Annotated in this window: 61 protein-coding genes and 1 tRNA gene; 48 read left to right on the forward strand and 14 right to left on the reverse strand. The window is 49.4% G+C overall.

The genetic code is table 11. From position 1 onward, the window contains the following. Window positions 1–564 precede the first annotated feature (564 nt). On the reverse strand, window positions 565–4,035 hold the full coding sequence (locus PSI9734_RS11615; RefSeq protein WP_173921297.1) for a translocation/assembly module TamB domain-containing protein: 3,471 nt from the start codon (window positions 4,033–4,035) through the stop codon (window positions 565–567). Further along, window positions 4,032–5,807 carry an autotransporter assembly complex protein TamA gene (locus PSI9734_RS11620; protein ID WP_173921298.1) on the reverse strand — a complete coding sequence of 592 codons (1,776 nt, stop codon included), beginning with the start codon at window positions 5,805–5,807 and terminating at the stop codon, window positions 4,032–4,034. The genes PSI9734_RS11615 and PSI9734_RS11620 overlap by 4 nt, the downstream gene beginning before the upstream one ends. Before the next feature lie 161 nt (window positions 5,808–5,968). Here PSI9734_RS11620 and PSI9734_RS11625 point away from each other — a divergent pair. From PSI9734_RS11625 to rimI, 3 genes are all read left to right on the forward strand, one after another. After that, window positions 5,969–6,045, forward strand: a tRNA-Trp gene (locus tag PSI9734_RS11625). Between the two features lie 37 nt (window positions 6,046–6,082). Further along, the gene (locus PSI9734_RS11630) at window positions 6,083–6,490 is read left to right on the forward strand and encodes a hypothetical protein (protein WP_173921299.1); all 408 of its coding nucleotides are present in this window, start codon (window positions 6,083–6,085) and stop codon (window positions 6,488–6,490) included. Further along, entirely contained in the window at window positions 6,483–6,920 is a 438-nt protein-coding gene (gene rimI / locus PSI9734_RS11635; protein WP_173921300.1) for a ribosomal protein S18-alanine N-acetyltransferase, read from the forward strand. Before PSI9734_RS11630 ends, rimI begins: the two co-directional genes overlap by 8 nt. A gap of 3 nt (window positions 6,921–6,923) precedes the next feature. On the opposite strand, the gene PSI9734_RS11640 is transcribed toward rimI, so the two are convergent. Next, window positions 6,924–7,235: an ArsR/SmtB family transcription factor gene (locus PSI9734_RS11640; protein ID WP_173921301.1), complete on the reverse strand. Its 312-nt coding sequence runs from the start codon at window positions 7,233–7,235 to the stop codon at window positions 6,924–6,926. Window positions 7,236–7,402: 167 nt separating this feature from the next. Between PSI9734_RS11640 and PSI9734_RS11645 the strand changes: the two genes are divergently transcribed. The 6 genes from PSI9734_RS11645 to PSI9734_RS11670 all read left to right on the forward strand — a co-directional run bounded on the left by PSI9734_RS11645 (window position 7,403) and on the right by PSI9734_RS11670 (window position 12,831). Beyond that, on the forward strand, window positions 7,403–7,834 hold the full coding sequence (locus PSI9734_RS11645; protein WP_173921302.1) for a cytidine deaminase: 432 nt from the start codon (window positions 7,403–7,405) through the stop codon (window positions 7,832–7,834). Then, window positions 7,831–8,607, forward strand: coding sequence for a deoxyribose-phosphate aldolase (deoC, locus tag PSI9734_RS11650; RefSeq protein ID WP_217420789.1), 777 nt, complete (start codon window positions 7,831–7,833; stop codon window positions 8,605–8,607). The genes PSI9734_RS11645 and deoC overlap by 4 nt, the downstream gene beginning before the upstream one ends. After that, complete coding sequence (gene deoA / locus PSI9734_RS11655; RefSeq protein ID WP_173921303.1) at window positions 8,607–9,944, forward strand: thymidine phosphorylase; 1,338 nt, start codon at window positions 8,607–8,609, stop codon at window positions 9,942–9,944. Before deoC ends, deoA begins: the two co-directional genes overlap by 1 nt. A 4-nt stretch (window positions 9,945–9,948) precedes the next feature. Next, window positions 9,949–11,175 carry a phosphopentomutase gene (locus PSI9734_RS11660; protein ID WP_173921304.1) on the forward strand — a complete coding sequence of 409 codons (1,227 nt, stop codon included), beginning with the start codon at window positions 9,949–9,951 and terminating at the stop codon, window positions 11,173–11,175. 22 nt (window positions 11,176–11,197) lie between these two features. Next, window positions 11,198–11,905 (forward strand): purine-nucleoside phosphorylase, encoded by a 708-nt coding sequence (gene deoD, locus PSI9734_RS11665; protein WP_173921305.1) that lies wholly within the window; start codon window positions 11,198–11,200, stop codon window positions 11,903–11,905. Window positions 11,906–12,126: 221 nt separating this feature from the next. Beyond that, window positions 12,127–12,831 carry an OmpW/AlkL family protein gene (locus tag PSI9734_RS11670; RefSeq protein ID WP_173921306.1) on the forward strand — a complete coding sequence of 235 codons (705 nt, stop codon included), beginning with the start codon at window positions 12,127–12,129 and terminating at the stop codon, window positions 12,829–12,831. 284 nt (window positions 12,832–13,115) lie between these two features. Here the strand turns inward: PSI9734_RS11670 and PSI9734_RS11675 are convergent, their stop codons facing one another. Continuing rightward, window positions 13,116–15,578 (reverse strand): S8 family serine peptidase, encoded by a 2,463-nt coding sequence (locus PSI9734_RS11675; protein ID WP_246194953.1) that lies wholly within the window; start codon window positions 15,576–15,578, stop codon window positions 13,116–13,118. Between the two features lie 288 nt (window positions 15,579–15,866). Here PSI9734_RS11675 and prfC point away from each other — a divergent pair, with 288 nt between their 5' ends. Next, the gene (gene prfC / locus PSI9734_RS11680) at window positions 15,867–17,456 is read left to right on the forward strand and encodes a peptide chain release factor 3 (RefSeq protein WP_173921307.1); all 1,590 of its coding nucleotides are present in this window, start codon (window positions 15,867–15,869) and stop codon (window positions 17,454–17,456) included. 15 nt (window positions 17,457–17,471) lie between these two features. Further along, window positions 17,472–18,269, forward strand: coding sequence for a TatD family hydrolase (locus PSI9734_RS11685; RefSeq protein WP_173921308.1), 798 nt, complete (start codon window positions 17,472–17,474; stop codon window positions 18,267–18,269). Here PSI9734_RS11685 and PSI9734_RS11690 read toward each other — a convergent pair. After that, a complete protein-coding gene (locus tag PSI9734_RS11690) occupies window positions 18,229–18,792 on the reverse strand; it encodes a hypothetical protein (RefSeq protein WP_173921309.1) in 564 nt (187 codons plus the stop codon). The genes PSI9734_RS11685 and PSI9734_RS11690 overlap by 41 nt on opposite strands. A 41-nt stretch (window positions 18,793–18,833) precedes the next feature. On the opposite strand from PSI9734_RS11690, the gene serB reads away from it, so the two are divergent. From serB to PSI9734_RS11715, 5 genes are read left to right on the forward strand one after another with little or no spacing between them, the layout of a single operon-like run. Then, a complete protein-coding gene (serB, locus tag PSI9734_RS11695; protein WP_173921310.1) occupies window positions 18,834–19,511 on the forward strand; it encodes a phosphoserine phosphatase SerB in 678 nt (225 codons plus the stop codon). 1 nt (window position 19,512) lies between these two features. After that, the gene (radA, locus tag PSI9734_RS11700; RefSeq protein WP_173921311.1) at window positions 19,513–20,874 is read left to right on the forward strand and encodes a DNA repair protein RadA; all 1,362 of its coding nucleotides are present in this window, start codon (window positions 19,513–19,515) and stop codon (window positions 20,872–20,874) included. A 1-nt stretch (window position 20,875) separates the two neighbouring features. Next, entirely contained in the window at window positions 20,876–21,637 is a 762-nt protein-coding gene (locus PSI9734_RS11705) for an ABC transporter substrate-binding protein (RefSeq protein WP_173921312.1), read from the forward strand. After that, entirely contained in the window at window positions 21,624–22,574 is a 951-nt protein-coding gene (locus tag PSI9734_RS11710) for a FecCD family ABC transporter permease (RefSeq protein ID WP_173921313.1), read from the forward strand. Before PSI9734_RS11705 ends, PSI9734_RS11710 begins: the two co-directional genes overlap by 14 nt. Then, window positions 22,571–23,326 (forward strand): ABC transporter ATP-binding protein, encoded by a 756-nt coding sequence (locus PSI9734_RS11715; protein ID WP_173921314.1) that lies wholly within the window; start codon window positions 22,571–22,573, stop codon window positions 23,324–23,326. Before PSI9734_RS11710 ends, PSI9734_RS11715 begins: the two co-directional genes overlap by 4 nt. Here PSI9734_RS11715 and PSI9734_RS11720 read toward each other — a convergent pair. After that, window positions 23,323–24,642: a S41 family peptidase gene (locus PSI9734_RS11720; RefSeq protein ID WP_173921315.1), complete on the reverse strand. Its 1,320-nt coding sequence runs from the start codon at window positions 24,640–24,642 to the stop codon at window positions 23,323–23,325. The two genes, PSI9734_RS11715 and PSI9734_RS11720, sit on opposite strands and share 4 nt — an antisense overlap. 145 nt (window positions 24,643–24,787) lie before the next feature. Between PSI9734_RS11720 and nagZ the strand changes: the two genes are divergently transcribed. Then, window positions 24,788–25,804 (forward strand): beta-N-acetylhexosaminidase, encoded by a 1,017-nt coding sequence (gene nagZ / locus PSI9734_RS11725; protein WP_173921316.1) that lies wholly within the window; start codon window positions 24,788–24,790, stop codon window positions 25,802–25,804. Here nagZ and queC read toward each other — a convergent pair. Next, entirely contained in the window at window positions 25,801–26,463 is a 663-nt protein-coding gene (gene queC / locus PSI9734_RS11730; protein ID WP_173921356.1) for a 7-cyano-7-deazaguanine synthase QueC, read from the reverse strand. The two genes, nagZ and queC, sit on opposite strands and share 4 nt — an antisense overlap. 75 nt (window positions 26,464–26,538) lie before the next feature. Here queC and queE point away from each other — a divergent pair, with 75 nt between their 5' ends. The 14 genes from queE to PSI9734_RS11800 all read left to right on the forward strand — a co-directional run bounded on the left by queE (window position 26,539) and on the right by PSI9734_RS11800 (window position 36,338). Next, complete coding sequence (gene queE, locus PSI9734_RS11735; protein WP_173921317.1) at window positions 26,539–27,225, forward strand: 7-carboxy-7-deazaguanine synthase QueE; 687 nt, start codon at window positions 26,539–26,541, stop codon at window positions 27,223–27,225. Between the two features lie 93 nt (window positions 27,226–27,318). Continuing rightward, entirely contained in the window at window positions 27,319–27,597 is a 279-nt protein-coding gene (locus tag PSI9734_RS11740) for a Flp family type IVb pilin (RefSeq protein ID WP_173921318.1), read from the forward strand. Next, entirely contained in the window at window positions 27,597–28,790 is a 1,194-nt protein-coding gene (locus PSI9734_RS11745) for a hypothetical protein (RefSeq protein ID WP_173921319.1), read from the forward strand. The genes PSI9734_RS11740 and PSI9734_RS11745 overlap by 1 nt, the downstream gene beginning before the upstream one ends. Beyond that, a complete protein-coding gene (locus PSI9734_RS11750) occupies window positions 28,783–29,316 on the forward strand; it encodes a hypothetical protein (protein WP_173921320.1) in 534 nt (177 codons plus the stop codon). The genes PSI9734_RS11745 and PSI9734_RS11750 overlap by 8 nt, the downstream gene beginning before the upstream one ends. 35 nt (window positions 29,317–29,351) lie before the next feature. Further along, window positions 29,352–29,819, forward strand: coding sequence for a hypothetical protein (locus PSI9734_RS11755; protein ID WP_173921321.1), 468 nt, complete (start codon window positions 29,352–29,354; stop codon window positions 29,817–29,819). Continuing rightward, on the forward strand, window positions 29,800–29,979 hold the full coding sequence (locus tag PSI9734_RS11760; RefSeq protein ID WP_173921322.1) for a hypothetical protein: 180 nt from the start codon (window positions 29,800–29,802) through the stop codon (window positions 29,977–29,979). The genes PSI9734_RS11755 and PSI9734_RS11760 overlap by 20 nt, the downstream gene beginning before the upstream one ends. A 3-nt stretch (window positions 29,980–29,982) precedes the next feature. Then, window positions 29,983–30,723 carry a Flp pilus assembly protein CpaB gene (cpaB, locus tag PSI9734_RS11765; protein WP_173921323.1) on the forward strand — a complete coding sequence of 247 codons (741 nt, stop codon included), beginning with the start codon at window positions 29,983–29,985 and terminating at the stop codon, window positions 30,721–30,723. Further along, the gene (locus PSI9734_RS11770; RefSeq protein ID WP_173921324.1) at window positions 30,723–31,937 is read left to right on the forward strand and encodes a type II and III secretion system protein family protein; all 1,215 of its coding nucleotides are present in this window, start codon (window positions 30,723–30,725) and stop codon (window positions 31,935–31,937) included. The genes cpaB and PSI9734_RS11770 overlap by 1 nt, the downstream gene beginning before the upstream one ends. Then, window positions 31,930–33,117 (forward strand): TadA family conjugal transfer-associated ATPase, encoded by a 1,188-nt coding sequence (locus PSI9734_RS11775; RefSeq protein ID WP_173921325.1) that lies wholly within the window; start codon window positions 31,930–31,932, stop codon window positions 33,115–33,117. The genes PSI9734_RS11770 and PSI9734_RS11775 overlap by 8 nt, the downstream gene beginning before the upstream one ends. After that, a complete protein-coding gene (locus tag PSI9734_RS11780; protein WP_173921326.1) occupies window positions 33,107–33,970 on the forward strand; it encodes a type II secretion system F family protein in 864 nt (287 codons plus the stop codon). The genes PSI9734_RS11775 and PSI9734_RS11780 overlap by 11 nt, the downstream gene beginning before the upstream one ends. Further along, the gene (locus tag PSI9734_RS11785) at window positions 33,960–34,745 is read left to right on the forward strand and encodes a type II secretion system F family protein (protein ID WP_173921327.1); all 786 of its coding nucleotides are present in this window, start codon (window positions 33,960–33,962) and stop codon (window positions 34,743–34,745) included. The genes PSI9734_RS11780 and PSI9734_RS11785 overlap by 11 nt, the downstream gene beginning before the upstream one ends. A 12-nt stretch (window positions 34,746–34,757) precedes the next feature. Then, window positions 34,758–35,132 (forward strand): DUF192 domain-containing protein, encoded by a 375-nt coding sequence (locus PSI9734_RS11790; protein WP_173921328.1) that lies wholly within the window; start codon window positions 34,758–34,760, stop codon window positions 35,130–35,132. Then, a complete protein-coding gene (locus tag PSI9734_RS11795; protein WP_173921329.1) occupies window positions 35,119–35,598 on the forward strand; it encodes a hypothetical protein in 480 nt (159 codons plus the stop codon). The genes PSI9734_RS11790 and PSI9734_RS11795 overlap by 14 nt, the downstream gene beginning before the upstream one ends. Further along, the gene (locus tag PSI9734_RS11800; RefSeq protein ID WP_173921330.1) at window positions 35,595–36,338 is read left to right on the forward strand and encodes a hypothetical protein; all 744 of its coding nucleotides are present in this window, start codon (window positions 35,595–35,597) and stop codon (window positions 36,336–36,338) included. Before PSI9734_RS11795 ends, PSI9734_RS11800 begins: the two co-directional genes overlap by 4 nt. Here the strand turns inward: PSI9734_RS11800 and PSI9734_RS11805 are convergent. From PSI9734_RS11805 to PSI9734_RS11830, 6 genes are read right to left on the reverse strand one after another with little or no spacing between them, the layout of a single operon-like run. Next, window positions 36,335–36,697 (reverse strand): Na+/H+ antiporter subunit G, encoded by a 363-nt coding sequence (locus PSI9734_RS11805; RefSeq protein WP_173921331.1) that lies wholly within the window; start codon window positions 36,695–36,697, stop codon window positions 36,335–36,337. The two genes, PSI9734_RS11800 and PSI9734_RS11805, sit on opposite strands and share 4 nt — an antisense overlap. A 13-nt stretch (window positions 36,698–36,710) precedes the next feature. After that, window positions 36,711–36,980: a K+/H+ antiporter subunit F gene (locus tag PSI9734_RS11810; RefSeq protein ID WP_173921332.1), complete on the reverse strand. Its 270-nt coding sequence runs from the start codon at window positions 36,978–36,980 to the stop codon at window positions 36,711–36,713. After that, on the reverse strand, window positions 36,974–37,462 hold the full coding sequence (locus tag PSI9734_RS11815) for a Na+/H+ antiporter subunit E (RefSeq protein ID WP_173921333.1): 489 nt from the start codon (window positions 37,460–37,462) through the stop codon (window positions 36,974–36,976). The genes PSI9734_RS11810 and PSI9734_RS11815 overlap by 7 nt, the downstream gene beginning before the upstream one ends. Then, the gene (locus PSI9734_RS11820) at window positions 37,455–38,972 is read right to left on the reverse strand and encodes a monovalent cation/H+ antiporter subunit D (RefSeq protein ID WP_173921334.1); all 1,518 of its coding nucleotides are present in this window, start codon (window positions 38,970–38,972) and stop codon (window positions 37,455–37,457) included. The genes PSI9734_RS11815 and PSI9734_RS11820 overlap by 8 nt, the downstream gene beginning before the upstream one ends. Continuing rightward, a complete protein-coding gene (locus PSI9734_RS11825) occupies window positions 38,972–39,316 on the reverse strand; it encodes a Na+/H+ antiporter subunit C (protein ID WP_173921335.1) in 345 nt (114 codons plus the stop codon). Before PSI9734_RS11825 ends, PSI9734_RS11820 begins: the two co-directional genes overlap by 1 nt. After that, window positions 39,316–42,105, reverse strand: coding sequence for a monovalent cation/H+ antiporter subunit A (locus tag PSI9734_RS11830; RefSeq protein ID WP_173921336.1), 2,790 nt, complete (start codon window positions 42,103–42,105; stop codon window positions 39,316–39,318). The genes PSI9734_RS11825 and PSI9734_RS11830 overlap by 1 nt, the downstream gene beginning before the upstream one ends. Before the next feature lie 490 nt (window positions 42,106–42,595). Here PSI9734_RS11830 and rplN point away from each other — a divergent pair, with 490 nt between their 5' ends. The 17 genes from rplN to rplQ all read left to right on the forward strand — a co-directional run bounded on the left by rplN (window position 42,596) and on the right by rplQ (window position 51,110). Further along, window positions 42,596–42,964 carry a 50S ribosomal protein L14 gene (gene rplN, locus PSI9734_RS11835; protein WP_173921337.1) on the forward strand — a complete coding sequence of 123 codons (369 nt, stop codon included), beginning with the start codon at window positions 42,596–42,598 and terminating at the stop codon, window positions 42,962–42,964. A gap of 10 nt (window positions 42,965–42,974) precedes the next feature. Continuing rightward, window positions 42,975–43,289, forward strand: coding sequence for a 50S ribosomal protein L24 (rplX, locus tag PSI9734_RS11840; protein WP_173921338.1), 315 nt, complete (start codon window positions 42,975–42,977; stop codon window positions 43,287–43,289). Window positions 43,290–43,310: 21 nt separating this feature from the next. Beyond that, window positions 43,311–43,850: a 50S ribosomal protein L5 gene (rplE, locus tag PSI9734_RS11845; RefSeq protein WP_173921339.1), complete on the forward strand. Its 540-nt coding sequence runs from the start codon at window positions 43,311–43,313 to the stop codon at window positions 43,848–43,850. An 11-nt stretch (window positions 43,851–43,861) separates the two neighbouring features. Next, on the forward strand, window positions 43,862–44,167 hold the full coding sequence (rpsN, locus tag PSI9734_RS11850; protein WP_173921340.1) for a 30S ribosomal protein S14: 306 nt from the start codon (window positions 43,862–43,864) through the stop codon (window positions 44,165–44,167). Between the two features lie 26 nt (window positions 44,168–44,193). Further along, the gene (rpsH, locus tag PSI9734_RS11855) at window positions 44,194–44,586 is read left to right on the forward strand and encodes a 30S ribosomal protein S8 (RefSeq protein ID WP_173921341.1); all 393 of its coding nucleotides are present in this window, start codon (window positions 44,194–44,196) and stop codon (window positions 44,584–44,586) included. A gap of 14 nt (window positions 44,587–44,600) precedes the next feature. Then, on the forward strand, window positions 44,601–45,134 hold the full coding sequence (gene rplF / locus PSI9734_RS11860; protein WP_173921342.1) for a 50S ribosomal protein L6: 534 nt from the start codon (window positions 44,601–44,603) through the stop codon (window positions 45,132–45,134). A 9-nt stretch (window positions 45,135–45,143) separates the two neighbouring features. Next, window positions 45,144–45,497 carry a 50S ribosomal protein L18 gene (rplR, locus tag PSI9734_RS11865; protein ID WP_173921343.1) on the forward strand — a complete coding sequence of 118 codons (354 nt, stop codon included), beginning with the start codon at window positions 45,144–45,146 and terminating at the stop codon, window positions 45,495–45,497. A 9-nt stretch (window positions 45,498–45,506) separates the two neighbouring features. Continuing rightward, window positions 45,507–46,013: a 30S ribosomal protein S5 gene (rpsE, locus tag PSI9734_RS11870; RefSeq protein ID WP_173921344.1), complete on the forward strand. Its 507-nt coding sequence runs from the start codon at window positions 45,507–45,509 to the stop codon at window positions 46,011–46,013. Between the two features lie 6 nt (window positions 46,014–46,019). Beyond that, a complete protein-coding gene (gene rpmD / locus PSI9734_RS11875; RefSeq protein WP_173921345.1) occupies window positions 46,020–46,202 on the forward strand; it encodes a 50S ribosomal protein L30 in 183 nt (60 codons plus the stop codon). A 4-nt stretch (window positions 46,203–46,206) separates the two neighbouring features. Then, complete coding sequence (gene rplO, locus PSI9734_RS11880; protein ID WP_173921346.1) at window positions 46,207–46,641, forward strand: 50S ribosomal protein L15; 435 nt, start codon at window positions 46,207–46,209, stop codon at window positions 46,639–46,641. Window positions 46,642–46,646: 5 nt separating this feature from the next. Continuing rightward, window positions 46,647–47,975, forward strand: coding sequence for a preprotein translocase subunit SecY (secY, locus tag PSI9734_RS11885; RefSeq protein ID WP_173921347.1), 1,329 nt, complete (start codon window positions 46,647–46,649; stop codon window positions 47,973–47,975). A gap of 25 nt (window positions 47,976–48,000) precedes the next feature. Further along, window positions 48,001–48,114, forward strand: a complete 114-nt coding sequence (gene rpmJ, locus PSI9734_RS11890) for a 50S ribosomal protein L36 (protein WP_055439830.1) — start codon at window positions 48,001–48,003, stop codon at window positions 48,112–48,114. Between the two features lie 132 nt (window positions 48,115–48,246). Beyond that, window positions 48,247–48,603, forward strand: coding sequence for a 30S ribosomal protein S13 (gene rpsM / locus PSI9734_RS11895; RefSeq protein WP_173921348.1), 357 nt, complete (start codon window positions 48,247–48,249; stop codon window positions 48,601–48,603). An 11-nt stretch (window positions 48,604–48,614) separates the two neighbouring features. Beyond that, window positions 48,615–49,004: a 30S ribosomal protein S11 gene (gene rpsK / locus PSI9734_RS11900; RefSeq protein ID WP_173921349.1), complete on the forward strand. Its 390-nt coding sequence runs from the start codon at window positions 48,615–48,617 to the stop codon at window positions 49,002–49,004. A 30-nt stretch (window positions 49,005–49,034) separates the two neighbouring features. After that, complete coding sequence (gene rpsD / locus PSI9734_RS11905) at window positions 49,035–49,655, forward strand: 30S ribosomal protein S4 (protein ID WP_173921350.1); 621 nt, start codon at window positions 49,035–49,037, stop codon at window positions 49,653–49,655. 25 nt (window positions 49,656–49,680) lie between these two features. Then, entirely contained in the window at window positions 49,681–50,670 is a 990-nt protein-coding gene (locus tag PSI9734_RS11910; protein WP_173921351.1) for a DNA-directed RNA polymerase subunit alpha, read from the forward strand. Window positions 50,671–50,708: 38 nt separating this feature from the next. After that, on the forward strand, window positions 50,709–51,110 hold the full coding sequence (rplQ, locus tag PSI9734_RS11915; RefSeq protein WP_173921352.1) for a 50S ribosomal protein L17: 402 nt from the start codon (window positions 50,709–50,711) through the stop codon (window positions 51,108–51,110). A gap of 80 nt (window positions 51,111–51,190) precedes the next feature. Here rplQ and PSI9734_RS11920 read toward each other — a convergent pair whose 3' ends face one another. Next, window positions 51,191–51,997 (reverse strand): hypothetical protein, encoded by an 807-nt coding sequence (locus tag PSI9734_RS11920; RefSeq protein ID WP_173921353.1) that lies wholly within the window; start codon window positions 51,995–51,997, stop codon window positions 51,191–51,193. Between the last annotated feature and the right edge of the window lie 330 nt (window positions 51,998–52,327).

The following is a 52,327-nucleotide window of genomic DNA, read 5'->3' on the forward strand; positions in this document are numbered from 1 at the left end:
TAGTGAAACGCTTCAGCGCCGATGGTAGTGTGGGGCTTCCCCATGTGAGAGTAGGACACCGCCAGGCTTTAATTTAGAAGAGGCCCTCAGCTAACGCTGAGGGCTTTTTTTTTGTGGAAACAAAAGAGCGTTGGTCGTGCGTTCGGCTGCGCCTCACTGTTCGTTGGTCGTACGCTGCGCTGTTCGTTGTTCGTTGTTCGTTGTTCGTACGTTCGGCTCGCGCCTCACTGTTCGTCGTTTGAAAAAACGCAAAGACACGAGCGATGTTCGCTGTTCGCTGTTTGAAAAAGATAAAACAAACATCGCTCTTAATCTTTTGCCCTAACGAACATCCAACATCAAACATCGAACATCGCTCTTCGTCTTTGTCCCTAACGAACATCGAACATCAAACATCGAACATCGCTTTCGTGTTTGGCCCTAACGAACATCAAACAGCTAACATCAAACAGCGCTTTTCGTCTTTGCGAGCAGCGCGAAGCGCGTACGAACAACGAACAGCGCAGCGTACGACCAACGCTCTTCGCTCTACAGCGTACGACCAACGCTCTTCGTCCTCGGCCCTTACTCCTTTTCAAACGTATAAAATATATCCCCGCCTTGGGACTTGGTGCTGGTCATCGTTTCAATTAATAGACGCTCTGTCAGTTGATACCGGACTAAGAACGTATTGGTACTATCGAGCAGGCCGATACCGTATTTTACGTAGAGCTTAGGTGACAAATATTTACCGATATAAAACGAAGTTTCGCGGGTTGCTGAGTTTGAGTCGATACCGAATTCATCGAAGCCAAAGGTATCTTGTAATGACTCACCGATAGCTTCTGTCCCTTTCGCCCCCAACATTAATAACGCTTGAAGTTGGAGATCGCCAGAACCTGTGCTTGCGGCTGACTGCATGCTTCGACCGAGTAACAAATATGACAGTACTTCCGAATCGGGCATCGCAGGTGTCGAGAAGAGGTTGAAACTTGGTTCGGTTAAGGTTCCTCCAACTTGTGCGCCAACACTGACATTACGTGCCGCTGTGGTGTTGTTGATCTCGCGTTTGACCCGTAGGTTCAGTCCCGGGTTGCTAATATCGCCGCCATTATAAATGAAAGCGCCGCGGTCGATGGCCAGTTCCTGGCCGTAGATAGTGTATAAACCCTCGGTGACATTGATGCTACCAACGCCTGTTAAGGGGCGTCGTGGTTGCTCAACGACTTCGAGGCTACCGGCAAGCTTGCCTTCAAAGCCATAGGCGTTGACACTTACATTATCACTGAGATTCACTCGTACGGCCGCCTGTACCTTAAGCCCGCCTAAGGTGTTGCTGCTGCCAGCAACGGCCTCACCGTTTTTAGTCACCACCACGTCTGGTGAACGTGCGACCGCATTTTCAAACTCAGGTGCGGTGATTTGGGCATAAGGAACGTCAACGGTACCCGCAATATCAATGAGCTGATCTTTTAGGTGGATACGAATATTCGGGCTCACATCGACAGTTGCTATCGGCATCTGTAGCGCTCTGAAATTTTGTCCTTCAATCGCTAAGAAAGCTTCCTGTTCGAGGGGAATTGCTAAGCCCTCTAATAGCAACCAACCCTGGTCGCCCGACCGCGCTTGGCCTTCTATTTGCAGTTCACCTTGAGTGTCAGGGGCATCAATTAGAGCAAGGCGCACCTCATTGAAAACTAGGTTTGTTTGTGCGAAACCAACGGTTTCGGCATAGACCTCCATGTCACCTTCTAATGTCGGTGCGGCCATGGTGCCCTGTAATTGCAAAGATGCGGTCGCTCGACCACCCTCATAGCGAAGGCCTGGTAAAACCCAATCTAGCATTGCCAGATCGTCGAGTTGAAAGATCAATTCGCCTTGGATATCTTGCGCACCATACAAATCGCTGACTTTTACTTCACCGATCAGTCCACCTTGCCCGTCGGTAAGTGTCCCATCAAGGGTGGCATAGATTTGATTAGGGTCACCCTTTGCGATAAGTTGCCATTGCTCGAGTTGTGTCTTCATGTCTTGGTCAAGGGCAAAGAACGTCGTGTCGTCACTGGACACTTGCGCATTAATAGCTACCAACTTAAAACTTTGTCGATCGAGCTTGGCGTGGGCCTCCACATCAACGGTGCCAGCGATACGTTGTGCGACATCTTGCTTGCGTAAGCGGTTAAGTAACCACAATGAAAGCTGTTTGCCGGTGATAGACATGGACACCTTGTCTGCATCCGCTTCAAGTCGTTGGCAAATGGCCCCAAGTCGATCGCCATCATGGTGAAGGCAAAGATCAGTGTTCGTGAGTTGCCAACCATAGCTTTGTTTGGCGAATTCGAACTGACTCATTTCTGACGTCGACCAACTGCCGATACTCTCGGTCGTTACCGCTAAGGTTTCGACATTTAGCTTGAGCAGATTAAGCTGTTCATTGGCGTCAAGTGAGAAGTTAAGCGTTAAACTTTCCAGCTCCGTAACAGCTGCAGGTAGCAATGGCAGCTCTTCGAGTGCGCCAAGACGAAGTTCGCCAGTAACACGTTGGTCGCCAGCTGTAGAGCCATTCAATTGCAGGCGTGATTCACCAATAGCTAAGGTTAAGCCATCGGCGGTTAGTACATTTTCAGTAAAAAACAGCCCGCCAGCTAACTCAATGTCGGTGCGTTGAGCGTCTGTTTCGACGACTGCAGTACCGTCTTTAATATCAAGTCGTAATTCAAGCTTAGGTGACCATGCGAGTTCGGCTGTCGCAGTGAATGTTAGCTCTTCTGAGTTGGCTTTTAAGGTAGATAAAGACACCTTATTAAGGTTGCCCGTGCCGTTTGTCACGAGTTCGGCGCGACGTTCCCTATCGGTCTCGGTGTTTGCGTAAAGCAGCTGATTTATCATTTCAAATTGGTAAGCGTCGGGGGTTCCTTCAAGGTCGATGACGCCTTCGACCAATTCTAAGGTTTCAGTTTCTGCCCGTTGTGCGAGTTGTGTTAGGTCTAAATCACGATAACTAGCTGTCAGGTCAAAAGGGCTTGATGCGTAGTCGGTTGCGAAATTGCGGTGGCGCCATTTACCATTAAGTTGCAGGATGCCTTGCTTGGCGCCTATACCACTTAATTCCAGCTTAGAAATAACCGCTTGTTCTGAAGTGACACTCACCTCGGCCGACAGTTTCGTGGACTCATTCACCAAGCTTTGCAGTTGCGGTACGTTCTGTTCAATAAGCCCACTAAATAACGTGAGCGGTAAGCGTTCAAGATCCAATTCGGCGCGCCATTGTAATTGGGCTAACGGTGCAGTAACCGTGGCCGTTAAGCGCTGGGTAGGCGTTTGCGCCGTGGTGAACTCACTAGTCACTTGCAGTGGGCGACCTGAAAGCTCACCGCCGATAGTTAAATTGCCATCAATACGACGCGCATTGACCGCATGGTAATCGACCGCTAATTGGTAATCAGCTTGGAGCTCAATTGCGTAATTATCGGTCGTCGTGATCTGTCCAGACCCATGCAGCAGTGACTGTTCGCGAGTCACCCTAAAATTTTCGATCTGAAGTTGCATCGCACGCCAATCGATTGTGGTTTGAAAAGTTGAAACTATTCTCTGTGGTGATGCTTCGGTTGACGCAGCAAGCCACACCTCCGAAATACTCAATTGCTTAACGTAAACGCCAATAGGTAACTCGAGGTGAGGGAGCTCGATGGAACTATCTGGATCTGTGCTAGGTGCTGCCTTGCGCGTGATCTGAACCTGCTGTAGTGAAAGACGGTCAACGGTCAGTTCGTTATTGAATAGATCGAACGGACGCCAACGAATTTCCGCTTGCTTAATGGCCACTTCTAGCCCTTCACTATCGACCACAACACCAGTTAATTCGAGATTGTCGATCAACCGTCCGCTTAAGGTGTCGTACCGAACCTCTGTGCTATTAGCGTCTAATGCCCAGTTCAGGGCGACATCTAGGGTCCACTTAGAGCCTGTGGTAGTGCCCACTAGTGCGAGTACTAGTAAAGGCACAATCACAAATAAGGCAACAATAGTTATTGCTAGTCCTTTTAACCACTTCATAAATCGGGCCCTATGGTTAAATGAAGACGCCAAGGCTTATCGGGTTCGTCAATCGCTTGAGCGACATCGAGTCGAACAGGACCGATCGGCGATAGCCATCGAGCACCTATGCCGATGGTTTTCTTCAACGGCATTGACCACTCCATTCCGGTATTACCAAAATCTGAGAAAATCGCTACACGCCACTGCGGCGCCACCAAATAATCGAATTCGGCACTGGTGATAGCCAAGTAACGCCCACCTGTCACGACGCCCTCGGCATTTTCTGGTCCTAGTTGTTGATAGGCGTAACCGCGCACACTGTGATCACCGCCGGCAAAAAAACGTAATGAAGGAGGTAGTTGGGAAAAATCGCCGGCACTTATAGCCCCTACTTCTGCGCGTGCAAGAAAGCGCCATTTCTGAGTCAGAGAGTAAACCGTTTTACCGCTTAAGGTAAGCGAGACAAAACTAGTGTCCGATAACACCGCATCACTGGCCGCCTGAATGCGTGCGCTCACGCGGTAGCCGTTATCAATTAAATTACGGTTGTCATTATCAAGCTCGGACGAGACCAAACTGAATTCGGCGCTCGGCACGAAAAAGCCCGAACCTTGCTTTGGTGCGGAGCCAAATTGATAGTCTTCTCGTTGATAGGCTAATTGATAGGTGCGTTGCCATGAATCGTAATGTCGGGAGTCGCGCAGACTGGTCCGATAGAGTGTTGAGTCGATATCCTCATAAGTGCGATCAAGAATTTCACCAGTTATGCTGTATTGATCTCGAGAAGGGTTCTTGCCAGGAATGATATAGTCAACGAAGCCGGTATTTTGAACTTCTGATAGACGCACAATACTGCTAAGTTTATGCCCTCGATCGTTCACCCAGCGCCGATCAAAGCCTAGTGTGAGCCGTGCGCCTGTGTCGGTTCCATAACCTGGCCCAATTTGATAGTAATCGCGCTCATTGGCCGTCACACGTACGGAAATTGGTACGCTTTGCTGTTCTGCTTGGCTCCACAGCGGTGCCACTTCGACACTCTCAAAGTAATCGGTGCTGGCTAGGGCAACCTGCAAATCAAGTAAGTCGCGGGTATGGAACTCTTCGCCTTTCTCAAAGTGAAAATAGCGAGCCAGGAAATCACTATCTAGATGATTACAGCAAATTGAAATATCACCAAATTTATACCTTTGCCCACTATCAAAATGCAGCACGATAGACGCGGTTTTGTCGCCCAACTCAACGTTTACTTCTTGTTTGTTAAAGCTGGCGTCATAGTAACCTCGCTCGGCAGCTAAGCTGCGCAACATACTTTTGCTACGTTCATAGTTGCTATGGCGAAGTGGCTGCCCTTCATTAATCGGCAGTTGTCCTCGCAAACGCTTAAAAGTAGGGTCTTGCTGCGCTGCGCCAGTGAGATCAAGGTCGATGCTAGCAATAGTGGTAAGTGGGCCGGGCTCAATTTCGTAGCGTACCGTAATCTGTTGGTCGTTGGTGTCGATGCTATGACTGACTTTGCTATGGTAGTAGCCAAATGGCTCTAGGGCCTGAGCAATTGAGTTGTCGCCACGGCGCGCTAAGAACCTAAGACGGAAAGAAGCAGGTGCTGGTTTACCATTGTACTGCAGCAGTTCTAAATAACTGCGCACATTTGCGGCAAGCTCGCCCTCGACGCCCTCAATGACGACATTTAGCCGCGTTGTTTGCGCTTGCGGCTGTTGCGCTGCCAGCGGTTGCCAAACTGGAACACAGACGATTAGCAGTAGCAGCCATGTCAATCGGCTTAACGTCATCCTTTCTTCCCTACCTGTTAGCAGCGATAAAACTGAGTGTTATCTTGAGTATATCAAAGCAAACAAGATAAATCGGTGAAAAAAGCGGCAAGTAAACGTTAAAGCTCTATAAAAGACTTGCCACCCTGCAAGCTGCCAGTATAATTCGGGGTCTACGTTGCAGGGGTGTAGTTCCAATTGGTAGAACAGCGGTCTCCAAAACCGACGGTTGGGGGTTCGAATCCCTCCACCCCTGCCACTTCCAAGTTTCCGCAAAATTAGCTAAGCTGCTTTTCATGACTGAATCATCTAAACCATCGACTGCTAATGATGGCTCTCAGCTTTGGAATGAGTCTCAGCGCCATGCCATGGCAGCGCTGGAATTACCCATGTGGCAGACTTCTAGTGAACTCACAGATACGGCCTCAAGCTCAGCGTCGGACGCTGCGTTTTATTATAAGCTCGAAAGTTGGTTGTTGGTATCAAGCACACCTTTACCAGAGCCGTTAAGCCCTTGGCAACAAGATATTTTGCGCAGCTTAGCCCCCGAGCAACCCGCACGACCGACCGAAGTGTCTGCCACCGTAGCTGCCGAAGCAACAAGCACCATGATGCAACTTGATCTTGATGACATTTTTAAAGAGCATCCCAGCGCTGAAGCTAAACGCGCATTGTGGTCGCGCCTTTGCATGTCGAATGATTAAGCTACTGCATTCCTATCACACCGAGCTTTATCGTATTGAAACCTCGAGTCATGCGGGACCTTGGAGTGAGGCTCTGCTGCAAGACTGTTTTGGTGACGGCTATGAGGTTTATGGTTGGCTTGATCAGCAACAAAAGCTGTTGGCATTTTATATTATTCAGCGGGTACTTGATGAAATAACACTGATGAATATTGCTGTTATGCCTGAAGCGCAAGGCGCGGGTATTGGCCGCCACTTGCTGGAACATTTACAGGCTACTGCAAGCACTGAAAATGCAACTCTGTGGCTTGAAGTGCGCGCTTCAAACGAACGCGCGCTGAAGCTGTATCAACTGAATGGCTTTGCCGAAGTAGGGCGCCGCCGGGGCTATTATGCGCGAGGGGCTGAGCGCGAAGACGCAGTTATTATGCGGTGGTCTGGCAAACCTTAGCGGCTAAAAGTCAGGACAGAACTTGTTCTTAAGTAACTGCATAAATTGCAGGGTATCTTGATCTTGAATTGAATAATAAATGGTTTGTGCTTCTTTACGAAATTTTACCAACCCTTGCTGCCGCAAAACGGCCAAATGCTGTGAAAAAGCCGACGCACTGAGCGGGAAATGACGATTTAACTTGCCCACGCTTTGTTCGCCATTGGCAAGATGGCAAAGGATCTGAAGCCGATGCTCATTCGCAATCGAACGTAAAAACACTGCGGCACTTTTCGCTTCATCTTGTTCCATTTCGGCAATGCTATGCGTTGACATTCAAAGTTCCTATTTTTCTAATCACAACACGATCTGTGGTAATTCTAATACTACCTCGAGCGATAATATTAACATAGCTCAACGAAATACGGTTAATACCGAGGCTCACTTGGATTCAAGTTTTTAAAAGAGTAAGCTAACCTCCCATAAGCTAAGAATACTATAGTATGAGTAAACAAACCGACAACATTGAACACCTTCGCCAACACGCGAAGCTAGCGAGTGAAAAGGCCCATGCCCCCTATAGTAACTTTAAAGTAGGTGCGGCAATTCGTATGCATAACGGCGATGTCATTACTGGCTGTAACGTCGAGAATGTGTCTTACGGTTTATCAAACTGCGCCGAACGCACAGCTATTTTTAGCGCTATTGCGCAGGGCTACTCGGCTGCTGACATGGCCACGGTGGTGGTGTATACCCCAAGTGATCAAACGTACGCCCCGTGCGGAGCATGCCGACAAGTACTCGCTGAGTTCCTGCCTGCCGATGCCGTAGTGTCATCCACCAGTGAGGGGGCAGCTCGACACTGGCGTGTCGGTGAACTACTCCCCGACGCCTTTGAGTTCGATGTTGAAGCCTATCGGAAAAAGACCCTATGATAGATATAACAACCGCCGCGAAACTCGGCATTCAGCTGATGGACTTAACCTCGCTGAACCTTGATGATACCCCTGCAAAAATCTCCGAGCTTTGTACGACCGCAAAAACTGACTACGGTCAGCCTGCAGCTTTATGTGTTTACCCGGAACATGTTGCGTGGGCGAAATATCAATGTTCGCAGCGTGGTCTTGCCACGATGAAAGTGGCCACGGTAACCAATTTCCCTGCTGGCTATGACGATATCGAACGTGCCTTGGAAGAAACCCAACGTGCGATCAGTGCTGGGGCAGATGAGGTTGACGTAGTGATGCCTTACCGTGCTTTTTTACAGGGCGATCGGCAACTGGCTAAAGAACTGATTACAAATTGTAAAGGCATTGTGGGTGACGCCAAAGGGTTAAAGGTTATTTTGGAAACGGGGGTGCTTGAGCAACCGAAGCTCATTCGCGACGCTAGCTTGCTGGCGATTGACGCCGGGGCTGACTTCATCAAAACATCCACCGGTAAGGTGCCTGTGAATGCGACACTGGGGGCTGCCAAAGAAATGCTGAGCGCGATTAAAGAAACCGGTGGACGTTGCGGATTTAAAGCGGCAGGTGGCGTGAGAACGGCGACCGACGCACAAGCCTACTTACAACTTGCAGAATCCATTTTAGGGCGAGACTATTTATCCGCAACAACGTTTCGCTTTGGTGCCAGTGGGTTATTGACCAACTTACAGCAGACGCTGGCAGGAGAATCATCAATGAATCAATCAGGGACGAGCTATTAATGTTATTGCCACAAGAAATTATCCGAAAAAAACGTGATGGCGAAGCACTGCTGGAAGCGGAAATAGCGTTTTTTGTTCAAGGTATCACCGACCATTCCATTTCAGAGAGTCAAATTTCGGCGCTGGCTATGGCAGTTTTCTTTAACGGTATGACCATGCAAGAACGGGTCTATCTAACGGAAGCCATGCGCGACTCCGGTCAAGTGTTGCACTGGGCTGATCTTAACCTTGATGGACCTATCTTGGATAAGCATTCAACCGGTGGTGTCGGCGATGTTGTAAGTTTAATGCTTGGTCCTATTATTGCGGCCTGCGGTGGTTATGTGCCGATGATCTCTGGTCGTGGCCTCGGACACACCGGCGGCACTTTAGATAAAATGAGCAGCATTCCGAATTATCAGGCACTGCCCAGCGATCATCAGTTTCGCCAAGTCGTGCAAGATGTTGGGGTTGCGATTATAGGTCAAACTGGAAGTCTAGCACCGGCAGATAAACGCTTCTATGCGACCCGAGACGTAACCGCAACGGTTGAATCTATTCCACTGATCACCGCATCGATTCTATCGAAAAAACTTGCTGCAGGGCTCGATGGTTTGGTGCTTGATGTTAAAGCGGGAAATGGCGCGATCATGCCTAATGTTGCGGCTGCCGAAGAACTCGCCAATAGTTTGGTACAAGTGTCGCAAGGGGCAGGTTTAGCAACCAGCGCGCTAATTACAGATATGAATCAAGTGTTGGCCTATTCCGCGGGCAACGCGGTAGAAGTTCGCGAAGCTATTCGTTATTTACGTGGTGACGCGCGCGCCCCACAACTGCATCAGGTCACGGTTGCATTGGCGGCAGAAATGTTGGTGCTTGGCCGCCTGGCTGATAGTGTTGAAGCGGCCCGTGAAAAGGTAGAGCAAGTGCTGGCGAACGGTAGCGCGGCCGAGAAATTTGGTCAAATGGTAGCGGCGTTAGAAGGACCTAAAGATATCCTTGAAAACTATCAGTCGCATTTACCCTTGGCATCCGTTGCTGCTCCGGTATTTGCTTCGGCAGAACAGCTTGAACAGGGCCAATTTGTTGAACATATTGATACCCGCCAAGTTGGCATGTCGGTGGTCGCCCTTGGTGGTGGCCGTCGTCGTAGTGAAGACACACTCGACTATAGTGTTGGCCTAGATAACGTGATTGGTTTGGCAACACCCGTTGATGAGCAAACGCCATTGGCAACGGTGTATGCTGCCGACCAAGAAAGTTGGCAGGCTGCGGCCGCAACAGTTCGCTCAGCCTTTAAGTTAAGCTCGGAACCAACCAAGATTCCTACCGCGGTTCATAAACGCATCGGAGGATAATGAGATGGCACGTGCAGTTGTAGTGGTATTAGATTCGTTTGGTGTCGGTGCGGCAGATGACGCAGATAAATTTGGTGACGTCGGCGCCGATACCTTTGGTCATATTGCTGAGTACTGCGCGGCGGGCAAAGCCGAGCAGGGTCGTAGTGGCCCATTAAAGCTACCCAACCTCGTGAAGCTTGGCTTAGCAGAGGTAAGTCGCGGTGCAACGGGGCGCTATCCCGCTGGTTTTTCGGCGGAGCCAAATTGCATTGGGCGTTACGGCTGGGCGCAAGAGTTGTCGTCGGGCAAAGACACACCGTCAGGGCATTGGGAAATGGCCGGAGTTCCGGTGACGTTCGATTGGGGATACTTCCTTGATAAAGAAAACTCTTTTCCGGCTGAATTATTGCAACAAATGATCACGCAAATGGCGTTGCCCGGTTACCTTGGCAATTGTCATGCCTCTGGTACCGAAATCATTGAACGCCTGGGGCAAGAGCACTGTGACACCGGCAAGCCAATCGTCTATACCTCGGCGGACTCGGTATTTCAAATTGCTTGCCATGAAGAGTCGTTCGGCTTGCAGCGTCTGTACCAACTATGTGAATGCGTACGCGAGCTGCTCGAGCCTTATAATATTGGTCGGGTCATTGCACGACCGTTTCGCGGTTCAAAGGCAAGCGGTTTTGAACGCACTGCGAATCGCCGTGACTACGCTGTACCACCCCCTGCAGCAACGGTATTAGATGAGTTAAAAGCTGCCGGTGGAACCGTGGTTAGCATTGGCAAGATCGCTGATATTTTTGCGCACCAAGGCATTTCAGAGTCGCACAAAGCTGACGGGTTAGAGGCCCTCGTTGATAAAACATTAGAAGCACTGTCGACAGCACCAAATAGAAGTCTCATTTTTACCAACCTAGTCGATTTCGACACGCTGTACGGCCACCGTCGCGATGTCGCGGGCTACGCCCGAGCACTCGAGCAGTTTGATCAGCGATTACCTGAGCTGATGTCGAACTTAGCTGAAGATGACGTACTTATTTTGAGTGCCGACCATGGGTGTGATCCAACTTGGCACGGCACCGAGCATACGCGCGAATTTGTGCCGGTTTTAATGTACGGTAAAAATTTGCCGGCGGCAGCTTTAGGACAACGCAAGACCTTTGCTGATATAGGTCAAACCATTGCCGAGCTGTTGGAGTTAGAATCTTTGGAGTACGGCACATCGATGCTCCCAAAGAAATTCTAAGTTAAGTTTAAGGACCACGACATTGGCAACGCCACATATTAACGCCCCCAAGGACGCTTTCGCTGCGACCTGTTTGCTGCCCGGAGACCCTTTGCGGGCGAAGTTTATTGCAGAAAACTTTTTTGATGATGCTGTGTGTGTGAACGACGTTCGCAATATGCTGGGTTATACCGGCAGTTATAAAGGGCAGCCGATGTCCGTAATGGGCACCGGCATGGGGATGCCGTCCTGTGTTCTGTACAGCACTGAGCTGATGGAACATTACGGTGTGCAACGACTGGTGCGTGTTGGCAGTTGTGGTGCTATTCAAGCAGCGTTAAAGCTTAAAGATATCGTGCTGGCGCACAGTGCGAGCACTGACTCGAGCATGAACCGTCTACGCTTCGCTGGTATGGACTACAGCGCAGCGGCATCGCCTAGGTTGCTGCAAAAAGTACTTAATCACGTTGATGACAAGAAGATCCCAGTGGCTGTGGGCCAGGTGTTCTCGACCGACAACTTCTATGGCGCACCAGACCACCAATTAGCCTTGTTACAAGAGGTTGGAATTCTAGCGGTCGAAATGGAGGCCGCGGGACTTTACGCTGCTGCAGCGAGGTTTAAAGCTCAAGCACTGACCGTACTTACGGTCTCCGATAATTTAGTTACGAACACCCAGCTTGATTCAAAAGAACGCGAAGCAGGGTTTTCGATGATGATAGAACTCACCTTAAATGCGCTGGTGAGTTAACCTTTCGGGTTCCAAATCATTTCTACTTATCCCCCAAGCTGTCGCTGCCATCAACAGTCGCGACACATTCAACCTATGGATATTCGCATTATTTCGATTGCGTAGCACATGCGTTGAAAATTGCGTAACTTTTTATACATACCCCGAGTAAAGCTTGATCTCTATCAATGTTTTAACTCTATAACCACATAAAATGTAGGGGAATAACTAAGGAGTGCTGTATGAAAACCTCAATGATTATAAGTGGCTTGTTAATTTCTGGCTTCATTTCCCCTATGGCTATTGCCGCAGATCAGTTTTCCGTGAATGTCGGTGCTATTGGTGTTATGCCGAACGATGATAGCGCATCATTACCGGTAATTGAATCTTTAGCCGGCCTAACTAGCGGTAGCACAGGTGTTACCGTCGACAACAATACACAATTGGGTATTACTTTTGACTATAGCTTCACGCCAAACTGGAGTTTGGAGTTAATTGCAGCAACCCCGTTTAAGCATGAAATTCATGGTACGGGTGCAATCGAGGGGCTAAAAGTCGGCGAAACCAAACAGCTTCCACCAACTTTATTGGCGCAATATCACTTTACTTTAGAAAGCGATGTTATTGACCCATTTGTCGGTTTTGGTGTGAACTACACCACGTTTTTTGAAGAAAAAGTAAGCCCTGAACTCGGTAGTGTTTTGACTGACCTTGCAGTAATTACTGCAAATGACGATGTTGAACTTGCACTATCAAATAGCTGGGGTTTTGCTTTACAAGCGGGCGTAAACGTTAAGCTGAGTGACAACTGGGGACTAAATCTAATGATTAGCCGTATGGCGATTGATACAGTTGCGGATGTTCGTATCAACGGTGCGACGGCAGAATCTATTGCTGTTGACATTGATCCTACGGTTGCCATGTTCGGTCTTCGTTATAGCTTCTAAGGAGGCAGGCTATGCAATTGCTTAAAGAGTTTATCTCTGATCCAGTTATCTTTTTTTCATTTACTGGACTAGCGGTACTGATGGGTATTTGCACGTTTTACGTGATTTACTTCTTAAAGAAAGCAAACGAAAAAAAGTAACCTAAAACAAGCTGGTTTCCGTGTTTGACTCAGCATTTAAAAAACGAGTATTAGCAGATTCGGTACCAGCTTGCTAGGCATCTTTCTTTGATGATAGAACTCACCTTAAATGCGCTGGTGAGTTAACCCACCAGCGCTCCTTGCTTAGTTACCAATGCGCGGCAACAACTGCGTCAGATCTCGAGCTAATTCAGCCCGGGTGACACTTTGGTCTGGACCGAACGAGGCGGTAAACTTAGGTGTCAGGTCGAAAGGACCTTGCACGACGTCAAGTTCAACTTGCGCAAGACCCATGTTGAGTGCCAGTTGAACATGACCACGCTTGGTTGCCGGAATGGCAAGACTATCTTCGATCTCAATCACTTGGTCGAACCGAGTTACCGTTAACGGTTGCTGAGGATCAAAGGCCGCGGCTTGTTGCTGTAACCCTAGCGCTTGCACGAGTGCATAGGCGACATCAACGCGAGAGACCGATTGATTGGCACCAAACCAACGTGCAGAGCTTGGCGACATTAACGGTGCAGTCGCTGCTGCTCCACCTAGTAGTGCGCCGTCATTCGCCGTCGCTGCGTTGGCAAAGGCTGCATGGCTCGCATGGGTGTCGAAGTAGAGAGACTCTGAACCTTGTTGTGCTTGGCGCAACAAGCCACTTAGGCTTAAGGCGTCGGCAAGTTCGATTTTGGTGGCCGCCGCATCAGGCGAGAAACCGCCATTGCGCGCATCCATCAGCCGCTCGTTGATAGCGAGCTCAATAAAGCCACGCGCTGGGTGACCGGCGGTATCATCGATGCCTGAAATACCCGCAGATTTCACCGTGCGAATCGAAACTTCGGTTGGAAGAGGTAAGCCAATACCGTTAGTGACACCTAGTGGGTCTAATGACAGGCCGCTAACAGAGCCAATACCACGAGCGTAGACCTTCCACGTACCAGCGACGGCTGGCGCCGTTACACCGACCGAGGAACCCAGTACCGGTAGCCCAATTCCTGAGCCATAACGATTGCCGTTCGGATCCTCTAAAACAAATGCCGTGCCTGACTCAATTTGCGCACTGGCAAGCACCAAAGTAGCGTCTTGGTCAACGGTGAAGGTTTCAGCTGCGGTGTCGCCAACAGGGAAGTACTCAACAGTGCGGGTAAAGCTATCGCCATCGGTGAGTTCAACATTAGCGTTGAAGGTGCGGTTTTGTTTTACCGTATCACCGAACAGCGTTGGGCTCTCGAGGGCCGCTTTGACCGCTGCGTGGGCATTAATATAACCGGCACCCGCTTCCCAAGAGTCGCGACCTGGCATGACCGTCGCGGTGTCTTGAATGATTTGCTTAACTTCCTGCCATTGTAGGTTGGGGTTGGCTTCTAAGATTAAGGCAACGACACCTGAAACATGAGGAGCAGCCATCGAGGTACCGCTGGAGATGGTATAGTAAGCTAGTTGTTCCGGCGGAATCTCCTCGGAGTCTTGTTGTGCACTCAAGCCACCTAAGCTCGACAGTGAGGCGCGAGCAGAAATAATATCAACTCCTGGTGCCGTGATTGTCGGGCGGTCTTCCCAGGTATAGGTTTCACCGTCCACTTCAACTTCGCCTGACTTGCCATCGACACCACGCGAACTGAAATCCGCTAATTTGCCGCTTTTATCACCTGCGGCAACGGTAATAACCCACGGTGCTTTTTTAAAGTTACCGGTGATGGTCGATTCGCCTGGGCCTGAATTACCTGCCGAGAAAACAGTGATCACACCATTGTCAGCGAGCTTTTTGGTGGCCACGTTGGTCGGATCATCGGGGTTAAAATCGGTTCCTACATCGCCGGTGTTACCGAACGAATTTGAAATCACACGAATGTTATAGGTAAATTGATTATGAAGGGCGTAATCAAAGCCACCTAAAGTGTCGAGAATAAACAGACCAGCACCTGAGCCATAGCCAATTAAAGAAGCTCCTGGCGCCACGCCGGTGTGTTCTCCGTTACTCATACTACCGCTACCACCAACGGTGCCAGCAACATGCGTACCATGGCCACCCAGAATATCTGTATTCGCTACATTTTCCTGGTACGTAATAGGTAGCATACCACTGAGGCTGTTCAGGTTTACCTGAGCTAATACGTTCTGTACCACGTGCTGCGGGTACATTAAGTCACCGTGTGTCCCATCAACACCAGAGTCATTGATGACAACGCCGATACCGCGGCCGGAAAAGGGAATACCATTGTTACGTAGGTCTTTATCGGCTCGAAGGTTTTGTACGCCGGTAATAGCCGTGGCATCGCCGTTTTCTAACGAAAGCGGGTCATTATGCCAAACTGAGCGAACATCTTCGCGTTGATAAATGGTTTCGATTTGAGCGCGAGTTGCTAGTACACCAGCCATAGGTAATTCTTGCATCACCACGCCGTTAAGCCCGAGCTGTGCCAAAAATTCGACTTGGCTTGCCGAGGGAGCTTCGCTCTGATCAAAGGTAACGATCACGGGATGTAACGTTGCATCATCGGCGGCACTTACGATTGAACGTAGGTCTGGGTCAAAGGTTTTCGCTATACCCACTGTTGACGATAGTGAGAATGCTAATGCGAGTGTAATACTTGAAAGCTTTGTTTTGGTCATCATAGTTGCAGTCCTGTATCAGTTATTTTTGTTGGCGATATCAGACTGCCATGAGCTCAGGTGGCAAATATATAGGGGTAATCCCTCTTATTGCTCGAAACAAAAAGCTAAAAGAAGTAATGGTTGCGCGATTTATAATGTTTAGTCAATTTGCTAGAATAGAGGAATCATTTTTACAGTTATTAATAATGGTTTTTCTAGCTGTAACGCTTGTCGGGCTGTTTCAAAGTCAGGGCGTAGAGTTAACTTATATTGTGTACAAACCGTTGTACCACATGGGAATTTAAATACATGGCAAACGCCGATTTTCTTAATCAAATCAATAAGCGAAGAACTTTCGCAATCATATCGCACCCTGATGCGGGTAAAACAACGATTACTGAGAAAGTGCTCTTGCACGGGCAACGTTTGCAAAAAGCAGGTACTGTAAAAGGTAAAAAGTCTGGTCAGCATGCAAAGTCGGACTGGATGGAAATGGAAAAAGAGCGCGGCATCTCGGTGACGACCTCGGTGATGCAGTTCCCCTACCATGATGCGTTAGTTAACTTACTCGATACTCCGGGGCACGAAGACTTTTCGGAAGATACTTACCGGACCCTGACCGCGGTGGATTCGTGTTTAATGGTGATTGACGGTGCTAAAGGTGTCGAAGACCGAACCATTAAACTGATGGAAGTAACTCGCCTGCGGGATACGCCAATCATTACTTTCATGAACAAACTTGACCGCGATATTCGCGACCCGCTTGAACTGCTTGATGAAGTGGAAAGCGTGCTCAATATCATGTGTGCGCCGATAACTTGGCCTATTGGTTCGGGTAAAAACTTTAAAGGTGTTTACCACCTGCTCAACGATGAAGTCATTCTGTATAAAACCGGCCAGGGCCATCGAATTCAAGAGCGCGAAGTTGTTAAAGGCCTCGATAACCCAGAGCTCGACGCTAAGTTAGGTGGCTACGCTGACGAATTACGAGAGCAAATAGAGTTGGTACAAGGCGCCTCGAACGAATTTGATCTAGAGATGTTTTTGGCGGGAGAATTAACGCCGGTCTACTTCGGTACAGCGCTGGGTAACTTTGGCGTTGACCACATGCTAGATGGTCTTGTTGATTGGGCACCAAAGCCTCTACCACGCGAAACGGACACCGGCGAAGCTGTGGTGGCCGCGCGCGAGGAGTTCTCTGGTTTCGTGTTTAAAATTCAAGCAAACATGGACCCCAAGCATCGCGACCGCGTTGCCTTCATGCGAATTGTGTCAGGCAAGTACCAAAAAGGCATGAAGATGCATCAAGTACGCTTAGCTAAAGGTGTGCGCATTGCGGATGCGTTAACGTTCTTAGCTGGCGATCGTGAGCATGTTGAGGAAGCTTACCCGGGCGACATCATAGGTTTGCATAATCATGGCACCATTCAAATTGGTGATACTTTTACCGCTGGCGAAAAATTTAAATTTAGTGGCATACCAAACTTCGCCCCAGAATTGTTCCGTCGTATTCGGCTTAAAGATCCACTGAAGCAAAAGCAGCTGTTAAAGGGCCTTGTGCAGCTATCTGAAGAGGGTGCGGTGCAAGTATTCCGCCCGTTAGCGAACAATGATCTGATTGTCGGCGCCGTCGGGGTATTGCAGTTTGACGTGGTGGTACATCGCTTAAAATCTGAATACAACGTCGATGCCGTGTATGAAAATATCAACGTGGCGACAGCGCGTTGGGTATCGTCAGATAGTGAGCAGAAGCTTGATGAATTTCGCCGCAAGGCAGAAGTTAACTTGGCCCTTGATGGCGGTGATAACTTAACTTACATTGCGCCGACCATGGTTAATTTGAACCTCGCCACAGAGCGGTATCCAGACATTGATTTCCATCACACCCGGGAACACTAACTTGCCGAGGCCGTTATGAATACCAACCTCTTTGATAGTCATTGTCATCTTGATTTTGAGAGTTTTGATGATGACCGAGAAGAGGTTGTAAAACGAGCCTATGCCAAGGGCGTGCATGCGATTCTTGTTCCTGGCACCCGCCGAAAAACACCAAAGATTAGTTCTGATAAAATAAGTAAGGTCGCACTTTATTATGCGGTGGGGCTGCACCCCTATTTTATTGATGAGCATCAAAGTGACGATATAGCTTGGGTACAGCAGCAGCTTGAGACTCATGCAAATTATTGGGTCGGTGAGATTGGCCTCGATCGTACCTGTCACCAATGGGATAAACAGTGCGAGCTATTTGAGCAACAAGTAAAGCTGGCGAAAAACTATCAACGCCCTGTAATACTTCATCACCGTAAGTCGCAGAGCGATTTACTCGGTATTTTAGCGCCTTACCTTGATGAATTGCCTCAGTTTAAAGGTATTCTACATGCCTTTAGTGGAAGCCCAGAACAGGCACAGGATTGGGTTGATAAAGGCTTTAAGCTTGGGGTAGGCGGAACCATTACCTATGCGCGGGCAAAGAAAACGCGAGCGGCAATTCAAGCCGTGCCGTTAAGTGCTTTGTTGCTGGAAACTGACGCGCCGGATATGCCGCTGCAGGGCTTTCAGGGAAAGCGTAATGAACCGGCACAAATTGCCGAGGTGCTGAGTGCGTTAATAGCGTTGCGTAGCGAGAGTGCTGCACAGGTTACCGAGCAACTTTGGCGTAATAGCCAAACCGCTATTCAGGCGCTCGCCAGCGTCGATAGCGCCACTTGTTAAACGTTAAAGTCATTAGCACGCCCGCTAAAATAGCGAAAACAAGTAAAAATTGTCCGTAGTAACTTAGATATTCGTGCACAGAAATGGGTTCTGCAAGCAGCATTGGCTGATTGATGGCAATGTGCAAATAGCCATGAATGAGCTCTTCTTCGCGAACCTCTTCAACCAAAACAAACACTTTTTCGGCGCGGGCGGAAGGTGGCTCAGCACTTACTAAGGCACGACCGTAGTTGTCATAAATGGCGCTGTAATCAATAAGTGGATGCTGGGCTAAGTTATCAACCAACGTCTGCAGTTTAGCAACGTCATTTTCTATCAGCCAATAGCGGGCCTCGTTAGCTGCCTGTGCTGCAGTTAACTCAATAAGTTGCTGGCTATGTGACTGTAACTCAGCCAAACTCGTTTCCTGCATGGTACTCCAGAGGTTTTCGATCAAGATGATCAGGAGCACTGCCACAAGCAGTCTACGGCCGCGGCGATAGACAAGTTTAGTGATATTGATAAGATGTTGCGCTGTCGTCATAACAAAACTATACGCTGTGCAACCCTACAAGAGCAACACTAATGGTAACGATAGATACGCCTGGCATCGTAATATTCGATATGGACTCGACGCTAATCACCATCGAATGTATTGATGAACTGGCGGCATTACGAGGCAAAAAACAGCAGGTGAGCGCGATTACCGAGGCCGCCATGCGTGGTGAACTTGATTTCGCGGCAAGCTTGCGCGAGCGGGTAAAGGTGTTAAACGGCGTGTCTGCAACTGAGATGCAGCAGCTGTTTGAACCTTTACCTCTAGCGGTGGGGGCGCGCCAACTGATTCAATGGTTTAAGCAGCACGGCTGGCGCACAGCTTTAGTGTCAGGCGGTTTCACATGGTTTAGTGAGCGCGTCGCTGACGCTTTACAATTAGATGCGCATAGAGCCAATCAATTGCATTGGCAGGGTTCCCAGTTAAACGGTGAGTTAAGCGGTGAGTTAAGCGGCCCCATAGTGGATGCCCAAGCCAAGGCGGATTATTTATGCGAGCTGGCAACACGCTGGTCGATTCCATTGAGTAATACCATTGCTGTAGGGGATGGCGCCAATGACCAGCTGATGCTAGCTGCTGCCGAACTTGGGGTCGCCTACTGCGCCAAACCGATGCTGCGCGAACAGGCCGATTGGTGTATTGATGAACCAGACTTGATGCAGCTAGCAAAGCGCTTAGACGCCATCAACAACAACGAGAAGAGCTAAAATGGCAAAAGCAAAAACTGCGTATGTATGTAATGAATGTGGTGCTGACTTTGTACGCTGGCTGGGACAGTGTACCGAATGTAAGGCTTGGAACTCGTTAACTGAAGTTCGTCTCGCCAGCGCAAAAACCGTCAGTGTCGAACGAAGAGGCTTTGCCGGTTCAACACAGGCGCAAGTGCAAACCTTGGCCGAGGTCGACTTACAAGATTTGCCGCGCTTTAGTAGTACGTACAAGGAGTTCGATCGAGTGCTTGGCGGCGGTATTGTGCCCGGTTCAGCGATACTCATTGGTGGCTCACCTGGCGCTGGTAAAAGTACCTTGTTACTGCAGACAATGTGCCAACTTGCCGGGCAAATGAAAACGCTTTACGTAACCGGTGAGGAGTCGTTGCAGCAAGTCGCGCTGCGTGCGCAAAGGCTTGGTTTGCCAACTGATAAGCTTCGCATGCTGGCCGAGACGTCGGTGGAAACGATTTGTGATTTAGCGAACAAAGAGCAACCCAAAGTAATGGTGATCGACTCGATTCAGGTGATGCACTTGGCAGACATACAGTCAGCTCCGGGCAGTGTGTCACAAGTGAGAGAGTCGGCTGCTTATTTAACCCGTTATGCCAAGCAAAAAGGGGTCGCTATCATCATGGTAGGTCATGTGACGAAAGATGGTGCACTGGCCGGCCCTAAAGTGCTTGAGCACTGTATCGATGCATCGATTTTACTAGAAGGTACGGCTGATTCTCGCTTTCGCACTTTGCGCGGCAACAAAAACCGCTTTGGACCCGCCAATGAGCTTGGCGTGTTCGCAATGACCGGTCAGGGTTTGAAAGAGGTTAGCAACCCCTCGGCAATCTTCTTACAACGCGGCGAAGAGCATGGTAACGGCTCTGTGGTGATGGTGATTTGGGAAGGGACGCGTCCTTTGTTGGTCGAGCTACAAGCGCTCGTCGACGCCAGTCAACTGGCGAGTCCGCGGCGTGTTGCTGTGGGTACCGAAGCAACACGTTTGGCGATGCTACTCGCTGTATTGCATCGTCATGGTGGTTTACACATGTCCGACCAAGATGTTTTCGTTAACGTGGTCGGCGGGGTTCGCGTCACTGAGACAGGGGCTGACTTAGCCTTGTTGCTTGCCATCGTTTCAAGTTTTAAAGAACAGCCTCTGCCGCGCGACTTAATCGTGTTCGGCGAAGTCGGCTTAGCCGGTGAAATACGCCCGGTACAAAACGGTCAAGCTCGTTTAAATGAAGCCGCGAAACATGGCTTTACTCGGGCCATTGTCGCCGCTGGGAATAGACCTAAAGACCCGATTGAAGGTATGCAGGTGACCGCTGTAAAAAATTTACAGCAGGCGCTAGAGGCAATTTAGCGTGCGCTTTCTATGGCTGATTCTGTTGTTACTGGGGCCATCCGCACAGGCTTCGCAAGCCCAGCGGCTGGTGAGCATCAACCCGTGTTTTGACAACTGGCTACCGCAGTGGGTTGGCCAGCCATGGCATATTGTGCCGTCGACGGCACATGGCGACAGGCTAGAACAGATTATTGCGCTTCGGCCAACACGGGTGCTGGCGGGGAGTTTTGTTGGGCGGCAACTGCGGCTGGCGTTAACAGAACGTACAGCCGTCTCAACGTTACCCTACGTGACGCATTGGCAACAATGGCGCGAGGCGGTGAATACGCTAGGCCAAACGCTTGGCCAAGCGCCCCAGGCGCGGCGCTGGCTGTTGAGCCAAGAGCAACAAATGGCGCAGCTTGAGCTACAGGGGCTAGGTGAAACCTTGGTGTTAATGCCCAATGGTTATACCTGGGGTGAACAAAGTTGGGTTCACCAATTGTTAACTCAGCAGAGCGTAAGCTTGTCGCCCCTCGCAGGATCACAAGATCTGGTCCGATTGAACCTTGAGCAGGTGTTACAAAGTCAGCCCGACACGGTTATTTTAGAAGGCTTTTCGACGCGTTACGCGCGTGCCCATGATTGGCTCTGGCATGACGGCCTGCAAGGGTGGTTAACCGACCGTCGAGTGATTGAAATTAACGCCAAGCTTGCGGGGTGTTCTACGGTACGAGCGCTTGATTACCTGCAGCAACTACAAAGTCATTTAGCGAGGGAGCACGGCAATGCTGCGCCATAGCGTGCTATTAATCTTCAGCACTTTACTGCTGCTAGTTATTCATACTTTTATGGGTAGTAGTGGTTGGGGCTATCAGCATCTAGGGGATGCTGCAGCCGTTATCTTGTTTGATATTCGCCTACCACGTGCTGTCTTGGCAATGCTCAATGGTATTGCCCTAGGTGTCGCCGGAGCGGTTTTACAAGTGATATTTCGGAACCCATTGGCAGAGCCTGGAATTACCGGTGTCGCTGGCGGCAGTGCGTTAGCCATTGTGGTGGTGCTCTATTCGGGCTTGAGTCTACCTATTAGCGGTGCGCTGCCGCTTATAGGTATGTTTGGCGGGCTCGTTAGTTTAGCGGCGTTATGGCTCATTGCTGGCAGACATACAAGCGGTTTACGGTTAATTTTAGCAGGTGTCGCAGTGGCATCGTTTAGCGGAGCGCTGCTCTCTTTAGTGCTTAATCTGGCACCGAATCCTTTCGCTTATTTAGAGTGGAGTCTATGGCTGCTTGGTTCAGTTGCCAACCGCGGCTGGGAGCAGGTGTACCTGTTGCTACCAAGCATGGCTGTGGCCTTCGCATTACTGTATTGGCAGCGTCACTTTATTCGGGCGCATATTTTTGATCCGCAAACCTTGGCGAGTCTTGGCTTTCGCCAAAATTGGTCGCTGTGGTGGGTGCTAGCAGGGGTGACACTACTGGTTTCCGCCTCTGTGGTGACTGCTGGCGTCATTAGTTTTATTGGCTTATTGGCCCCCCATTTAGCGCGCTTGCTAGGTGAACATCGACCGCCCCAATTGATGCTGTTGAGTGGGCTCGGTGGTGGTGCTCTGTTGCTATTGATCGACGCCGTGGTGAAGTTGATACCGACCACAGTCGAGCTGCAACTAGGCGTTGTAGCTGCCTTTATTGGCGCTCCCTGGTTAGTTATCTTACTTATGAGGCAAACGCGATGACCACGCTAGATGTCCGTCAGTTAAGTCACTCGACACGATTACGCGAGGTAAGCTTTTCAGCGAATAACGGCCAGTTGGTAGGGGTTATCGGTGCAAATGGAGCAGGTAAGTCAACGCTTTTACAGTTACTTTGTGGCGTGGTACCGGCTGACTCCGGTACGGTTTGGTACCAAGGCGATAATTTATTGCAAACACCTATGCTAGAACGGCGCCAACTGCATGGTTATCTACCACAAAACCCGCTCGTTGAGACAGATGTTTCAGTAACGCACTTTCTGCAAGCGGGCTTGGTTAATTTGAAAATAAAACAGCCCGCCAGCGAACTTGCGCGCGTGGTCGACAGTATGCAACTCGAACCGTTAATGGGGCGCCCGGTGACACAATTGTCAGGTGGAGAGCAACGACGCGTTCATCTGGCCAGAGCTTTATTAGGTAACCAGCCGTGGCTGATTTGCGATGAGCCGACCGCCAGCCTCGATCTCTATTACCAGTTACAGGTCATGGAGGTGCTTAAAGCCCAAGCAACACAAGGTAAACTGGTAACGATTGCGCTACACGACTTAGGGTTAGCTGCACGTTTTTGCGACCGGTTACTGTTGCTAAACCAGGCCGAGTTATTAGCCCAAGGCACACCCGCCGAGGTTCTCAGTGATGAAAACCTCGCCCAGGCTTATGGCATAAAAGCTCGCTGGCTTTGTACCGATGAAGGAGTGAGTTTGTTGCCGAGCTTATTAACGTCTACCTCAAACTAATGTTCGCTCGCCCATTGCTGTAACAACGGGTGGCCTTGCTTGGTTAATCTTGTGCGTGTGTGCAAAGCTGTGGCGCCCGCTGTGGTGCAACTGCCGGAACTGATGTAAACCTTTGCTTCATCGAGCAGTGGGTCGCCCGCAGCTCCCCAGTCTGCAACGAGTGTATCCATTGCGGTGCAGTGCGGCTCGATACCGTCGAAGTAGCGGCCTTCACCCGCGGCATTCACCGTTTCAAAGTTAATCACGAAACTACGCTTATCGCAGAACGGGTCGGGTGATTGTCCTACGGGTTTGCCACAAGTTGTTTGTCCCACAACCACCACTTCCACAAAGGGGCTTAGGCCGTTAATAATAAGCTCAGAAGATGAACAGCTCGACCCTGTCGTGAGCACAAACACACGATTTAAGTCTAATTGCTGTACCCCCTCAATGAGTTCAAACACGGACGTGTAATTGTTTTCGCTATTTTTATCGTTGAACACTAGGGACACAAACGGCTGACCGATCACATTATTGCCCGCAGCTTGAGTGGCTGCTTGGTTTGCGTATCGAATCAATCCGCCGCCGTTATAGCGTAGATCAATCACTAGCTCGTCAACCCCCACAAGGGCATCATAAGCTTCATTCAAGTCGGCACCGGTGCGGTCGATAAAGCTATTTAAAACATAATAGCCAACCTCACGTTCTGCTACTTGAAACCGCTCAACAGCCAATACAGTATTGGTTTCGACCTCGACTTTACTAATGACGGCGTTGAATTGCTGGCCATCAGGGCGTTGCCAGGTAAATTCGGCTGTAACGCCGACGTCGGCCGACCCCAGCGCCTGATTGTAACTGTTATTGGCGATGAGCGTTGCAACGGGAACACCGTCGATGGCGACGATTTCGTCGGCACGTTGCAGTCCCGCGGTTGCTGCGGGCGAGTCATTGAACACATAGTTGATGAAGACCCGATTGCCGTTGATGCGTGTCGAGAAGCCGAAACCAATATACTGCGCGTTAACAAAGCGTTGCTGATATTCTTGTTCCGTAAGAATATAGCTAAAGCGGTCTTCATCACTGCGAATTGCGGCCAATAAGTCATTTACAGAAGCATAACTATCGGGGTCCACCGAGCTTGGAATATCTTCGTACCAAAAATAATTTTCACGCATATAATCCAGAAAATAGCGGTTTTGGTCGGTCACTGAGCAACTGGTCACCGTATCGTTGCCACCGGTCGACTCGTTGTCACTGCCGCCACAGCCTGTCAGCGCGAGACAACACAGTACTATAGGGAATAACTTACGGGGAATGGCGGTGATTTTGCGTAACATGGCATAACCTCGAATGGTGACCTAGCACAATGTTATATTCGCTCTGTGCCACCAAGTCCAGTCTTGTGCATTTCTCTAGTGACGGCATCGATAAATTTTGGCAAACTGCCCACTTCATTTCATCAAGGTTGCGCGAGTAGTAGTTATGACAGCAGTAATGATTGATCTGCAGGGAACTGAGCTTACAAGTGAAGAGCGTGAATTGTTGGCTCACCCCGCAGTGGGTGGTGTCATCTATTTTTCCAGGAACTTTGCACAAATTGACCAATTGCACGAACTGGTGCGACAAACTCGCGCTGCTGCACGCAACCCGTTAATCCTCGCCGTCGATCACGAAGGGGGAAGAGTACAGCGCTTTCGTGAAGGTTTCTCTAAGATTCCCGCTATGGCGGAAATAACAGCGCACGCAGAAACCATGGCTGAGGCCCAGCATTGTGCTCAAGAGTTAGGGTGGCTAATGGCGAGTGAAGTGCTGGCGATGGATATTGACCTTAGTTTCGCGCCAGTGGTTGATGTGAATGGCATCAGTGAAGTGATTGGCGACCGTGCGTTTGCGACGACAAGCGCGGATGTCACGCGACTCGCCAGGGGCTTTATTAAGGGCATGCACCAAGCCGGAATGAAGGCGACGGGCAAGCACTTCCCTGGACACGGTTCGGTACAAGCTGACTCGCATATCGCGATGCCTGTTGATAACCGGTCTTGGGAGGAGATCTTGCGAACCGATCTGCCGCCTTTTATAGAGTTAGCCACTTGCCTTGATGCGGTGATGCCGGCACACGTTATTTACCCCGCAGTGGATGATCAGCCTGCAGGCTTTTCGGAGCGCTGGTTGCAGCACGTGTTGCGAGCACAGCTTGGGTTCAAAGGGGTGATTTTTAGTGACGATCTAGCAATGGCGGCAGCAACCGCTGCTGGAACCATGCCTGAGCGCGCAGAAGCAGCGCTGCAGGCAGGTTGCGACATGGTCTTAGCATGCAATGAACGTAGCGGTGCAATCGCAGTTTTAGAAGCGCTCGAGGCGCGCTATGTCAATGTGGAAAGGCCAACCAACCGCTGCTATGAACAGCTGGCAAAGTGCGCCGCAATGGGCTGGCAAACACTTAAAAACCACCCACGCTGGCACCAGTCTCAGAGCCTGTTAGAGCGCTATTCTAGCTAATCTTCGTAGGCTAATGGGTCACGACAGTGGTTTGCTGCGAACGCTTCAAGCCGCTCAACACAGGCACTACATTTGCCACAAGCCTTGTCGCGACCGTTGTAACAGGTCCAAGTGTCACTGTAATCGAGGTTCATAGATAGGCCATCGGCAAGAATCCCTGCCTTATCGCTGTCGAGGTAGGGGACCGCGATGTCGATCGGTTCATAATTCGCGATTTGACTCACTTCGTTCATACGCTTCACAAACTCTGGTCGGCAGTCAGGGTAGATCGCATGATCACCTGAGTGGGCGCCGTAGTACACTGCACTCGCCTCAAGCGATACTGCATAGCCAATCGCCAACGATAACAAAATCATATTGCGGTTCGGTACGACGGTCGACTTCATCGAGTCTTCTTGGTACTCACCTTCAGGAATAGCAATTTCGGTTGAGGTCAACGAACTGCCTGCTAACAGCGAGTTGATAGATGTAATATCAACTATTTTGTGCGGTACGCCAAGCTTTGCGGTTGCTTGCGCCGCAACTTCGAGCTCTTTCACGTGACGTTGTCCGTAATTGAACGACAAGGCATACACGTCATGTCCATCGCGCAGGGCACGGTTAAGAACTGTGAATGAATCCATTCCACCAGAATAAATAACGACAACTTTGGCCATAATAGAGCTCCATGATTACTGCTTTTTTCGCTACCGACTTGCGGTACAATAGTAGGCTATAGTTTACCGCAAAATAGGATGAATCCCATTACTACTCTTTATCCAGTTAATGAATTATTTGAAACCATTCAGGGTGAAGGCATGTACACCGGAACACCTGCAATATTCTTGCGCTTGCAAGGTTGCCCTGTAGGTTGTCCGTGGTGCGATACGCAACACACTTGGGAAACGTCTGAGGATGCCAAGGTAAGCGCGCAACAGATGTTGGCGAAAACGTCTGCGACAGCGCAGTGGGCAGAGCTGACTGCAGCGCAGCTACTCGAGCTTTTTCAACAGCAAAACTTTAATGCCAAGCATGTTGTTATTACAGGCGGTGAACCAGCGATGTTCGATCTGCGCGAGCTTGGCCAAACCTTGGAGCAGGCCGGTTATCGATTACAGATCGAGACCAGTGGCACCTTTGAGCTAAAGTTGACCGAGAATACTTGGGTCACTGTTTCGCCCAAATTAGATATGCCCGGTGGCTACTTAGTCCGCCCGGACTGTATGAAAAGAGCGAACGAAATCAAATACCCAGTGGCGATGCAAAAGCATATTGATGCGTTAGATAACCTCCTACGCCGCTGTCCGCCACGGGCAGATGCATTGATTGCTTTGCAGCCTATTTCTCAGCGCCCGCGAGCAACCGAACTGGCTATAAAAGTTTGTATTGAGCGCAATTGGCGGCTCTCAGTACAACTTCATAAGTATCTTAATATCGAATAGGTTATCTCTGCCTCGCCTTAGCAGCGCGTTTCTTTGCGTTATAGTTTTTAAGCGAACTCAGTCGCTCGATAAAACTTTTCGCAAGGAGGCGTTATGCAACAGGGAAGTTTTCTTTTCTACCATCGCGGTCAAGGCATGACCGAATACATCATTATCGTGGCGTTAATTGCCGTGGCTGCAATTGGCGTGTATTCACTGCTTGGCAAAACCGTACGTAACCAGGTTTCTGGGATCGCCCATGAAGTAAGTGGGCAAAGCTCTTCTCAGCAATTGAACCAAGCGCGCTCAGCTGCGCGGCGATCGGGCACCGTGGCACGTCAAGAAGTGACTCTTGGCAACTACGATGAAGCGACCGAGTCGGGGCAGAACTAATGCGCCAGCATGGTTACACCAGCGCTTGGATGCTACCTGTTATTGCTGCGCTACTGGCCCTAACAGTGGGGGTTATGAGTGTCAGTCGGCAAGTTCGTTCAACCTGGTACGAACAAAATGTTGCCGATAACATGGCGCTATCTGCGGCGACATTAATGGCGAGGGAGCTAAACCTGCTGGCGCTAATAAACCGTGCGCTACTGGCGAATCAATTGACATTGGCACAGTTGAGCGGGGTGTATAGCTGGTACCTGATGATGCAAGATGTCGCTGAACGCAGTGCCCTTGCCGCAACTTGGATCCCCTATTTAAATGCCATCACACGGCAAATTTCACAAGCGGTGCGACACGTCGAAAGGCCATTAACAACCCTGTTACGCGGTGCCGTTTATGTTCAGCAAGCGATGAACACTGCACTGCGTGCCACGCAGTGGTTTGCGCGCGTTACCTTTAGTCTTGAAATTCCTCGCAGTCTCACCAACGTTGCCAACCTCCACAGGTTACAAGAACCTCGTTGGCAGGTATTACATGCACCTGGTTTAGTACCCGTTCCTTGGCTCTGGTGGAGCTATATTCCGCCACAACACTCAGGCGCTGATGGCGGTCTGGCTAAACAACTTATGTTAGCAAGTCTAGACGGCTTTAGCCGCCGGCGAAGCTATCGCTGGTTCACTGCACTACAAGTGAGTGTCAGAAAAGCGGGAGGTGCGCGCTTGCAAGTCGATAAGCGAGGTGCGTGGCACTGGCAATCGATGGATACGGTCGCGGTGCATCTGGCGGGGTTACTTGATTCAGAGGAACTGCCCTGGGGGGATGGTTTAGGCTACAACGGCAGTAAAGTGAAATCGTATCGCCCGCAAGAGTTTGGTGACTCGGGACAAATCAATCCAACCACCACAAAATGGGCGCGAGCTCAGCAACATCGCTTAAGCTCCATCGCCGAGCGATTTAGCTATTTTAACCGTGCTGAGTTGCAACCCGATGACTGGCCTCAAGTTATCGTAACCTTAAACGGTGTAACCGCAAAAGCGGGTGTGTTCTTTTCGCGACCGACACAACTTTTCCCTCGCTCTGATAAGCAACCGGAACAGGCAAACTTGTTTAATGCATTATGGGAGCCGCGGCTCATGAGTTTGTCGGTGAGTGAGAAGGTGTTGCTAGCTAGCTTACCAGGGGGTTCACGAAATGACTAAGCAAAATGGCCAAGCGATCATTGAAAGTATCGCCGTGATCATGCTTTTGGCGGTGCTATTGACGCTCATCAAAGATGTTATTGAGCCGACCAATAGCGCTCAGCAGCGACGTATTGATAATAGCCGAGCGCTGATGATGCAAGTATTACCGGAAGATGCCTTAGCGCAATCTGATGACTATGCATTTGCCGAACGGGCCAAAGTGGTGCTGGCACCTCTAAAACTGCTGTCAGAGTTAGACCTATCGCACGACAACCTCCGCATACTCAGCGAAAGCGATAATTACGTAGCAATGGCGCAAATACAAGATGCTTGGCAACCCGCGCACACCGAAGACTTAGACCAACGCCCCGCAAATCTGACGCCGTTTGCTCAGCTAGACAAACTAGGAATAGCCAACCTTCAGCGTTTAGTGAGTTGGCTGCACTTTAGCGAGGAGTTTGCGCCGGATGAGCTGCGCTGGGGTTGGAGTAACAATGAAGCTACGCCAACAGCGGTGCTTTGCAGACAGAGCAACAGTTGCTGATGTTGGATCTTCCCCTTAATTGGCAGGGAGAGCTTTTGTCCACCCAAGGGCCACAGCAAATTTGGCGTATTGAAAGGCCGGCATTGCCTGATTTAGCGGTGCTGGGGTGTCAGGTCGAAGAGCTACCAGCGGTCGGCTTTTGGTGTGAGCACCGAGGGGTAATGTGGCTGCTGCAAAGCCAAGGCGAAGAAATTTGGCTAACGCGTGTCTCGATGGTGGCAAATACCGCCCAACAAAGCGCTCATAACTGGCGTGGTAGGCAACTACAAAGTGTTAAGGATCGTGGCCAGCAATTAAATATTTATTGGAGTCAGCAGCATCCGCAGCAGCTGTATCAATTTGTTCAATTTCGTTATTTGAGCCGACGACCTCGGCTCTTGGAGTTAAGCCATGGACGGTTTTACCTATCACTGCAACGACCTATCGAAGAGCTTTTCTTGTACGTTCAGAATGGCTCGACCCTGGTTCTCTCGGCACTACCAAATGGGCCAAGCGAGCGTTGAAGTCGTGCTTATTAGCTTGGCTTTATTACTTATTGTTGTGGTACCCGTAACCACCAACGACCAAACACTTTTGCGCTGGTTAAGCCATATGGTGGCCAGTTGGATGCTCCTGTATAACGCTATTTGGCAGCAGTTTCTTTGGCATCCATGGGCGCATTAAACCATGTCTCTTAGATTCAAACTTAAATGGAAAATAGGTCTTCTCCTGTTATTAGTGCTGGCGCTCGTGGGGGCGAGCTATCAGCTTATGTCGGTTTATGTGCAGCAACAATCACAACGGCTTGAGCAACAGCGCCAGGCCGATATGGAATGGGTGCTGGTGTTTCAAACGGATCTAGAGAAGGGGCATACGGTGACGCTTGATGATCTCCAGCAACGCAAGTATCCGCCTGGCTATATCAGTGAAGACTGGTTGCGTCCGCAAGATGCGATGGCGATTGTGGGAACCACGACTCAACACTTCGTAAGCAGCGGCGAGCCGGTAACTTTAAGTAGTCTTGAACAAGCTCGACGCGCCTCATTTAGCGATATTCTTGCGCCCGGCGAATATGCAGTGACGGCCACGATAAGTATTGATCAAATTCATCATGGACTTATTGCGATAGGTAATAGAGTAAGTTTGGTAGGGGTCACGCATCGCTTTGGTGAGAGTGCCTCCTCGCGCTTTACAGCTATTCGCAACGTAGAGGTTTTAGCCATCGATAATGCCACGGAAGCCGCATGGCACCAAGGCCTAGCCAGTACTCTTACGTTTCGCTTCACGGCGCAACAGGCCCAGCAGTTTGAAGCGCTTAGAAACGGCGGGTATGCGGTTTGGTTACAGCAGCCAGAGCATCACTATGTCGACGTAGCAAATGCATCGCCAGTTAGAATTCACCGCATCAACAATGGAGGCCAAGAGTAATGATGAGGCAATTATTAGTGGTACTCGTGTTGTTAGCAAACGTCGCAACGGCAAGTGAGCAGATGGCGTCGGTGATAGCAGTAAATGAGTCGCTGGTGCTACGTATAGAGGCAGTTGATGACGTGGTGTTCACGAACCCAGAGGTGGTTGGGTTCCAATACCTTGAAAGTGGCTCCATGGTGATAACTGGCAAGTTAGAGGGCACTACCGAGGTGCTGGTATTCGCCAACAATAGCGTCGTTGAACGTCACTTCATTCAGGTCAACGCGTTACCTGACCAACGACTTAAGTTCGAGTTGTTGGCATTGCAGCGCCGCTTCCCACAACTGCAAATTGAACACCATGGTCGTTTGGTCACGCTATCGGGGCAAGTCGATCATCATTATAAAAATGAGATTGATGAGCTGCTGGTTCGCTATCAGCAGCTGGCGTCGCAAGTTGAATTTATCGGTGCTGATGAACAACCAATGGTGGTCATTGAAGTTAAAATTGCAGAGGTAAAGCGCTCTTCGTCACGGCATTTAGGCGTTCGCTGGCCCGCACATATCAACGGGCCTCTAGTCGAAAATGCTGGACAATGGCTGCATCTGCCAGTCAGTGCTCAATCCACCATCGATGTCATGGAGCGGGAAGGACATGCAAGACTGCTTGCCACTCCGACGTTGACCGCTATTAGTGGCGGTGAGGCCGACTTCCTCGTCGGTGGTGAGTTTCCGGTACCTCAAGTATTGGCTCAAGGGTTACAAGATGTGAGCTTTCGCCCCTACGGAATTCAACTGAAAGTCGCACCTCAAATTCTTGCCAGCGGAGAAATACAAGCCCACCTCGTTGCTGAGCTAAGCTCTATTGACCCGGCGACTGCGGTGAATGGTATTCCTGGCTTACTAACCCGTAAAGTTGCTTCCACGCTCGTGATACCAGCCGGAGAAACGCTTGTCTTGTCCGGACTAATACAGCATGAGCAGTCTCAACAAGCGGATAGATTCCCCGGACTACATAAATTACCCATCATTGGCCCGCTATTTGCGTCAGAACAATTTCGTAAAGCTGAAACAGACTTGGTTGTGTTAGTGACCCCGCGGTTAGCAGCAGCCACCGAACAACGTCGTGAGCGCAGCGAAAATGCCGTACAGCAACTACAACGATTTCGTCAGCGTGTAGGGTGCGTTGGGCTGTTGGAGCCCTTTGTTAGCGAGGCACTTAAAGATGATTAATAAGGCAGCGTTGACGCAGTTTCTAAAAGCCCAAATTCAGCGAGCGACGTTACAAGAAGATCTGGGGAGCCTTAACAAGTTACGTACTTATGCCGAACAGTTATTGCAAGCGCATGTGCGGCAACAGCAGGGCGGGCAGGCGACTGCCGCGCAACTACAACTGATCAATGAAGTGGTTGACGATTGTATGGGGTTTGGCCCCATTAGTCCGCTGCTGGGGGATGACCGTATAAGTGAAATCATGGTCAATCACTTTAACTCAGTATTTATTGAGCGTGAGGGCCAGCTCGAGCCAACCTCCATCCGCTTTAAGAGTGAAGAAGAGTTACTGCAAGTTATCGAACGTATTGTGTTGCCACTTGGGCGTCGTATCGACAGTGCCCAACCTATGGTAGATGCGCGCTTACCCGATGGCTCTCGTGTTAATGCGGTTATCGCACCGTTAGCGCTGCGTGGTGCCTGCCTAACGATTCGAAAGTTCGCGCGAAAGGCGCTTACCTTTACCGACCTTCTAGAGCACAAGGCAATTAGCTCCGCCGCTGCTAGTTACTTAAAACAAATGGTTCAGGCTCGTAAAAATGTACTGATCGTCGGCGGAACAGGAACCGGTAAAACGACTTTATTGAATTTACTAGCCAGTGAAGTTCCTGAAAATCAGCGAATTATAACGATTGAAGGTGCCGCTGAACTTAAATTGCAGCATGCCAATCTGATAGCGCTTGAGGCTAGGCCGGCGAATGCCGAAGGGCGCGGCCTTGTGTCGATACGAGAACTGTTAATTAATGCATTGCGTATGCGGCCCGACCGAATCGTGGTGGGAGAGTGCCGTGGCGCCGAAGCGCTAGACATGCTTCAGGCAATGAATACAGGGCATGAAGGTTCATTGACGACCTTGCATGCGAATAGTCCGCGCGAGGCGTTACAGCGGTTAGAGGTAATGGTAATGCTGGCAGGGTTCGATATGCCGATGCATGCGATTCGCCAGCAAATAGCCAGTGCCATCCAGGTTATTGTACAAATTTCTCGGTGCTCTGATGGGCGACGAGTGATTACCGCAATAAGTGAAGTACTCGGGCTTGAAAGCCTTACTTATCAACTTAGCCCGCTGTTTGAGTGGCAAAACCAAGCACTTGAAAAGACCGGCGTTTGCTCAGAGTGGGGTGATCTCCATGGAGATTGAACTATGGCAGCTATTGGCCCTATTGGGGTTAACTTTTTTTGCCTCGTTCGGCTTAATCTGGGCTCTCTCAAGTCAGTCGCTTGGTGACCTTAAGAGACAGTTGCAACGGGACACTGAAGTGTCGATGGCGGCGTTTCTAATATTTCTTCCCGCGCAAACCTTTTGGTTGTTGGTTGGCAGTACCGCAGTTCCGATTGGTTTGGTTGCCTATATCATTTTGGCAAAGTGGTGGTGGGCATTGATCGCGGCGCTTTGCTATCTAGCTTGTCTACCATGGTTACGTGCGGTGCTGCTCAGGCAGCGTCGGCAAAAGTTAGAACAGCAATTACCCGGAGCATTACAGTTGTTGGCTAGTAGTTTAAATGCAGGATTAAGCTTGTTGCCGGCACTCGACCTAGCCGCTCGTCAGTTAAGCCCACCGTTGAAAACAGAATTTCGCCTGCTCGTTCAGCGCCAACGAACGGGTGACAGTTTAGCCTTAGCGCTAAGTGATATTTACCGGCGCTCACCCTCAGCATTGGTAAGATTTTTCACCTTCGCGCTCGAAACGGGTAACAAGTATGGCGGCCAACAAGTGCAAATGCTGGAACGGATGGCCCGTGCTATGCAGCAACAGCACTATGCGAAACAACGGATGCTCAGCCTTTCAGCTCAGGCTCGGTTACAAGGTAAAATTATGTTTGTGTTACCCATCGGATTGTTCTTTGCTATCGGCGAAGTACAACAAGACACTAAGGTACTGCTGCTAACAACAACCTCAGGTCAACTGCTGTTACTTTTGTGTGCATGTCTGATGTTGATTGGCGTGTTGTTAACTCGCCGTCTAATGGGGCGTTTTAACGATGACGTATGACTGGCGAATTGTGGTGCTATTGATCTGCGTCGCTGTGATAACGCTCATGCTGTTGCTGCTCATCGTTACTGTGTTGGCAACACCGATGCGCAACCAAATGAAGCGTTTACTGGAGCGTCTCCCGTCAACCTGGCACAAGCTGCTTTATGCTTACGCTCGCCGGCACGATGCTTTAGCTGAGCCAGAGGACACCTTGTTGCAGCAAGGGGCAGGGCTATTGGTGGTGATTATCTGCTGGTGTCTCCCAATTCCTGTGCTGGTTGATGTGCTGCTCGCTGTCACGGTGTTGTTCTACGTTTTACAACAAAGGAATACGTACCGAATGCAACAACGTCGATTCGCTCAACAATGGCCGGCGTGCCTAGATATGTTGGCGATGTTACTGCAGGCGGGGTTGTCCTTTCGGGCCGCATTACATGCGCTGGCGAGTTTAAACTCTGAGGCAATAGCCTTACAGCAATTGCGTATGCTGCACCAACAAGTGCAAGCAGGTATTTCATTGGAAGAGGGGCTCGATGAACTGGCTCTGCGAATACCTCATCCATTCATGAAGAATTTTATTGCTGCGGTGATGCAAGCAAGAGTCACCGGAGGCACGTTAGCCGCCACACTAAGTGGGCAAGCTGAACAAGCGCGGAGCGAGCAGCAACTTGAAGCAGAAAAGTTAGCTCAGGAAATAGGCGTTAAGTTGTTACTGCCCTTGGTGAGTTGTTTTTTCCCGGTTACTTTTTTGCTCATTCTTGGGCCGATATTTATAGGTTTTACTCAAAACTAGCAAGGAGATGTGATGAAACAGGGACGTTTTATTTTACAGCCTGAGCGCTTTTGTATTTGGCGTGAGGTCAAAGTTCTAAACAGCTTCCCGCAACGCTTAGTGGGTATGTTAATGCAACATGGTTTGCCACGCGGGCAAGCTTACTGGTTTCCGAGTTGCGCCGCTGTCCATAGTTGGGGGATGCATTTTGCCATGGATATCGTTGGCCTAGATGCCCAACAGAGGATTGTCGAAGTACGGCGCAATGTTCAGCCGGGGGGCATGGTGCGCTTACGCGGTACTCGTTCAGTGATTGAGTGTGAATCTGGCTTTCCCTACCCATTAGAACACTGGTGCGGGCGCCGCTTAGAGTTTGAAGAAAAGGAGGTCGACTATGCCGAAGATTAAATTCGCATTGGCAGCGAGTGTCTTGCTCAGTGGCTGCCAGGTCACGCCACTACCGGTGCAGCACAGTGTAAATGTTGAGCAACAACGCGAAGTAGCGATGCGTGCCTACAAGCAAGGTGATTATCACTTAGCGCAGGGGCTGCTGCAAAAGCTGGCTGATGCCCCTATCGCTGATCCGCAAGCACCATGTTTCCTCGGCGCAATCTACTACCGTCAGCATGAGTATCCGGCAGCACTCAAGAACTTTGAACGGTGTCGTCAGGCGCAGCCAGAGCAACTTGAGATTTGGTTGAACTCCGCTGCAGTGCATTTACGCATGGCCTCTGAGCTTTTACTCGCCGGGCGTAGCTATCGTCCCGTGACAGCTGATAGCTTAGCGCCCAGCATTGAAAGCCACTACACCGAGTTGCTTAATGCTCTGATGAAGTTACAGCGGTTAGCTGAGGTCAAGGGAACACCGCTATGAAAGCGTCGCAAGGCTTCGTGTTACCCATAGTCGTGCTGATGCTGACACTGCTGGCGTTAGCCTGGAGTTACCGAATCCATCCAGCAGAGCAGCTTGACAAAGAGCAGGCCGCACGAGACCGTCGCTATCACCAAACACTCCTATTTTGGCAGAAAGGTGTGATTGCCTATTCTGTTGTTAACGGTCGCGTTCCTATAAGTGCCAATGTGCTGGCGCTCTACTATGATCTAGATCTGCCGGTGGCCACAGCAAATGGTGGTGAAAGTGACCTTGGGGTTGATGGCTTTGGCTTTAGCTCAACCAGCTTAACATTACAGTTCAGTGGCTTGCCCACGTCGGCGCAGGAGCGTTTCCGCGACGCTTATGCACCTTATGTGACTGTGGACAGTTTAGGGCGCTTGAAAATACCGGTTTATAGCGTTGATGAGTGGCGTTTTACGCAAAACCTTCTACCCACACACGCGGCCTTTAGTGATCGCTTTATGGTGGATCTGAGCCTAGAAGGAAAAGCCATCACTGGAGCCACGCGGTTACTTACTGATGTCGCAAGCGAAAGCCTACAAGTAGCGGGTGCCGCGACATTCAACAGCGCGGCTATTACACAAGGGACAGTGCACCAGTTGGTTGCCGAAGAAGCGGTAATTCAAGGAACCGACTTTGCTGAAACTCTCCGACAATTCGCTGATTTAGAACAGCAGCTCACAAGCTGCCTAAGCGCAGGTGGCGGCTGTCACAACTAACTGTCTTTGTCGGTGTACTGCTCCGGTTTTTTGCGTAGGTCTTTGGTGTTTTCGTTGAGCTCAAGCTCAAGGTGAAGGCCCGCTTTAGCCAACAAGTGCGCACTTATTGGTGCGGTTAAAAATAGAAAAATAGCGATCAATAATTCGTGTAAGCTAAAGGCGTCAGTGACGGAAAAATAGAGCATTGATCCCATCACCACGCCACCTACACCAAGGGTTGTGTTTTTGGTTGGGGCATGTAATCGAGCCATAAAATCAGGCAGCCGTAGCAGGCCTAAAGAACCAATAAAAGCGAAGCTGGCGCCGAGCACGATGAAGAAGGAAATTAAAAGGTCGGCCCATTGTGGTAAATCTGTCATGAATCTGTCCTCCTTACTCGATGATGTCGCCGCGCAACAAGAATTTAGCCGCTGCCACCGTGCCAATGAAGCCAAGCATTGCAATTAACAGCGCCGCTTCAAAGTAAGCCATGGTATTGTGCCAAATGCCAAGCAATAGCAGTAAAGCGAGTGAATTAATATAAATGGTGTCCAAGGCTAAAATTCGGTCAGGCAAATGCGGGCCGCGGATGAGCCGAAGAATATTCATCAGCAATGATAAACCGAAGAGTCCAAATGCAAACTGCAGTGCATATACTAACATTGGAAGATCTCCTTTAAACGACGCTCATAGCGTTGCTTTATTTGTTGCACCGTGGCTTCGGGGTCTTGCACATTTAAGGCGTGAATTAACAGGCTGCGTCCATCGCGACCGAGTTCAGCTGATATCGTACCCGGCGTTAAACTAATGGTGCTCGCCAAAATGGTGATCGGCACCGAGCCGGTTAAGTCTAACGGAAACTCAATGAGTGCGGGCTGTATACGTTTACGCGGCATCAGAATAATAAGCGCAATGTCTAAGTTAGACACCACAATATCAACCAATAAGATCAGGAAGTACTGCACGGCCAGCAAAGGGCGGTGCAAGGTGGTCGGGTAGTCGCGCGCCCGCAGGGTGTACAACGGAATCAAAATAGCCAAAATGAGCCCAAGTAATGAGGTCCCAACCGAGACGTCATTTTGCAGCAGCAACCAAAAGCACAGTAAGAAAGCACTCCACCAAGGAGCAGGAATAAGCTTAGTCATCACTACCTCCTGTGGGCAAAACCGAAGAAATATAGTCTGTGGGTGTCGCAAGCTGCTGGGCAACGGCGTTGGTGTAATCAGAAATCGGACTGGCAAATACCGTGATCCCTACCGCTCCTACCAACAGCAATATGACGGATGTATGTTGCCATTTGGGGTGGGTATTCTCATTAGGTTTCCCGTCAAAAGTATGCCAGAACATGCGACTACCTGCTCGAGAAAGTGCGATCAGCATGAGAAATGTTGCCCCCAGAATAAGTGGCCATAGCCATGCAACCTGAGCGCCGGTTCGGGCGGCCTCTAAGATAAAGAGTTTACTAACGAAACCTGATAACGGCGGAATACCAATCACAGTTATAGATGCTAGGAAGAAAAGTCCGCCCAGTAAATTGTGCTGGGCCATTTTTCTACCTTTAACGATTCGTGATGCGGTTTTGCCACGCTGTTCGGCGATAAGATCCGCTAGCAAAAACAACGCGGCGGTAACGAGTGTGGAATGCACTAAATAAAATAGCATTGAGCCGATCGCATCACTGTGACCAAGGCTCATTGTCGTCAACATAGTGCCCACCGAGACCAATACCAGATAGGCTATCACCAGTCGTAAGTCTCGACTGCCCAGCACCCCTAGCGCACCGACTAAGATAGTGAACAGCCCCAACCACCATAGCCAACCTTGGGCTAGATTTTCGGCTTCACCGGCATCGGCACCGAAGATCATGGTGAAAACACGAATAATTGCGTAAATACCAACCTTGGTCATGATGGCAAACAAAGCTGCCACGGTTCCTGTGGTACTTGCGTATGCTTGTGGCAGCCAGAAGTAGAGCGGTAAAAGTGCTGCTTTTAAAGCGAACACAACGAAAAGTAGCATTGCGCCAGCTCTTGCGATAGCAGCATCGTCGCCTTGCAGTAAAGCAACCTTACCGGCCATGTCGGCCATGTTTAGGGTGCCAGTAATACCGTAAAGCACCCCGAGACTAATCAGGAACAGTGCTGAACCCGTTAAATTAAGAACCACATAATGCAAGGTGGCCCGAAGCTTGAGCTTGCCGCCGCCGTGCATTAGTAGCGCATAGCTTGATATCAGTAATATCTCGAAGAAAACAAACAGGTTAAATAAGTCGCCGGTCAGGAACGCGCCCATAATACCGAGCACTTGGAACTGATACAGAGCTTGGAAGTGAGAGCCTAAATTATCCTCGCCATGGCATGCGAAAATTAGTACCGGAAGTGCCAACACCGCTGTTAGTAGTACCATTAATGCCGACAGTTTATCAGCGACCAAGACGATGCCATAAGGCGCTTGCCAGCTGCCCAAGGCGTACACGAGAATTTCATCTTGGACGCTGATAACCAGCAATACCGCCAAAATTAGCGTCAGTGACGATGCCACCAAACCGATAATACGACGATAGAACTGTGGGTTTTCTCCCCAGGGCAGCAACTGCAACAGCGCGGCAAAAAGTGGAACTAAGATGGGCAGAATAACTAAATGGTTCGCTAGCATTACCGCTGTCCCTCTTGCTCGGCGTAATTGGTGTCATTCACTTCATCAGAGCCGATTTCACCACGCACCCGTACCGCTAAAATAATCGAGTAGGCGGTCATCGCGAAACCGATAACTATCGCGGTAAGTACCAATGCTTGTGGCAGCGGGTCGGTACTGGTTTCGCCGACGCCGATAAGCGGTAACTCGTTAATTGCTAAGCGGCCAGTTGAAAATAAAAACAGGTTTACTGCATACGACAACATCGTTAAGCCAATCACGATTGGAAAAGAACGTCCGCGTAAAATTAGAAACACGCTGCATGCGGTTAAAGTACCGACGGTAATGGCGTACAAAGTTTCCATTAATAGCCCTCCTGACGTGGACGGTGACGGGTCGTCATTTGCCCGAAATTAGCTAATATCATCAGCGTCGCTCCAATGACCGTTAAGTAAACACCTAAGTCAAAAAGTATTGCTGTTGCCAGCTCGAATTCACCGATCAATGGCCAATGCACATGGGTGAAGGCTGAGGTGAGGAAGTTATGGTCGAATAGCCAACTGCCGACGCCGGTAAAGAGTGCGATCATCACACCGACTGAGGTTAGTGTTTGATAGTTGTAATCAAAGCGCGACTTCACCCAATCGACACCGTTTGCAATATACTGCAGAATCATCGCTGCCGCGGTGACTAAGCCTGCAATAAAGCCGCCACCTGGTAGATTGTGGCCGCGTAGGAAGATGTAAAACGAGACCATGAGCGCAAGAGGCAGTATGGCTTGAGCAACGGTTTGCACCATCAGCGGGTGCTTGATGCGATGCCATGGCCGGCCATCAACGTCGCTGGATGGCATAAATGGCCGTAAGTTATTAAGTAACTTATGAATTCCCGCAGCGGCGATGGCCAGTACTGTGATTTCACCTAAGGTATCAAAGCCGCGGAAGTCGACCAAAATGACGTTAACGACGTTGCTGCCGCCGCCACCTGAAACTGCATTTGCTAAGAAGAAATCGGAAATACTATTCAGTGGCCGAGTTAGCAGGGCGTAGTTCAACGTGCCGACAATACCGCCAATGGTACCGGCTAGCAAAACATCGCGCGCAACCCGTCGACCACTCGACGCTCGTGGAATTCTTTGCGGCATAAAAAACAATGCGAGTATCATTAAGATAATACTGACAGCCTCAACCACCAACTGCGTCATGGCTAAGTCGGGTGCCGAAAAATGAATAAATACTAATGAAACCACTAACCCGACGACTGACAACATCATTAACGACGTCAGCCGCTGGCGATGAAGCATTGCCGTTGCTAGGGCGGCAAGCATTAACACAATGGCGCCAATTAGGCTGATGGCATCGACTGGCAGTTGTGGTCGCCCACCGGTCAAGCCGCGAATCGCTGTGAGCTCGGGTATGACGAGTACCAACGTGAGTACTAACAATAACGCGATATAGCGCTGTAGTGACCCATTCTCAATGCGCTGCATCAGCTCATCACAAAAACGTGTGGTCGCACTAACAATGGTGGCGAACACTTCTTTGGCGTCGTGAGGGTCAAATTGACGACTAAAGGTAAGTAGCTCAGAGCGGCCTATGTAAATAACCAGACCGCCAATAAGAGCGAGCGCACTCATCAACAGCGGCATGTTGAAACCATGCCAAATAGCGATATCCAGCACCGGAACTGATTGCGTGACCGCCGCTACTGCCGGCGTCAATAGATCTGACGCGATAAGCATAGGTGCGATGCCTATGGCTAAGCACAGCGTCGCAAAAATAATCACTGGAACCCGCATCATGAACGGTGGTTCATGTGGTTGTTTAGGTAAATCGTGAGTCGGTTCCTGGAAAAACACATCGTGCACGAAGCGCACCGAGTAAGCTACGGATAGCATTGCCCCTAAGGTGGCTAACACCGGTACAAACCACGAAAGTCCGCCGAACAAATCTTGCTGATAAGCTTCCGCAAAAAACATTTCTTTTGATAAGAAGCCATTAAAGAACGGTATTCCGGCCATGGATGCCGCTGTGATCACCGCCAGCACCATGGTAAAAGGCATTGCCTTCCGCAGCCCGCTTAATTTGCGCATGTCGCGACAACCCGTTTCATGATCAATAATGCCGGCGATCATGAATAGACCGGCTTTAAATGTCGCATGGTTTAAAATATGAAATAGGGCGGCGATGACCGCTCCTGTGCTGCCAAGCCCTAAGAGCATGGTTATCAGCCCTAAGTGGCTGACGGTCGAAAAGGCAAGTAATCCTTTGAGGTCGGTCTTTAGCAATGCAAAGTAGGCACCAAACAGCATGGTCGCGAGACCAGTCAGCGTGACGATAGTAAACCACTCGGTGGTGCCACCCAACACAGGAAGCAGTCGCGCCATCAAGAAGATACCAGCTTTGACCATGGTCGCTGAGTGTAAGTATGCACTTACTGGGGTTGGCGCTGCCATGGCATGTGGTAGCCAAAACTGAAATGGAAACTGGGCTGATTTGGTAAAGGCGCCGATCAGTACCAATATTAATGCTGGTAGATAGAGTTCGTGGCCTCGTATGGTGTCGGCAGCGGCAAATACAGCATCAAGCTGATAACTGCCAACGATGTTGCCGATCAGTAATAGGCCGGCAAGCAACGCAAGACCTCCGGCACCAGTAATGGCCAAGGCCATGCGAGCGCCACGGCGTGCATTACTTTGATGGAACCAGTAGCCGATCAGCAAAAATGAAGAAATACTTGTCAGCTCCCAGAAGAACCACATTAAGATCAAGTTATCGGCGGTGACGATACCTAACATTGACCCCATAAATAGCAGCAAGCAGGAGAAAAAACGTGGTGCACTGTCTTCAGTGCTCAGGTAATAGTGCGCGTAAATAATGACCAAGATGCCGATAATTAAAATTAACCCGGCAAAAAGTAACGCTAAACCATCCAGTCTAAAGCCAATATGTAGCCCAAGCTGAGGGAGCCATTCGGCAAAAAAGTAAGCGGTTTCTCCAGCAAATACGGCGGGCGACGCCATCACTAAGAAGGTTAAACTCACAGCTGCGACCAGCGCGGTGGCAACGGTGACTTGAACGCGTGAACGCCCAGCTAGTAGTAGCGGAAGAATAGCCCCTAGAAACGGCAAGAACACGATTGCTGCTAAATTCATTTCACCTCGTCACCTTGTGATAATAGGAGTGATTTATCAATTAAATCGGTCCAACGACTTTGAATTTACCACTTCGTTCAGTCGCTTGCCAAATGATTCGGTCGCAGGCAAAAGTGCATTTAACCGAATAAAAGAATTTCCCGAGCTCATAAATAAGTATAGCTAGCCGAAAGTTTTTAATGGTTGTGCGCACAGTTTTTTGATAGACTTAGTCTGTCTCGGAGCTAATTCATTTAGCTATCGCTCATGCGACCGAAACCCCTTCTAAGAAAATCCGAACAAGTACTATCATCTGTATTTTTTATCTGTTACAATTCGCCGCCCTTTTTATAAGGGAAAAATCTTTTATTCTCTATTGTTTGTTGAATTGTTTGCTAGCATCTTTTCGTGAAGAAAAGTTGCAAAGAAAATGGTAAAGCAAGTTCTCGTGAATAAAGGGACGGACAACGACCCGAGAGGGTCTGTTTAATTAATCAAGCGGAGCACTGCAATGATCCAAATGCAAACTACACTGGAAGTGGCCGATAACTCGGGCGCACGCAGCGTACAATGTATTAAGGTTCTGGGTGGCTCGCACCGCCGTTACGCGAATATCGGCGACATCATTAAAGTTTCTGTTAAAGAAGCGATTCCTCGCGGTAAAGTGAAGAAAGGTGATGTTGTTAACGCGGTGGTCGTTCGCACCAGAAAAGGCGTCCGTCGTCAAGACGGGTCAGTCATCCGTTTTGACCGCAACGCGGCTGTGTTGTTGAATAGCAACCAACAGCCTATTGGCACTCGTATCTTTGGACCAGTGACTCGTGAATTGCGCTCTGAGCAATTTATGAAGATTGTTTCTCTGGCACCAGAAGTACTGTAAGGAGTCAGTTATGGCGGCAAAAATAAAACGTGATGACGAAGTAGTAGTCCTGGCAGGTAAAGACAAAGGCAAGCGTGGTAAAGTGCTGAAAGTCGACACCGCTAAAAACCGTGTTTTCGTTGAAGGCGTAAACATTGTCAAGAAACACCAGAAGCCAAACCCGGCTTTAGGCGTTGCTGGCGGTGTGATTGAGCAAGAAGCCTCAGTCGACGTTTCTAACGTAGCGGTTTATAACCCAGAGACTGGTAAAGCAGATCGTGTTGGATTTAAATTTGAAGACGGCAAAAAAGTTCGTTTCTTCAAGTCTAACAACGCAATCATTTAATTTTTAATTTGGAGTTTTACGATGGCGAAACTGCATGATTTTTACAAAGAATCGGTAGTTCCTGAACTGGTTAAACAGTTCGGCTACAACAGCGTCATGCAAGTCCCTCGGATTGAAAAAATCACCCTAAACATGGGTGTTGGTGAAGCTCTGGCTGACAAAAAGATTCTCGACAACGCTGCGGCAGACCTGGAAGCAATTTCTGGTCAACGCCCAATTAAAACCGTTGCTCGTAAATCTGTCGCTGGCTTCAAAATCCGTGAAGGCTACCCAATTGGCTGTAAAGTGACTCTGCGTGGCGAACGTATGTGGGACTTTTTGCAACGTTTAATTACGATTGCTATCCCGCGTGTTCGCGATTTCCGTGGTTTAAACCCGAAATCATTCGACGGACGTGGAAACTATAGTATGGGTGTGCGTGAGCAAATCATTTTCCCTGAAATCGACTACGACAAAGTTGACCGGGTACGTGGTTTGGATATCACTATCACTACAACTGCTGGCAATGATGACGAAGCTCACGCTTTGCTGTCTGCCTTTAGCTTCCCGTTCAAGAAGTAAGGTGTAGAGTTATGGCTAAAGAAGCAATGAAAATGCGTGAGCTCAAGCGTGAAAAGCTTGCAGCGAAATACGCAGAGAAACGCATCGCACTTAAAAATGTGATCAGCGATCCGAGTACTTCGGACGAAGAGCGTTGGGAAGCCGTGCTAAAATTGCAAAGTCTTCCTCGTGATTCGAGCCCAAGCCGTCAGCGTAACCGCTGTCGAGTAACGGGCCGCCCACACGGTTTCTTACGTAAGTTCGGCATGAGCCGAATCAAAGTACGTGAGAAAGCTATGCGCGGTGAAATTCCTGGCTTGAAAAAAGCTAGCTGGTAAGCCACGAGTCACGGGAGAAAGCAAATATGAGCATGCAAGATCCAATTGCGGATATGTTCACTCGCATCCGCAACGCTCAGGGTGCTAACAAAGTTGCCGTGCGCATGCCTGCTTCTAAACAGAAAGTGGCGATTGCCCAAGTTCTTAAAGAAGAAGGTTATATCACGGATTTCGGCGTGTCAGGTGAAGTGAAAACTGAACTTGAAGTAACGTTGAAGTACTTTGAAGGTAACCCTGTTATCGAATCAATTGAGCGCGTAAGTCGCCCTGGTCTGCGTATCTATAAGAAACGCAACGAACTACCTAAAGTAATGGGTGGTTTAGGTGTGGCTGTCGTCTCAACTTCTAAAGGCCTGATGACCGACCGTGCCGCTCGCAATGCGGGTCTTGGCGGTGAAGTTATCGGTTACGTAGCGTAACGAGGAGTTAGGAAATGTCACGAGTTGCTAAAGCACCGATTGCCATTCCTGCTGGCGTTGAAGTTACGCTAAATGGTCAGGAAGTGACAATTAAAGGTGCCAAAGGCTCTATGAGCCGTGTAGTTAACAGCGCTGTTGAACTTGTTCAAGAAGACAGTGTGTTGCGTACCGTTCCTCGCGAAGGCGTTGCTAATGCAACTGCTCAAGCAGGTACAGCACGTGCGTTACTACAAAACATGGTGGTTGGTGTTGCGCAAGGTTTTGAGCGCAAGCTGCAGTTAGTAGGTGTTGGTTACCGGGCAAATACTGCCGGTTCAAAACTAAACCTAACACTGGGCTTCTCTCATCCTGTTGCCTTCGATATTCCGGAAGGAATTACTATCGAAGTCCCAACACAAACTGAAGTAGTCGTTAAGGGTGTAGACAAGCAGTTAGTTGGCCAAGTTGCCGCTAACATTCGCGCGTACCGTAAGCCTGAGCCTTACAAAGGTAAGGGTGTACGTTATGCCGATGAGCAAGTACGCCGTAAAGAAGCCAAGAAAAAGTAAGGTAAGACGATGGACAAGAAAACAGCTCGCTTACGTCGCGCGACTCGCGCCCGTAAGAAAATGCTTGAGTTGGGTGCAAACCGCCTGGTCGTTCACCGTACACCACGGCATATTTACGCACAGCTCATTGCACCGAACGGTTCTGAAGTACTAGCAACAGCATCAACTGTTGAAAAGTCTGTACGTGACGCGGTTAACACAACCGGTAACGTCGATGCAGCAAAAACAGTTGGTAAGCTGATCGCTGAACGAGCGATGGAAAAAGGCGTTAAGAACGTCGCTTTCGATCGCAGTGGTTTCCGTTATCACGGACGTGTCGCCGCATTGGCTGACGCTGCTCGTGAAGCTGGACTTCAGTTCTAGGAGACGAACATGGCAAATGCAAATGTAGAAGCTCAACAAAGTGACCTGCAAGAAAAGCTGATCACAGTAAATCGTGTAGCGAAGGTTGTTAAAGGTGGTCGCATCTTTAGCTTCACTGCACTCACTGTGGTTGGTGATGGTCAGGGTAAAGTTGGTTTCGGTTATGGTAAAGCACGTGAAGTTCCTGCTGCTATTCAAAAAGCAATGGAAAAAGCACGTCGCAACATGGTAACCGTGCAGCTGAAAGGTGAAACCTTACAGCACCCTGTTAAAGGCCGTCATTCAGGTTCACAGGTATTCATGCAACCAGCATCTGAAGGTACAGGTATCATCGCCGGTGGTGCGATGCGTGCAGTACTCGAAGTAGCCGGTGTGCACAACGTGCTGTCAAAAGCATATGGTTCAACCAACCCAATCAACGTTGTACGTGCCACTATCAAGGCACTTCACGATATGAAGTCGCCTGAGCAAGTTGCGGCTAAGCGTGGATTGCGCGTTGAAGACATTTTGGGGTAGTGAACAATGGCGAATAAGACAATTAAAGTAACACAGACGCGTAGCTCAATCGGTCGTTTACCGAAGCATAAAGCTACTCTACGTGGTCTTGGTCTGCGCCGCATTGGTCACACGGTCGAGCTGGAAAATACTCCAGCCGTCCGCGGCATGGTGAACCAAGTCACTTACATGGTAAAGGTGGAGGACTAATACGATGTTCTTGAACTCAATCTCCCCTGCACCTGGTGCTAAAACCAGCAAGAAGCGTCTCGGACGTGGTATTGGCTCAGGCTTAGGAAAAACTGGTGGACGTGGTCATAAAGGCCAGAAGTCGCGTTCAGGCGGCTCAGTGAAACCAGGTTTCGAAGGCGGTCAAATGCCAATTCAACGTCGCTTACCGAAGTTCGGTTTTACTTCACGCAAGTCATACGTGACTGCAGAAGTTAACCTAGCTGAGATTGCGAAAGTTGCTGGCGATACTGTAAACATGGCGAGCTTGAAAGAAGCTGGTTTGATTCGCAATGACATCTTGCATGTTAAAGTGATCAAATCAGGCGAACTCAGCCGTGCTGTTTCAGTACAAGGCATTAAGGTCACCAAAGGCGCCCGCGAAGCTATTGAAGCTGCTGGCGGCAAAATCGAAGGATAGAGCAAATGGCTAAACCAGGATTGGAATCTAACAGAGCTCAAGGCGGCACCTCGGAACTTAAACGACGTTTGCTGTTTGTACTCGGCGCGTTAATCGTGTTCCGTGCAGGCTCCTTTGTGCCTATTCCTGGTATTGATGCCGCTGTATTGGCTCAATTGTTTGATCAGCAAAGAGATACCATCGTTGCCATGTTTAACATGTTCAGCGGTGGTGCTCTCGAACGTGCATCGGTATTCGCTTTGGGTATCATGCCGTACATCACTGCCTCGATTATTATGCAGTTAGCGTCGGTGGTTCACCCACGTTTAGCTGAGCTTAAGAAAGAGGGAGAGGCTGGTCGACGTAAGATTAGTCAATACACGCGTTGGGGTACGTTAGTACTCGCGACGTTCCAATCGATTGGTATTGCTACTGGCTTACCAAGTCTGATGCCTGGGTTGGTAATTGACCCAAGCTTCGGATTCTACTTCACAGCGGTTGTGAGCTTGGTCACAGGAACAATGTTCTTGATGTGGCTAGGTGAGCAAATCACTGAGCGTGGGATTGGTAACGGTATCTCTATTCTTATTTTCACCGGTATTGTAGCGGGCCTACCGTCGGCCATTGGTCAGACGGCAGAGCAAGCACGTCAGGGTGATTTACACTTATTGTTGTTATTGTTGATCGGTGTCATCGTATTCGCAGTGACGTATTTTGTTGTGTTTGTCGAGCGCGGCCAACGCCGCATTGTGGTAAACTACGCAAAACGTCAGCAAGGCCGTAAGGTTTTTGCAGCGCAGAGTACACACTTGCCATTGAAAGTTAATATGGCCGGTGTTATTCCACCGATTTTTGCATCGAGTATTATTTTGTTCCCAAGCACTATCGCAACTTGGTTCGGCCAAGGCGAGGGTATGGTTGCAAACTTCTTACAGGAAGTGTCGTTGACTTTGTCACCGGGACAACCCTTGTACGTAATGCTTTATGCAGCGGCAATTATCTTCTTCTGTTTCTTCTACACCGCGTTGGTATTTAACCCTCGCGAGACAGCAGATAACTTGAAGAAGTCGGGAGCGTTTATCCCTGGTATTCGTCCAGGTGAACAAACCTCGCGTTACATCGATAAAGTAATGACCCGCTTGACTCTTGCGGGCGCGTTGTACATTACCTTTGTCTGTTTGGTTCCTGAGTTCATGATGATTGCATGGAACGTTCAGTTCTACTTTGGCGGTACATCATTATTGATTATCGTTGTAGTTATTATGGACTTTATGGCGCAGGTCCAAACTCATCTGATGTCTCATCAGTATGACTCGGTCCTCAAAAAAGCTAACCTAAAAGGCTTCGGCCGCTAAGGTTGGATAATTACGGAGTGTAGCAATGAAAGTTCGTGCTTCCGTGAAGAAAATCTGCCGTAACTGCAAAGTTATTAAGCGCAACGGTGTTGTGCGTGTAATTTGCAGTGACCCTAAGCACAAGCAACGGCAAGGTTAATTCGATGAAGAAGACCGCGGCCTCGAAGAAGTATTCGTGGCTGCGGCTTTGATATGTTTGCAATCTGGCGACTGGTTGAGTATCCTAACGGGCTTTTCAACTGGTCACCCATAAATATAAGGAGACGTGTTAGTGGCCCGTATCGCTGGCATTAACGTTCCTGACAATAAGCATGCAGTCATTGCCCTGACTGCGATTTATGGTATTGGTCGTACCCGATCACAGCATATCCTTGCTGCGGTTGGCATCGAAGAAAATACTACGATCGGCTCTTTGTCAGAAGAAAAACTGGATCTACTTCGCGAAGCAGTAGGGAAGTTCGCTGTTGAAGGCGACCTACGTCGTGAAGTATCGATGAATATTAAACGCTTGATGGATCTCGGATGTTTCCGTGGCCTTCGTCATCGTCGTGGCTTGCCTCTACGTGGACAGCGCACTAAAACTAATGCGCGCACCCGTAAAGGTCCGCGTAAACCTATTAAGAAGTAAGGAGTTGAGACATGGCTAAACAACCAACTCGTACTCGTAAGCGCGTTAAAAAACAAGTCGCAGATGGTATGGCTCACGTCCATGCATCTTTCAATAACACCATTGTGACCATTACTGACCGTCAAGGTAATGCGTTGGCATGGGCAACTGCAGGTGGTTCAGGTTTCCGTGGTTCACGTAAATCTACCCCGTTTGCTGCACAGGTTGCTGCTGAACGCGCAGGAGAAATGGCGAAGGAATATGGGTTGAAAAACCTAGAAGTGTTCGTAAAGGGCCCAGGTCCTGGTCGCGAATCATCAATTCGCGCATTGAACGCTGTAGGTTATCGCATCACGAACATTACTGATGTGACACCTATTCCTCACAACGGTTGTCGTCCGCCTAAGAAACGTCGCGTTTAGTAGGCGCCACACGATAGTTGGAGAAAGATCATGGCTAGATATTTGGGTCCAAAACTCAAACTGAGTCGTCGCGAAGGAACAGACTTGTTCCTTAAGAGCGGCGTACGCGCGATCGATACGAAATGTAAACTCGAGAGCGCTCCGGGTCAGCACGGTGCACGTCGTGGCCGTTTGTCTGATTACGGTTTACAGTTACGTGAAAAGCAAAAAGTACGTCGTATGTACGGTGTATTAGAAAAGCAATTCCGTAACTATTACAAAGAAGCTGCCCGTATTAAGGGCAACACTGGTGAGAACCTGCTGCAATTGCTTGAGCAACGTTTAGATAACGTCGTTTACCGCATGGGATTCGCGTCAACGCGTGCTGAAGCCCGTCAGTTGGTCAGCCACAAAGCAGTGGTAGTGAATGGCCAAGTTGTCAACATTCCGTCGTTCAAAGTTCGTCCGGAAGATGTTGTGTCCGTTCGCGAAAAAGCGAAAAAGCAGGCGCGCATCGCTGCTGCATTGGATCTCGCAGAACAGCGTGAGAAGCCAGTGTGGGTAGAAGTAGACGGGAACAAACTGGAAGGTCAGTTTAAACGACTGCCAGAGCGTTCGGACTTGTCTGCCGAAATTAACGAACAGTTGATCGTAGAGCTTTACTCTAAGTAAAGCTTAAGCATAAAGAGAGGACACAATGCAGGGTTCTGTTACCGAATTCCTTAAGCCAAGGCTAGTCGACATTGAACAAATTAGCCCGACTCACGCAAAAGTGACGTTGGAGCCTCTTGAGCGTGGCTTTGGTCACACGCTGGGCAACGCGTTGCGCCGTATTTTACTTTCGTCTATGCCTGGAGTGGCTGTGACTGAAGTTAAAATTGAAGGTGTTCAACACGAATACAGCAGCAAAGAGGGTGTTCAGGAAGATGTCATCGAAATTCTGCTGAACCTCAAAGGTCTAGCAGTTACCATGGAAGGTAAAGATGAAGCGATTCTGACCTTGAAAAAATCTGGAGCGGGCCCTGTCAAGGCTGGCGATATCACCCATGATGGAGATATCGAGATTGTTAACCCTGACCACCTCATCTGTACTTTAACAGGTGATACTGAGATTGAGATGTCAATCCAAGTAGAACGTGGTCGTGGTTATGTACCAGCTTCGGCACGTCAGTCTGCTGACGATGAAGAGCGTCCGATCGGTCTTCTACTCGTCGACGCTTCTTTCAGTCCAGTTGAACGCATTGCGTACAACGTTGATTCAGCTCGTGTTGAGCAACGTACTGACTTGGACAAACTGGTTATCGACATGGAAACGAATGGCACTCTGGATCCAGAGGAAGCTATTCGCCGTGCAGCAACAATTATGGCTGAGCAGTTAGAAGCCTTCGTTGAGCTACGCGACATGAGCGAGCCGGAAGAGAAAGAAGAGAAACCGGAATTCGATCCGATTTTATTACGTCCGGTAGACGATTTGGAATTAACTGTGCGTTCTGCGAACTGTTTGAAAGCAGAAGCTATTCAGTACATTGGTGACTTAGTGCAGCGTACTGAGGTTGAGTTGTTGAAGACTCCTAACCTTGGTAAGAAATCGCTGACTGAGATCAAGGACGTACTTGCGTCACGTGGTTTGTCTTTGGGCATGCGCCTAGAGAATTGGCCGCCAGCAAGTCTCGTTGATCGCGACTAAGGCATCTTTTACAGAGATTTACTGAGAAGGGTATAAGTATGCGCCATCGTAAAAGTGGTCGTCAACTCAACCGCAACAGCAGCCATCGCAAAGCGATGTTCAGCAACATGGCAAGCTCACTTGTGCGTCACGAAGTGATCAAAACGACACTTCCAAAAGCAAAAGAACTGCGCCGTGTTATTGAGCCGCTGATCACTTTAGCGAAGCAAGATAGCGTTGCGAATCGCCGTTTGGCTTTCGCTCGCACTCGCGATAAAGATGTGGTTGGTAAGTTGTTCAATGAATTGGGCCCGCGTTATGAAGAACGCGCTGGTGGTTACACTCGTATTATGAAGTGTGGCTTCCGCGCCGGAGACAACGCGCCAATGGCTTATGTTGAGCTAGTTGACCGTCCAGAAGTTGAAGCTACTGAAGCTGAAGAAGTTGCAGTAGTAGAGTAAGTTCTCCTAGTGAGATAGTAAAAAGCCGCTCATTGAGCGGCTTTTTTTGTTTGAAGGACACAGTAGCAAGTGTCGTTCGGTTAATTTGTGGAAGCTTTTACGGCTGTTGCAAGCTCTTGGTCATTGATGCCATGGCGCGCAGCTAAAACTTCCAGCTCTTCGTAGTTCATTCCAGCACGGTAGGCGCCACGAATCACCGAGATAGCCTCTTGTTTCCCTGCTGCCGGGTTGGCATCGGCGTTGCTACCGCCAATCAGAGAGATCAAGTCATTGAGTGAGCTGACCAAGTAATCGCCAACGGCCGGCAACATACTCAAGGTCGCATGCACAATACCTTCGACTTGCTCAGGTTGAGAGGTACTCGCCGACTGCATTACGCTATCTGCCATTTCAGGCTCAATGCGAATCGCAACGCGTACTAACTCTTCCACTTGGGTTGGGTTGACACGACTTGCTTCGGCAACAATTTGATCAGCGTAGGCAGGTTCAGCTTCTACCGCGATACGTACTAGTTCGGTTGCAGGTGCGATATCTAAATGCATGGCGACCGCCATGATGTCATGGGTGAAACCTGGTTCTGCATCGATGGCCGCTTTAATAATGTGTTCGTAATTCTTTGGGTAGCGTTCGAATGCGGCATGTAAAATGGGTTCGACATGCTGTGGGTAGTTACTCATAAGTACACGAACCGTACGAGTCACCGAAAAATTACGCTTGGTATAATAGCGAAACATACGGAGATAGGTATTAACGAGTCGTTCATTATCTTCGTCTACTGAGTAACCCACTCGCTCAGTTGGTGAGATACTATCTTGTATCGCCATTGCCGAAGCACTAAGCGGAAAGAGTAAGCTAGTCGCGATAATAAGCGCTGTTGTTGTTCTCATCTGTTGCGCACCTTTATTATTTTAATCTTTGTTTAGTTGCTCTGAGCTGGAATAAGCTGCGTTGCAGCGCGCTCAGTTTTCGTACATTAGCAACCATTGTAGACAATAGATAGGTAAAAATCGTTCAATTTGATTAAAAAAAAAGCAGTCAGAACTTTTTTCGCAAAAAGATCTTGCACCGGCGGCCATGATCCTTATAATTCGCCGCCGTTGTCACCGAGGCTTAGGCCACAGCGACAGTAGCCAGCAGCGCGATGCGCTTGCAAAAAAAAGATCGAAAAGGATCTTGACGCTGGCACCGGATAGCGTAGAATACGCTTCCCGCTTCAA

The sequence above is a fragment of the Pseudidiomarina piscicola genome (genome assembly GCF_902806985.1).
GTDB classification, from domain to species: Bacteria; Pseudomonadota; Gammaproteobacteria; order Enterobacterales; family Alteromonadaceae; genus Pseudidiomarina; species Pseudidiomarina piscicola.

Bases quoted from the DNA above. Each gene is read 5' to 3' on its own strand.
- PSI9734_RS11800 (WP_173921330.1), top strand. From the start codon at position 35,595: ATGAAAGCGTCGCAAGGCTTCGTGTTACCCATAGTCGTGCTGATGCTG.
- PSI9734_RS11630 (WP_173921299.1), top strand. From the start codon at position 6,083: ATGACTGAATCATCTAAACCATCGACTGCTAATGATGGCTCTCAGCTT.
- PSI9734_RS11640 (WP_173921301.1), bottom strand. From the start codon at position 7,235: ATGTCAACGCATAGCATTGCCGAAATGGAACAAGATGAAGCGAAAAGT.
- queE (WP_173921317.1), top strand. From the start codon at position 26,539: ATGAATCCCATTACTACTCTTTATCCAGTTAATGAATTATTTGAAACC.
- rplN (WP_173921337.1), top strand. From the start codon at position 42,596: ATGATCCAAATGCAAACTACACTGGAAGTGGCCGATAACTCGGGCGCA.
- PSI9734_RS11825 (WP_173921335.1), bottom strand. From the start codon at position 39,316: ATGGAAACTTTGTACGCCATTACCGTCGGTACTTTAACCGCATGCAGC.
- rpmJ (WP_055439830.1), top strand. From the start codon at position 48,001: ATGAAAGTTCGTGCTTCCGTGAAGAAAATCTGCCGTAACTGCAAAGTT.
- nagZ (WP_173921316.1), top strand. From the start codon at position 24,788: ATGACAGCAGTAATGATTGATCTGCAGGGAACTGAGCTTACAAGTGAA.
- PSI9734_RS11775 (WP_173921325.1), top strand. From the start codon at position 31,930: ATGATTAATAAGGCAGCGTTGACGCAGTTTCTAAAAGCCCAAATTCAG.
- PSI9734_RS11720 (WP_173921315.1), bottom strand. From the start codon at position 24,642: ATGTTACGCAAAATCACCGCCATTCCCCGTAAGTTATTCCCTATAGTA.
- PSI9734_RS11715 (WP_173921314.1), top strand. From the start codon at position 22,571: ATGACCACGCTAGATGTCCGTCAGTTAAGTCACTCGACACGATTACGC.
- PSI9734_RS11690 (WP_173921309.1), bottom strand. From the start codon at position 18,792: ATGACGACAGCGCAACATCTTATCAATATCACTAAACTTGTCTATCGC.
- rplX (WP_173921338.1), top strand. From the start codon at position 42,975: ATGGCGGCAAAAATAAAACGTGATGACGAAGTAGTAGTCCTGGCAGGT.
- PSI9734_RS11670 (WP_173921306.1), top strand. From the start codon at position 12,127: ATGAAAACCTCAATGATTATAAGTGGCTTGTTAATTTCTGGCTTCATT.
- rpsD (WP_173921350.1), top strand. From the start codon at position 49,035: ATGGCTAGATATTTGGGTCCAAAACTCAAACTGAGTCGTCGCGAAGGA.
- deoC (WP_217420789.1), top strand. From the start codon at position 7,831: ATGATAGATATAACAACCGCCGCGAAACTCGGCATTCAGCTGATGGAC.
- rpmD (WP_173921345.1), top strand. From the start codon at position 46,020: ATGGCGAATAAGACAATTAAAGTAACACAGACGCGTAGCTCAATCGGT.
- PSI9734_RS11795 (WP_173921329.1), top strand. From the start codon at position 35,119: ATGCCGAAGATTAAATTCGCATTGGCAGCGAGTGTCTTGCTCAGTGGC.
- PSI9734_RS11740 (WP_173921318.1), top strand. From the start codon at position 27,319: ATGCAACAGGGAAGTTTTCTTTTCTACCATCGCGGTCAAGGCATGACC.
- PSI9734_RS11790 (WP_173921328.1), top strand. From the start codon at position 34,758: ATGAAACAGGGACGTTTTATTTTACAGCCTGAGCGCTTTTGTATTTGG.
- prfC (WP_173921307.1), top strand. From the start codon at position 15,867: ATGGCAAACGCCGATTTTCTTAATCAAATCAATAAGCGAAGAACTTTC.
- PSI9734_RS11620 (WP_173921298.1), bottom strand. From the start codon at position 5,807: ATGACGTTAAGCCGATTGACATGGCTGCTACTGCTAATCGTCTGTGTT.
- rimI (WP_173921300.1), top strand. From the start codon at position 6,483: ATGATTAAGCTACTGCATTCCTATCACACCGAGCTTTATCGTATTGAA.
- rplE (WP_173921339.1), top strand. From the start codon at position 43,311: ATGGCGAAACTGCATGATTTTTACAAAGAATCGGTAGTTCCTGAACTG.
- rplR (WP_173921343.1), top strand. From the start codon at position 45,144: ATGGACAAGAAAACAGCTCGCTTACGTCGCGCGACTCGCGCCCGTAAG.
- rpsN (WP_173921340.1), top strand. From the start codon at position 43,862: ATGGCTAAAGAAGCAATGAAAATGCGTGAGCTCAAGCGTGAAAAGCTT.
- deoA (WP_173921303.1), top strand. From the start codon at position 8,607: ATGTTATTGCCACAAGAAATTATCCGAAAAAAACGTGATGGCGAAGCA.
- serB (WP_173921310.1), top strand. From the start codon at position 18,834: ATGGTAACGATAGATACGCCTGGCATCGTAATATTCGATATGGACTCG.
- PSI9734_RS11830 (WP_173921336.1), bottom strand. From the start codon at position 42,105: ATGAATTTAGCAGCAATCGTGTTCTTGCCGTTTCTAGGGGCTATTCTT.
- radA (WP_173921311.1), top strand. From the start codon at position 19,513: ATGGCAAAAGCAAAAACTGCGTATGTATGTAATGAATGTGGTGCTGAC.
- PSI9734_RS11685 (WP_173921308.1), top strand. From the start codon at position 17,472: ATGAATACCAACCTCTTTGATAGTCATTGTCATCTTGATTTTGAGAGT.
- PSI9734_RS11615 (WP_173921297.1), bottom strand. From the start codon at position 4,035: ATGAAGTGGTTAAAAGGACTAGCAATAACTATTGTTGCCTTATTTGTG.
- rpsH (WP_173921341.1), top strand. From the start codon at position 44,194: ATGAGCATGCAAGATCCAATTGCGGATATGTTCACTCGCATCCGCAAC.
- PSI9734_RS11660 (WP_173921304.1), top strand. From the start codon at position 9,949: ATGGCACGTGCAGTTGTAGTGGTATTAGATTCGTTTGGTGTCGGTGCG.
- PSI9734_RS11780 (WP_173921326.1), top strand. From the start codon at position 33,107: ATGGAGATTGAACTATGGCAGCTATTGGCCCTATTGGGGTTAACTTTT.
- PSI9734_RS11645 (WP_173921302.1), top strand. From the start codon at position 7,403: ATGAGTAAACAAACCGACAACATTGAACACCTTCGCCAACACGCGAAG.
- rpsE (WP_173921344.1), top strand. From the start codon at position 45,507: ATGGCAAATGCAAATGTAGAAGCTCAACAAAGTGACCTGCAAGAAAAG.
- PSI9734_RS11710 (WP_173921313.1), top strand. From the start codon at position 21,624: ATGCTGCGCCATAGCGTGCTATTAATCTTCAGCACTTTACTGCTGCTA.
- rplO (WP_173921346.1), top strand. From the start codon at position 46,207: ATGTTCTTGAACTCAATCTCCCCTGCACCTGGTGCTAAAACCAGCAAG.
- cpaB (WP_173921323.1), top strand. From the start codon at position 29,983: ATGTCTCTTAGATTCAAACTTAAATGGAAAATAGGTCTTCTCCTGTTA.
- rplF (WP_173921342.1), top strand. From the start codon at position 44,601: ATGTCACGAGTTGCTAAAGCACCGATTGCCATTCCTGCTGGCGTTGAA.
- PSI9734_RS11745 (WP_173921319.1), top strand. From the start codon at position 27,597: ATGCGCCAGCATGGTTACACCAGCGCTTGGATGCTACCTGTTATTGCT.
- PSI9734_RS11770 (WP_173921324.1), top strand. From the start codon at position 30,723: ATGATGAGGCAATTATTAGTGGTACTCGTGTTGTTAGCAAACGTCGCA.
- PSI9734_RS11920 (WP_173921353.1), bottom strand. From the start codon at position 51,997: ATGAGAACAACAACAGCGCTTATTATCGCGACTAGCTTACTCTTTCCG.
- rpsK (WP_173921349.1), top strand. From the start codon at position 48,615: ATGGCTAAACAACCAACTCGTACTCGTAAGCGCGTTAAAAAACAAGTC.
- PSI9734_RS11760 (WP_173921322.1), top strand. From the start codon at position 29,800: ATGGGCCAAGCGAGCGTTGAAGTCGTGCTTATTAGCTTGGCTTTATTA.
- rplQ (WP_173921352.1), top strand. From the start codon at position 50,709: ATGCGCCATCGTAAAAGTGGTCGTCAACTCAACCGCAACAGCAGCCAT.
- PSI9734_RS11815 (WP_173921333.1), bottom strand. From the start codon at position 37,462: ATGACTAAGCTTATTCCTGCTCCTTGGTGGAGTGCTTTCTTACTGTGC.
- secY (WP_173921347.1), top strand. From the start codon at position 46,647: ATGGCTAAACCAGGATTGGAATCTAACAGAGCTCAAGGCGGCACCTCG.
- PSI9734_RS11810 (WP_173921332.1), bottom strand. From the start codon at position 36,980: ATGTTAGTATATGCACTGCAGTTTGCATTTGGACTCTTCGGTTTATCA.
- PSI9734_RS11910 (WP_173921351.1), top strand. From the start codon at position 49,681: ATGCAGGGTTCTGTTACCGAATTCCTTAAGCCAAGGCTAGTCGACATT.
- PSI9734_RS11805 (WP_173921331.1), bottom strand. From the start codon at position 36,697: ATGACAGATTTACCACAATGGGCCGACCTTTTAATTTCCTTCTTCATC.
- PSI9734_RS11750 (WP_173921320.1), top strand. From the start codon at position 28,783: ATGACTAAGCAAAATGGCCAAGCGATCATTGAAAGTATCGCCGTGATC.
- PSI9734_RS11820 (WP_173921334.1), bottom strand. From the start codon at position 38,972: ATGCTAGCGAACCATTTAGTTATTCTGCCCATCTTAGTTCCACTTTTT.
- PSI9734_RS11785 (WP_173921327.1), top strand. From the start codon at position 33,960: ATGACGTATGACTGGCGAATTGTGGTGCTATTGATCTGCGTCGCTGTG.
- PSI9734_RS11675 (WP_246194953.1), bottom strand. From the start codon at position 15,578: ATGATGACCAAAACAAAGCTTTCAAGTATTACACTCGCATTAGCATTC.